This is a genomic window from Oxalicibacterium flavum (assembly GCF_014635065.1).
GTDB lineage: Bacteria > Pseudomonadota > Gammaproteobacteria > Burkholderiales > Burkholderiaceae_D > Oxalicibacterium > Oxalicibacterium flavum.
Map to the genome: position 1 here is coordinate 343,310 of NZ_BMCG01000001.1, position 57,671 is coordinate 400,980.

At 61.4% G+C, this 57,671-nt stretch carries 54 protein-coding genes (2 of these 54 running past the window's edge); 32 read left to right on the forward strand and 22 right to left on the reverse strand.

What is annotated here, in order from left to right; translation table 11 throughout:
* Both msrA and IEV38_RS01595 read right to left on the reverse strand, forming a co-directional pair.
* Window positions 1–463, reverse strand: partial view of a peptide-methionine (S)-S-oxide reductase MsrA gene (gene msrA, locus IEV38_RS01590; RefSeq protein WP_188394414.1) — the 5' portion only. The gene continues 68 nt to the left of window position 1, outside the view; only the first 463 of its 531 coding nucleotides appear in the window; the start codon lies at window positions 461–463; its stop codon lies off the left edge, out of view.
* A gap of 99 nt (window positions 464–562) precedes the next feature.
* Window positions 563–1,213, reverse strand: a complete 651-nt coding sequence (locus IEV38_RS01595; RefSeq protein WP_188394415.1) for an AMP-binding protein — start codon at window positions 1,211–1,213, stop codon at window positions 563–565.
* 128 nt (window positions 1,214–1,341) lie between these two features.
* Here IEV38_RS01595 and IEV38_RS01600 point away from each other — a divergent pair, with 128 nt between their 5' ends.
* A complete protein-coding gene (locus IEV38_RS01600; protein WP_188394416.1) occupies window positions 1,342–1,848 on the forward strand; it encodes a flavin reductase family protein in 507 nt (168 codons plus the stop codon).
* A 5-nt stretch (window positions 1,849–1,853) separates the two neighbouring features.
* Here the strand turns inward: IEV38_RS01600 and IEV38_RS01605 are convergent, their stop codons facing one another.
* From IEV38_RS01605 to IEV38_RS01630, 6 genes are all read right to left on the reverse strand, one after another.
* The gene (locus IEV38_RS01605) at window positions 1,854–2,864 is read right to left on the reverse strand and encodes an L-threonylcarbamoyladenylate synthase (RefSeq protein WP_188394417.1); all 1,011 of its coding nucleotides are present in this window, start codon (window positions 2,862–2,864) and stop codon (window positions 1,854–1,856) included.
* An 18-nt stretch (window positions 2,865–2,882) separates the two neighbouring features.
* Entirely contained in the window at window positions 2,883–4,097 is a 1,215-nt protein-coding gene (locus tag IEV38_RS01610; RefSeq protein WP_188394418.1) for a 5-(carboxyamino)imidazole ribonucleotide synthase, read from the reverse strand.
* Complete coding sequence (gene purE, locus IEV38_RS01615; protein ID WP_188394419.1) at window positions 4,094–4,597, reverse strand: 5-(carboxyamino)imidazole ribonucleotide mutase; 504 nt, start codon at window positions 4,595–4,597, stop codon at window positions 4,094–4,096. The genes IEV38_RS01610 and purE overlap by 4 nt, the downstream gene beginning before the upstream one ends.
* Window positions 4,598–4,607: 10 nt before the next feature.
* Window positions 4,608–5,495, reverse strand: coding sequence for a phosphoribosylaminoimidazolesuccinocarboxamide synthase (locus IEV38_RS01620; protein WP_188394420.1), 888 nt, complete (start codon window positions 5,493–5,495; stop codon window positions 4,608–4,610).
* Between the two features lie 114 nt (window positions 5,496–5,609).
* Entirely contained in the window at window positions 5,610–6,674 is a 1,065-nt protein-coding gene (gene fba / locus IEV38_RS01625) for a class II fructose-bisphosphate aldolase (protein ID WP_188394421.1), read from the reverse strand.
* Window positions 6,675–6,805: 131 nt separating this feature from the next.
* A complete protein-coding gene (locus IEV38_RS01630; RefSeq protein ID WP_188394422.1) occupies window positions 6,806–7,999 on the reverse strand; it encodes a phosphoglycerate kinase in 1,194 nt (397 codons plus the stop codon).
* Window positions 8,000–8,316: 317 nt separating this feature from the next.
* Here IEV38_RS01630 and IEV38_RS01635 point away from each other — a divergent pair, with 317 nt between their 5' ends.
* The 6 genes from IEV38_RS01635 to IEV38_RS01660 all read left to right on the forward strand — a co-directional run bounded on the left by IEV38_RS01635 (window position 8,317) and on the right by IEV38_RS01660 (window position 12,441).
* Window positions 8,317–9,237, forward strand: a complete 921-nt coding sequence (locus IEV38_RS01635; RefSeq protein WP_188394423.1) for a branched-chain amino acid transaminase — start codon at window positions 8,317–8,319, stop codon at window positions 9,235–9,237.
* A gap of 99 nt (window positions 9,238–9,336) precedes the next feature.
* Window positions 9,337–9,537 (forward strand): zinc-finger domain-containing protein, encoded by a 201-nt coding sequence (locus IEV38_RS01640; protein WP_188394424.1) that lies wholly within the window; start codon window positions 9,337–9,339, stop codon window positions 9,535–9,537.
* The gene (locus tag IEV38_RS01645) at window positions 9,537–9,968 is read left to right on the forward strand and encodes a YybH family protein (RefSeq protein ID WP_188394425.1); all 432 of its coding nucleotides are present in this window, start codon (window positions 9,537–9,539) and stop codon (window positions 9,966–9,968) included. The genes IEV38_RS01640 and IEV38_RS01645 overlap by 1 nt, the downstream gene beginning before the upstream one ends.
* Window positions 9,969–10,049: 81 nt before the next feature.
* Window positions 10,050–11,006: a YheT family hydrolase gene (locus IEV38_RS01650; protein ID WP_188394426.1), complete on the forward strand. Its 957-nt coding sequence runs from the start codon at window positions 10,050–10,052 to the stop codon at window positions 11,004–11,006.
* 18 nt (window positions 11,007–11,024) lie between these two features.
* Window positions 11,025–11,627: a DUF2946 family protein gene (locus IEV38_RS01655; protein ID WP_188394427.1), complete on the forward strand. Its 603-nt coding sequence runs from the start codon at window positions 11,025–11,027 to the stop codon at window positions 11,625–11,627.
* A 166-nt stretch (window positions 11,628–11,793) separates the two neighbouring features.
* Window positions 11,794–12,441, forward strand: a complete 648-nt coding sequence (locus IEV38_RS01660; RefSeq protein ID WP_371869828.1) for a tellurite resistance TerB family protein — start codon at window positions 11,794–11,796, stop codon at window positions 12,439–12,441.
* Between the two features lie 43 nt (window positions 12,442–12,484).
* On the opposite strand, the gene IEV38_RS01665 is transcribed toward IEV38_RS01660, so the two are convergent.
* Window positions 12,485–14,050, reverse strand: coding sequence for a beta-barrel assembly-enhancing protease (locus IEV38_RS01665; protein ID WP_308633511.1), 1,566 nt, complete (start codon window positions 14,048–14,050; stop codon window positions 12,485–12,487).
* A gap of 52 nt (window positions 14,051–14,102) precedes the next feature.
* Between IEV38_RS01665 and moaC the strand changes: the two genes are divergently transcribed.
* Window positions 14,103–14,603, forward strand: a complete 501-nt coding sequence (moaC, locus tag IEV38_RS01670; protein ID WP_188394429.1) for a cyclic pyranopterin monophosphate synthase MoaC — start codon at window positions 14,103–14,105, stop codon at window positions 14,601–14,603.
* A 110-nt stretch (window positions 14,604–14,713) separates the two neighbouring features.
* Here the strand turns inward: moaC and IEV38_RS01675 are convergent, their stop codons facing one another.
* From IEV38_RS01675 to IEV38_RS01695, 6 genes are all read right to left on the reverse strand, one after another.
* Window positions 14,714–15,772, reverse strand: a complete 1,059-nt coding sequence (locus tag IEV38_RS01675; protein ID WP_188394430.1) for an acyltransferase family protein — start codon at window positions 15,770–15,772, stop codon at window positions 14,714–14,716.
* 82 nt (window positions 15,773–15,854) lie between these two features.
* Window positions 15,855–15,983: a hypothetical protein gene (locus IEV38_RS15350; protein ID WP_268234695.1), complete on the reverse strand. Its 129-nt coding sequence runs from the start codon at window positions 15,981–15,983 to the stop codon at window positions 15,855–15,857.
* A complete protein-coding gene (locus IEV38_RS01680; protein ID WP_188394431.1) occupies window positions 15,980–17,308 on the reverse strand; it encodes a serine hydrolase domain-containing protein in 1,329 nt (442 codons plus the stop codon). Before IEV38_RS01680 ends, IEV38_RS15350 begins: the two co-directional genes overlap by 4 nt.
* A complete protein-coding gene (locus IEV38_RS01685; protein WP_308633512.1) occupies window positions 17,274–17,795 on the reverse strand; it encodes a pilin in 522 nt (173 codons plus the stop codon). The genes IEV38_RS01680 and IEV38_RS01685 overlap by 35 nt, the downstream gene beginning before the upstream one ends.
* 203 nt (window positions 17,796–17,998) lie before the next feature.
* The gene (locus IEV38_RS01690) at window positions 17,999–18,718 is read right to left on the reverse strand and encodes an FHA domain-containing protein (RefSeq protein ID WP_188394432.1); all 720 of its coding nucleotides are present in this window, start codon (window positions 18,716–18,718) and stop codon (window positions 17,999–18,001) included.
* Window positions 18,719–18,729: 11 nt separating this feature from the next.
* Window positions 18,730–19,554 carry a Stp1/IreP family PP2C-type Ser/Thr phosphatase gene (locus tag IEV38_RS01695; protein WP_188394433.1) on the reverse strand — a complete coding sequence of 275 codons (825 nt, stop codon included), beginning with the start codon at window positions 19,552–19,554 and terminating at the stop codon, window positions 18,730–18,732.
* Window positions 19,555–19,821: 267 nt separating this feature from the next.
* On the opposite strand from IEV38_RS01695, the gene IEV38_RS01700 reads away from it, so the two are divergent.
* Window positions 19,822–20,754: a histone deacetylase family protein gene (locus IEV38_RS01700; RefSeq protein ID WP_188394434.1), complete on the forward strand. Its 933-nt coding sequence runs from the start codon at window positions 19,822–19,824 to the stop codon at window positions 20,752–20,754.
* A 191-nt stretch (window positions 20,755–20,945) separates the two neighbouring features.
* On the opposite strand, the gene IEV38_RS01705 is transcribed toward IEV38_RS01700, so the two are convergent.
* Complete coding sequence (locus IEV38_RS01705; RefSeq protein WP_188394435.1) at window positions 20,946–21,083, reverse strand: hypothetical protein; 138 nt, start codon at window positions 21,081–21,083, stop codon at window positions 20,946–20,948.
* Here IEV38_RS01705 and IEV38_RS01710 point away from each other — a divergent pair.
* The 5 genes from IEV38_RS01710 to IEV38_RS01730 all read left to right on the forward strand — a co-directional run bounded on the left by IEV38_RS01710 (window position 21,077) and on the right by IEV38_RS01730 (window position 28,772).
* Entirely contained in the window at window positions 21,077–23,284 is a 2,208-nt protein-coding gene (locus IEV38_RS01710; protein WP_188394436.1) for a TonB-dependent receptor, read from the forward strand. The genes IEV38_RS01705 and IEV38_RS01710 overlap by 7 nt on opposite strands.
* Window positions 23,284–24,417 carry a PepSY-associated TM helix domain-containing protein gene (locus IEV38_RS01715; RefSeq protein ID WP_188394437.1) on the forward strand — a complete coding sequence of 378 codons (1,134 nt, stop codon included), beginning with the start codon at window positions 23,284–23,286 and terminating at the stop codon, window positions 24,415–24,417. The genes IEV38_RS01710 and IEV38_RS01715 overlap by 1 nt, the downstream gene beginning before the upstream one ends.
* A 177-nt stretch (window positions 24,418–24,594) precedes the next feature.
* Window positions 24,595–25,104, forward strand: coding sequence for a sigma-70 family RNA polymerase sigma factor (locus tag IEV38_RS01720; RefSeq protein ID WP_188394438.1), 510 nt, complete (start codon window positions 24,595–24,597; stop codon window positions 25,102–25,104).
* 21 nt (window positions 25,105–25,125) lie between these two features.
* The gene (locus IEV38_RS01725; protein ID WP_188394439.1) at window positions 25,126–26,142 is read left to right on the forward strand and encodes a FecR domain-containing protein; all 1,017 of its coding nucleotides are present in this window, start codon (window positions 25,126–25,128) and stop codon (window positions 26,140–26,142) included.
* A 140-nt stretch (window positions 26,143–26,282) separates the two neighbouring features.
* Window positions 26,283–28,772 carry a TonB-dependent siderophore receptor gene (locus IEV38_RS01730; protein ID WP_188394440.1) on the forward strand — a complete coding sequence of 830 codons (2,490 nt, stop codon included), beginning with the start codon at window positions 26,283–26,285 and terminating at the stop codon, window positions 28,770–28,772.
* 117 nt (window positions 28,773–28,889) lie between these two features.
* Here IEV38_RS01730 and IEV38_RS01735 read toward each other — a convergent pair whose 3' ends face one another.
* Window positions 28,890–29,417, reverse strand: coding sequence for a DUF3016 domain-containing protein (locus tag IEV38_RS01735; protein ID WP_188394441.1), 528 nt, complete (start codon window positions 29,415–29,417; stop codon window positions 28,890–28,892).
* A gap of 332 nt (window positions 29,418–29,749) precedes the next feature.
* On the opposite strand from IEV38_RS01735, the gene IEV38_RS01740 reads away from it, so the two are divergent.
* The 10 genes from IEV38_RS01740 (at window position 29,750) to IEV38_RS01785 (ending at window position 42,792) form a co-directional block, all read left to right on the forward strand.
* Window positions 29,750–30,256 (forward strand): sigma-70 family RNA polymerase sigma factor, encoded by a 507-nt coding sequence (locus IEV38_RS01740; RefSeq protein ID WP_188394442.1) that lies wholly within the window; start codon window positions 29,750–29,752, stop codon window positions 30,254–30,256.
* Window positions 30,253–31,242 carry a FecR domain-containing protein gene (locus IEV38_RS01745; protein ID WP_188394443.1) on the forward strand — a complete coding sequence of 330 codons (990 nt, stop codon included), beginning with the start codon at window positions 30,253–30,255 and terminating at the stop codon, window positions 31,240–31,242. The genes IEV38_RS01740 and IEV38_RS01745 overlap by 4 nt, the downstream gene beginning before the upstream one ends.
* A gap of 91 nt (window positions 31,243–31,333) precedes the next feature.
* Entirely contained in the window at window positions 31,334–33,760 is a 2,427-nt protein-coding gene (locus IEV38_RS01750; protein ID WP_229728498.1) for a TonB-dependent siderophore receptor, read from the forward strand.
* Between the two features lie 311 nt (window positions 33,761–34,071).
* Entirely contained in the window at window positions 34,072–34,587 is a 516-nt protein-coding gene (locus tag IEV38_RS01755; protein WP_188394444.1) for a sigma-70 family RNA polymerase sigma factor, read from the forward strand.
* Window positions 34,566–35,570 (forward strand): FecR domain-containing protein, encoded by a 1,005-nt coding sequence (locus IEV38_RS01760; protein ID WP_188394445.1) that lies wholly within the window; start codon window positions 34,566–34,568, stop codon window positions 35,568–35,570. Before IEV38_RS01755 ends, IEV38_RS01760 begins: the two co-directional genes overlap by 22 nt.
* A gap of 95 nt (window positions 35,571–35,665) precedes the next feature.
* Entirely contained in the window at window positions 35,666–38,134 is a 2,469-nt protein-coding gene (locus IEV38_RS01765; protein ID WP_188394446.1) for a TonB-dependent siderophore receptor, read from the forward strand.
* A 264-nt stretch (window positions 38,135–38,398) separates the two neighbouring features.
* Complete coding sequence (locus IEV38_RS01770) at window positions 38,399–38,899, forward strand: sigma-70 family RNA polymerase sigma factor (protein WP_188394447.1); 501 nt, start codon at window positions 38,399–38,401, stop codon at window positions 38,897–38,899.
* Window positions 38,900–38,903: 4 nt separating this feature from the next.
* On the forward strand, window positions 38,904–39,890 hold the full coding sequence (locus tag IEV38_RS01775) for a FecR domain-containing protein (RefSeq protein WP_188394448.1): 987 nt from the start codon (window positions 38,904–38,906) through the stop codon (window positions 39,888–39,890).
* A gap of 100 nt (window positions 39,891–39,990) precedes the next feature.
* Entirely contained in the window at window positions 39,991–42,474 is a 2,484-nt protein-coding gene (locus IEV38_RS01780) for a TonB-dependent siderophore receptor (protein ID WP_188394449.1), read from the forward strand.
* A gap of 126 nt (window positions 42,475–42,600) precedes the next feature.
* The gene (locus IEV38_RS01785; protein ID WP_188394816.1) at window positions 42,601–42,792 is read left to right on the forward strand and encodes a hypothetical protein; all 192 of its coding nucleotides are present in this window, start codon (window positions 42,601–42,603) and stop codon (window positions 42,790–42,792) included.
* Between the two features lie 6 nt (window positions 42,793–42,798).
* Here IEV38_RS01785 and IEV38_RS01790 read toward each other — a convergent pair whose 3' ends face one another.
* Together IEV38_RS01790 and zigA are read right to left on the reverse strand one after the other, a co-directional pair.
* On the reverse strand, window positions 42,799–43,383 hold the full coding sequence (locus tag IEV38_RS01790; protein WP_188394450.1) for a gamma carbonic anhydrase family protein: 585 nt from the start codon (window positions 43,381–43,383) through the stop codon (window positions 42,799–42,801).
* Complete coding sequence (zigA, locus tag IEV38_RS01795; protein WP_188394451.1) at window positions 43,377–44,558, reverse strand: zinc metallochaperone GTPase ZigA; 1,182 nt, start codon at window positions 44,556–44,558, stop codon at window positions 43,377–43,379. Before zigA ends, IEV38_RS01790 begins: the two co-directional genes overlap by 7 nt.
* A 345-nt stretch (window positions 44,559–44,903) precedes the next feature.
* Here zigA and IEV38_RS01800 point away from each other — a divergent pair, with 345 nt between their 5' ends.
* The 6 genes from IEV38_RS01800 (at window position 44,904) to IEV38_RS01825 (ending at window position 53,372) form a co-directional block, all read left to right on the forward strand.
* A complete protein-coding gene (locus IEV38_RS01800) occupies window positions 44,904–45,383 on the forward strand; it encodes a chemotaxis protein CheW (protein WP_188394452.1) in 480 nt (159 codons plus the stop codon).
* A gap of 41 nt (window positions 45,384–45,424) precedes the next feature.
* Entirely contained in the window at window positions 45,425–47,137 is a 1,713-nt protein-coding gene (locus tag IEV38_RS01805) for a methyl-accepting chemotaxis protein (protein WP_188394784.1), read from the forward strand.
* A 171-nt stretch (window positions 47,138–47,308) separates the two neighbouring features.
* The gene (locus IEV38_RS01810; RefSeq protein WP_188394453.1) at window positions 47,309–50,782 is read left to right on the forward strand and encodes a response regulator; all 3,474 of its coding nucleotides are present in this window, start codon (window positions 47,309–47,311) and stop codon (window positions 50,780–50,782) included.
* Window positions 50,782–51,597 (forward strand): CheR family methyltransferase, encoded by an 816-nt coding sequence (locus IEV38_RS01815; protein WP_188394454.1) that lies wholly within the window; start codon window positions 50,782–50,784, stop codon window positions 51,595–51,597. Before IEV38_RS01810 ends, IEV38_RS01815 begins: the two co-directional genes overlap by 1 nt.
* 3 nt (window positions 51,598–51,600) lie before the next feature.
* On the forward strand, window positions 51,601–52,194 hold the full coding sequence (locus IEV38_RS01820; RefSeq protein WP_188394455.1) for a chemotaxis protein CheB: 594 nt from the start codon (window positions 51,601–51,603) through the stop codon (window positions 52,192–52,194).
* Window positions 52,194–53,372, forward strand: coding sequence for a hybrid sensor histidine kinase/response regulator (locus IEV38_RS01825; RefSeq protein ID WP_188394456.1), 1,179 nt, complete (start codon window positions 52,194–52,196; stop codon window positions 53,370–53,372). The genes IEV38_RS01820 and IEV38_RS01825 overlap by 1 nt, the downstream gene beginning before the upstream one ends.
* Window positions 53,373–53,439: 67 nt before the next feature.
* On the opposite strand, the gene hmpA is transcribed toward IEV38_RS01825, so the two are convergent.
* Entirely contained in the window at window positions 53,440–54,633 is a 1,194-nt protein-coding gene (gene hmpA / locus IEV38_RS01830) for an NO-inducible flavohemoprotein (protein WP_188394457.1), read from the reverse strand.
* A gap of 88 nt (window positions 54,634–54,721) precedes the next feature.
* Window positions 54,722–55,180, reverse strand: coding sequence for an RrF2 family transcriptional regulator (locus IEV38_RS01835; RefSeq protein ID WP_188394458.1), 459 nt, complete (start codon window positions 55,178–55,180; stop codon window positions 54,722–54,724).
* 180 nt (window positions 55,181–55,360) lie between these two features.
* Between IEV38_RS01835 and IEV38_RS01840 the strand changes: the two genes are divergently transcribed.
* On the forward strand, window positions 55,361–55,618 hold the full coding sequence (locus IEV38_RS01840; RefSeq protein ID WP_188394459.1) for a hypothetical protein: 258 nt from the start codon (window positions 55,361–55,363) through the stop codon (window positions 55,616–55,618).
* A 401-nt stretch (window positions 55,619–56,019) separates the two neighbouring features.
* Window positions 56,020–56,955 (forward strand): 5'-nucleotidase, encoded by a 936-nt coding sequence (locus IEV38_RS01845; protein ID WP_188394460.1) that lies wholly within the window; start codon window positions 56,020–56,022, stop codon window positions 56,953–56,955.
* Window positions 56,956–57,024: 69 nt separating this feature from the next.
* Here IEV38_RS01845 and IEV38_RS01850 read toward each other — a convergent pair whose 3' ends face one another.
* Window positions 57,025–57,671 carry the 3' portion of an NADP-dependent malic enzyme gene (locus IEV38_RS01850; RefSeq protein WP_188394461.1) on the reverse strand. It continues 1,672 nt past the right edge of the window, so only the last 647 of its 2,319 coding nucleotides appear in the window; the start codon falls outside the window, past its right edge; its stop codon occupies window positions 57,025–57,027.

Sequence of the window (57,671 nt, forward strand, 5' to 3'; positions counted from 1 at the left end):
AATAACCCTGCATCGGATGCTGGCGGAAGAAATTCTGGTGATAGTCCTCGGCCTTGTAGTAGTCGCCGATCGGGCTCAGTTCGGTCACGATGGGCGCGTCCCACACATTCGCCATTTCCGAAATCACGTGCTTCGCCGTGTCCTGCTGCTGCGGCGAGTGATAGTAAATGACGGAACGGTATTGCGTGCCGACGTCGTTGCCCTGGCGGTTCGGCGTGGTCGGATCGTGGATGGTGAAGAACACCTCGAGGATTTCGCGATAGCTGATCACCTCCGGATCGAAGGTCAGCTTCACCACTTCGGCATGACCGGTCGTGCCTTCGCAGATCTGCTCGTAGCTCGGATTCGGCACCTCGCCGCCCGTGTAGCCGGACTCGACTTCGAGCACGCCCTTCAGTTGCTGAAACACCGCCTCGGTACACCAAAAACAACCGCCGCCCAAGGTTGCGATTTCTGTCGCCATCGATTTGCTCCGTGAATGTTCGTGCGGCCTATTGTCACACGCATGCGGCAATTGCTCAAACCCGAAAGCGCGATGCCGTCGCCGGCAGCCGGACGATGTTCAGGAAAACGACACTGTATCGGCACGCGCCAGCGCCGGAAATATCCGCGCGGCAAGAAGCGGCACGTCAAACAGCACGTCCCGGACTTCCACCGTTTCGTGCGCGGCGGCGACATCCGCCTGCGCCGTCTGCGTGCTCAACGCAGCCAGGCTGTAGCAGCGCTCGACGAGCTTGCCGTCCTCGACCTGCAGGTCGATCAGGCTGGTCAGCGACGCATCCTCGATGGCGCGTTCCTGATGAGGGCAGCGCACCGCCAGCAGTTCCGGCAGCGTGGCGACCACGCCGGCCGGCAGGTCCGGCGCCGGCTGCAGCCCTTCGTCATGGATCACCGCGCGCGGCGGATGCATGCGCCACACGCGGTCCGCCAGCGCGCGCACCTCGGCGCGTTCGAGCGGCAGCAGTTGCGCGCCGCAGCGCGCCACGGCGAAATAGAGAATCAACGCATCGGCATGCGCATTGCCCCAATAGATGACCGTATCGCCGGGCATCACCTGCCACTCGCCCTGCAGGCGAGCGGTCGCGCGTTCTATGCGCGACCAGATGCGGCGATAGGAAATCGCGCGGCGGCTCGAACGCGTGGCAATGTCGTGGGTATGGCGCGCAGCCTGGCAGCGCAGCAGGAAAAACAGGTTGCTGGCGAGGGTATCCATCTGTTTCATTCAGGCGCACTCGATCTCGCGGTAGCGCAAGGAGAGCGGGAAAACACGGCCGTACGTCAGGCTTTTCGCCATGAATGCCCTCTTTTTGGGCATAATGGATGAAAATTCATGAGTCATCGATGTCTATTTCTTCCAATCGTCCGTCTTCGTCCGTCGATACGCAGCACTTCCGCCAGGCGTTGTCCCAGTTCGCCACCGGCGTCACCATCATCACGACACGCCTCGACAACGGCACTTTCCTCGGACTGACGGCCAGCTCCTTCAACTCGGTGTCGCTGACGCCGCCGCTCGTGCTGTGGAGCCTGAACCAGCGCGCCAACAGCATGCCGGTCTTCTCGGGCAACTCGCACTACGTGATCAACGTGCTGGCCGCCGATCAGGCGCACATCGCCACCCAGTTCGCGCGGCCCGGCGAGGATCGCTTCAAGGGCGTTGAATTCACGCTGTCGCCGACCGGCCTGCCGGTGCTGTCCGGCGTCGCCGCCTGGTTCGAATGCCACAACCGCAGCCGCTATCCGGAAGGCGACCACGTCATCTTCGTCGGCGAGGTCGAGAATTGCGACGTCTGCCCGAAGGAGCCGCTGGTGTTCCACGGCGGGCGCTTCCTCTCGGCCTGGCAGCCCTGATTCCCCTACTTCAGCAAACGGTCGAGTATGCCCGCCGAGTCGTGCGCGGCGCGGTGCAGCCTGTCGTTGACGCCACGCCATGCCTCGTCCTGCGGCGGCGCCTCGACCACGATCAGTTCGCTGTCCGTCTCGTCCATCGCACGCAGCGCCGCGTAAAGATCGTGCGCATAGGCATCGGCCTGCGACGACAGCCGCACGCCGTTCTGCGCTGACGCGGCATCCGTGTAATGCATGAGCGCGGCACGGCGGCCACGCTGGTTCAATGCATCCAGCACCTGCGCGAGTTCCTGCGAAGCGACCAACACCACCGGCGTGGCCGGCGCATAGTGCGCATCCAGCGTGCCCGAGGCGCGCGGCGCTTCGGCGTCCGGCAGCGCCGGCGCGTAGCCGAGCACCGCTTCCAGTTGCGCCATCGAGACATGACCGGGACGCAGCAGCACGGCACGCCCGCGCGACAGATCAACGATGGTCGATTCGATGCCGACGGCGCTCTGCCCGCCATCGAGCACGCATTTCACCAGCGGATTGTCCGCGCCGAACTCGTCGCGCACGTGCTGCGCGGTGGTCGGACTCACGTGGCCGAAACGGTTGGCCGAGGGCGCGGCCACGCCGCCCTTGCCGTCCTTGAAGGTGCGCAGCAAGGCCTGCGCCACCGGATGCGAAGGACAGCGGATGCCGATCGAATCCTGGCCGCCCGAAACGGTATTCGGAATGTGCGCGGCGCGCTTGAGAATCAGCGTCAGCGGACCGGGCCAGAAGGCGGCGATCAGCTTGCGCGCATCGTCGGAAATATCGGTGGTCCAGTACGACAGGTCGGCCTCGGGTGCGACGTGCACGATCACCGGATGATTCGACGGCCGGCCCTTGGCTTCATAGATGTAAGTGACGGCGCAGGGATTTTCCGCATCCGCGCCGAGACCATAGACAGTCTCGGTCGGGAAGGCGACCAGCTCGCCGCGTTCGAGCCGGCGCGCCGCGTCGCGGATCGCCGGCCAGTCGAGTCGGTCGTCAGTCATCGTCGCAGGAAAGGAGGTTCAGGGCGCGATGCCAAGGATGGCGCAGGCCTTGCGCAGGTTGTCCTGCGCCTGTTCCATGGTCGGCGCGACGAAGGTGATGTGCCCCATCTTGCGCGCGCGGCGCGCCACGTCCTTGCCGTACAGGTGCAAGTTGGCGCCAGGAATCGCCAGCACCTTGTCCCACTGCGGTTCGCGCGGCGGCGTGGTCTTGTCGTCGGCGCCCGGCTCGAACCAGATGTCGCCGAGGATGTTGAGCATGGCGGCCGGCGAATGCTGGCGCACGTCGCCCAACGGCAGGCGCGCCATCGCGCGCACCTGCTGCGCGAACTGGCTGGTGATGCAGGCGTCGATCGTGTAGTGGCCGCTGTTGTGCGGACGCGGCGCCATTTCGTTGACGACCACCGAACCGTCGGTCAGCACGAAGAATTCGATGCACAGCACGCCGACGTAGCCCAACTGTTTGATCACGGCCAGCGTCGCGGCCTGCGCCTTGTCGGCGGCTTCCTTGCCGATGTTCGGGCCCGGCACCATGGTGGTGAACAGGATGCCGTCGCGATGCACGTTCTCGGCGATCGGATAGACCACCGCCTGGCCGTCGGCACCGCGCGCAGCGAGCACCGAAATCTCGTAGGCCAGCGGCAGCATCTTTTCGAGCACGCAGACCACGCCGTTCATGGCGGCGAAGGCGTCGCGCAATTCCTCGCGCGTCTTCACGCGCACCTGGCCCTTGCCGTCGTAACCGAGGCGCGCGGTCTTCAGGATGCCCGGCAGCAGATCGTCCGGCACCTGGTCCAGATCGGCTTCGGTGCGGATTTCCTTGTGCGCGGCCGGGAACACGCCGGAGATGGTCGCGCATTCGACGAAGAAGCGTTTTTCCTCGAGCCGGTCCTGCGCGATCGCCACGCAGGCGCCGGAAGGCGCGACGAAGGCGTGCTCGGCCAGATACGACAGGCTGCGCGCCGAGACGTTTTCGAATTCGGTGGTGACCGCCGCGCATTGCGCGGCCAGCTTGTTCAAGCCTTCGGTATCGGTATAGCCCGAGCACAGCAGCTGGTCGGCCGCATGGCCGGCCGGGCAATCGAGCGCGGGTTCGAGCACCGCGACCTTGAAGCCCATCTTCTGCGCCGCGTGCACGAACATGCGGCCGAGCTGGCCGCCGCCCATCACGCCGAGCCAGGTGGCCGGCGAGGCGGAAGGATTCGAAGGCTTGTGGGAGGAGAATTGTTCGTTCATGTCGGCAGGCTCATTTCCATGGCGATCTGCGTCTGGCGCGCGCGGAACTCTTCGAGCTTGGCGGCCAGCGCGTGGTCGGTAGTAGCCAGCAGCGCAATCGCCGCCAGCGCGGCATTGGCGGCGCCCGCCTCGCCGATGGCGAAGGTGGAGACCGGAATACCCTTTGGCATCTGCACGATGGACAGCAGCGAATCCTCGCCGCGTAGATACTTGGAAGGCACCGGCACGCCCATCACGGGCACGATGGTCTTGGCCGCGATCATGCCCGGCAGGTGCGCGGCGCCGCCGGCACCGGCGATGATGGCGCGCAGGCCGCGCGCGCGCGCCGATTCGGCGTAGGTAAACATCTGGTCCGGCATGCGGTGCGCGGAGACCACCTGCGCCTCATGCGCGACGCCGAATTCCTTGAGGATCGCCACGGCATGCTGCATCACATCCCAGTCCGAAGAAGAACCCATGACCACGCCGACCAGCGGCGCGCCTGCGGTATTGTCTGCCATGCTGTACTCCTTACTGTTGGCCGGTCAGACGCGTCAGCGCCTCGCGGTACTTGGCGCCGGTCTTGTCGATGACGTCGGGCGGCAGCGTCGGTGCCGGCGCGACCTTCTTCCATTCGGTCAGCGTTTCCAGATAGTCGCGCACGAACTGCTTGTCGAAGGACGGCGGCGAGATGCCCGTCGCATACGAATCGGCCGGCCAGAAGCGCGAGGAATCGGCGGTCAGCACTTCGTCCATCAGGTGCAGCGTGCCATCCTTGTCGAGACCGAATTCGAACTTGGTGTCGGCGATGATGATGCCCTTGGTCGCTGCGTAGTCGGCGGCGGTCTTGTAGAGCTTGATGCTGACGTCGCGGATTTTTTCGGCCAGTTCCTTGCCGATGCGTTTTTCCATTTCCGCGAAGCTGATGTTCTCGTCATGCTCGCCGAGGTCGGCCTTGGCCGCCGGCGTGAAGATCGGTTCGGCCAGTTTCTCGGCCTGCTTGAGACCGACCGGCAACTGCACGCCGCAGACGGCGCCGGTCTTCTGATAGTCGCTCCAGCCGGAACCGATCAGGTAGCCGCGTACCACCGCTTCCACCAGAATCGGCTGCAGGCGCTTGGCGACCACGGCGCGGCCCTTGACCTGCGCGACCTCGTCGGGCGCCACCACGCTTTCGGGCGCGATGCCGGTCAGGTGATTGGGCACGATGTCCTTGAGCTTGTCGAACCAGAAGTCCGACATGCGGTTGAGCACCTCGCCCTTGCCGGGAATCGGCTCGTTCATCACGACGTCGAAGGCGGACAGACGATCGCTGGTGACGATCAGGATCTTGTCGTCGCCGACCGCGTAGTTGTCGCGCACCTTGCCGCGACCGAGCAGCGGCAGGGAAGTGATGGTGGATTGATACAGACTGGTCATGACATTTCCATAAATATCAACGGCGATCCGTAGGGATCGCCGTGGTGGAAGCAACCGTGCGCCGGCTGCGTGCAGGATCGAATTATCGCGCAGTTTTGCCGCGCAGTTTAGTCATTACTGCACGATTTGCGCAAGTTCGCCGTTTTTGTAGCGTTCTGCCATCTTTTCCAGCGGAACCGGCTTGATCTTCGCAGCCTGGCCTTCGCAGCCGAAGGCGATGAAGCGCGCCTTGCAGACTTCCTTGGCGGCGGCCTTGGCCGGCTTCAGGTAGTCGCGCGGATCGAACTTGCCCGGGTTTTCGGCCATGAAGCGGCGGATCGCACCCGTCATCGCAAGGCGGATGTCGGTATCGATGTTGATTTTGCGCACGCCGTTCTTGATGCCTTCCTGGATTTCCTCGACCGGCACTCCATAGGTTTCCTTCATGTCGCCGCCGAACTGGCGGATCTCGGCCAGCAATTCCTGCGGCACCGACGACGAACCGTGCATGACAAGGTGGGTGTTCGGAATGCGCGTGTGGATTTCGCGGATGCGGTCGATGGCGAGGATGTCGCCGGTCGGCTTCTTGGTGAACTTGTAGGCACCGTGCGAGGTGCCGATCGCGATCGCGAGCGCATCGCACTGCGTCTGCTTGACGAAGTCGGCAGCCTGCTCGACGTCGGTCAGCAGCTGCTCGCGCGTCATCGTGCCTTCGGCACCGTGGCCGTCTTCCTTGTCGCCCTTCATGGTTTCCAGCGAACCGAGCACGCCGAGTTCGGCTTCCACCGTGACGCCGATCGCATGCGAGAACGCCACGACCTGGCGCGACACCTCGACGTTGTATTCGTAGCTGGCGACCGTCTTGCCGTCCGCGGTCAGCGAACCGTCCATCATCACCGACGAGAAGCCAGAACGGATCGCCGCCATGCAGACCGCCGGCGACTGGCCGTGATCCTGGTGCATCACGACCGGGATGTGCGGATAGGCTTCGACCGCGGCCAGGATCAGGTGGCGCAGGAAAGGCTCGCCCGCGTATTTGCGCGCGCCGGCCGAAGCCTGCATGATCACCGGCGCGCCGACCTCGTCGGCCGCTTCCATGATGGCGCAGACCTGCTCGAGGTTGTTGACGTTGAAGGCCGGCAGGCCATAGCCGTTTTCGGCGGCGTGGTCCAGCAGTTGACGCAGGGATACGAGTGCCATGTGAATCTCCAGATATCTAAATGTTTCGATGCGGATGGTACGGCATCCGTGCAAGCAATGTGTGCGCCGCGCCATCCATGCCGTGCCGGATCGTCCGGCGCGGCCTTGCCAACCTTGTCAAACCGTGCAGATCAATCCTGCGCGCGCTGCGCCAGGATCTCGACCGCCGGCAGCGTCTTTCCTTCGAGGAATTCGAGGAAGGCGCCGCCGCCGGTGGAAATGTAACCGATGCGGTCGGCGATGCCGTACTTGGCGATGGCCGCCAGGGTGTCGCCGCCGCCCGCGACCGAAAAGCCTTTCGACTCCGCAATCGCCAGCGCCAGCGTCTTGGTGCCTTCCGCGAACTGGTCGAACTCGAACACGCCGACCGGACCGTTCCAGACGATGGTACCGGCGCCGGCGATCTGCTTCGCCAGCGTGGCCGCCGTCTGCGGGCCGATGTCGAGGATCATGTCGTCGTCGGCCACTTCCGCCACCGCCTTGACGGTAGCGGCCGCGGTCGGCGCGAATTCCTTGGCGCACACCACATCCACCGGGATCGGCACCGAGGCGCCGCGCGTTGCCATCATGTCGATGATGGCCTTGGCCTGATCGACCAGATCGGGCTCGGCCAGCGACTTGCCGATCTTGAGTCCGGCCGCCAGCATGAAGGTATTGGCGATGCCGCCGCCGACGATCAGGTGATCGACCTTGTCGGCCAGCGTCTTCAGGATGGTCAGCTTGGTCGAGACCTTGGAACCGGCCACGATCGCCAGCAGCGGCTTGGCCGGCTGGAACAGCGCCTTGCCCAGCGCATCGAGCTCGGCCGCCAGCAGCGGGCCGGCGCACGCCACCGGCGCGAACTTCGCGATGCCGTGGGTGGTGGCTTCGGCGCGGTGCGCGGTGCCGAAGGCATCGTTCACATAGACATCGCACAGCGCCGCGATCTTCTGCGCCAGCGCTTCGTCGTTCTTTTTCTCGCCCTTGTTGACGCGGCAGTTCTCGAGCAGCACGACCTGGCCCGGCGCGACTTCCACACCGTCGGTCCAGTTCTGCCGCAGTTCCACCGGCCGGTCCAGCAGTTCGCTCAGGCGGCGCGCGATCGGCGCCAGCGAGTCAGCCGCGGTCAGCGTGCCTTCCGTCGGACGGCCAAGGTGCGAGGTGACCATGACCGCGGCACCGGCGTCGAGCGCCTGTTCGATGGCCGGGACTGATGCGCGGATGCGCGTGTCCTCGGTGATGTTGCCATCGGCGTCCTGCGGCACGTTGAGATCGGCGCGGATGAAGACGCGCTTGCCGTGCAGTGCGCCCTGTGCGATCAGATCGCTCAATCTTTTGAATTGCATGTGTTGTTGCTTTGTTTAGAAATTCGCGGAAAACCGTTATTTTACCGTACAGGGTTCAGCAAAAAATCTTCCCTTGTTGCAATGCCTGCATCGATAAATCCGTCGATTAGAAGGCCGCGCCCTGAATAGATTCCTTGCCGGACGAAAAAAAGTTATCTATTTACTCATTTGTTGCCGTAATAAAACAAATCGTGTGCAACAGGACCATGTCGTCGGCCACATTTTCCGCGCGCCATCGGTCACGAACGTTTCGGGCCGGGTGCCGAATCCGCTAAAATCGATGCTTTACATAAATAACCGCACACTGGAGCTTGAACATGTCGATGTCCGATCGCGACGGCAAAATTTGGAAGGATGGCCAACTGATTGACTGGCGCGATGCAACCATTCACGTCCTGACCCATTCCCTGCACTACGGCATGGGTGTTTTCGAGGGCGTGCGCGCCTACAAGACCGACAAGGGCACCGCGATCTTCCGCCTCAAGGAGCACACGCAGCGCCTGTTCAACTCCGCCAAGATCTTCCAGCTGAACATCCCGTTCGACCAGCAAACCATCATGCAGGCGCAGATCGACGTGATCCGCGAGAACAAGCTGGAATCCGGCTACCTCCGCCCGCTGGTCTGGATCGGCAGCGAAAAACTCGGCATTTCCGCCAAGGGCAACACCATCCACGTCGCGGTCGCGGCCTGGCCGTGGGGCGCGTACCTGGGCGAAGACGGCATGAACAAGGGCATCCGCGTCAAGACCTCGTCCTACACGCGCCATCACGTCAACGTCTCGCTGGTGCGCGCCAAGGCATCGGGCTACTACATCAACTCCATTCTCGCCAACCAGGAAGCGCTGGCCGACGGCTACGACGAAGCGCTGCTGCTCGACACCGACGGCTACGTCTCGGAAGGCTCGGGCGAAAACGTCTTCATCGTCAAGAACGGCAAGATCTATACGCCGGACCTCGCCTCCTGCCTGGACGGCATCACGCGCGACGCCGTGCTGACCATGGCGCGCGACCTCGGCATCGCCGTCATCGAAAAACGCATCACGCGCGACGAGATGTACTGCGCCGACGAAGCCTTCTTCACCGGCACCGCCGCCGAAGTCACGCCGATCCGCGAACTCGACAACCGCCAGATCGGCGACGGCACGCGCGGTCCGGTCACGACGCGCCTGCAGGCGCTGTTCTTCGACGCGGTGGCCGGCCGCGCGCCGCAGTACAGCCACTGGCTCACGCTGGTCTGACCGGCACGTTGCGGGCGGCCCACATTCGCTGGCCGAATCGGTCGCCGCGGCTTATCATTCCCACACTTCTTTCCAAGTAAAAGCAATACGGAGATTTTCATGACAGCAGCAACGCAAGACAGCGTGTCCGCAATCGAACTCGACGGCAAGGACCTGCCCGCCTACTGCCCCAACCCGGCAATGACTTCGTGGAGCTCGCATCCGCGCGTATTCCTCGACCTGTCGCACGGCGAAGCCAAGTGCCCGTACTGCGGCACGCAATACCGCCTGAAGCCGGGTGCCGTGGTGCATCACCACTGATGTCCAAGGCGCGCAAGCAGTTCGGTTCGGCCGATCACATCGAGACGGCGTTCTACGACGCCATTGGCCGCGCCGATCTCGATGACCTGATGGCCTTGTGGGCGGACGATGAGGAAATCGTCTGCATCCACCCGGACGGCACGCGCCTGATCGGCTATACCGCCATCCGCTCCTCGTGGGCGGACATCTTCACCCGCGGCGGCGTGCACATCCATCCCGTGCAGCTGCATGCCTCGCAGAACCTGATGAGCGCCGTGCACAACCTGATCGAGGAAGTCGGCACGCCCGAAGGCAAGCAACGCGACGTCCACATCATCGCCACCAACGTCTATGTCAAGACGCCGCAGGGCTGGCGCATCGTCGTGCATCACGCATCGGTGGCGCCCGGCAGGCACGAGACGGAACGGGTGTCGAGCACCATCCTGCACTGACGGCGTGCCCGCTTCGCTCACGCCTTCTCTTTCCGCGCTTTCCACACGATCGCGCGCCATGTTCTTCCCGATCCGATCCGCATGAGTTATTCCGCACCGTGGTGGCTGCCGGGCGGCCACCTGCAAACCATCTATCCCGCCAAGCTGATCGCCAAGCCCTTCGTGTTCTATCGGCGCGAACGCTGGCAGACGCCGGACCAGGATTTCATCGACATCGACTTTCTCGACGACCGTGCCGAGACGCCCTTCCTCGTCCTGTTCCACGGACTCGAAGGCTCGTCCGACAGCCACTACGCGCGTGCCCTGATGGCACACATCGCCGGGCTCGGCTGGTCGGGCGCGGTGGTGCACTTCCGCGGCTGCTCGGGCGAGATCAACCTCGCACCGCGCTTCTATCATTCCGGCGACGCCGCCGAGATCGACTGGATCCTGCGCCGGCTGGGGCCGCAACTGCGTACGCGCGGCGCCACGCGCATCTACGCGGTCGGCGTCTCGCTCGGCGGCAATGCGCTGCTGCGCTGGCTCGGCGAATCGCAGCATGAAGCCGAGATCGTTGACGCCGCCTGCGCCGTTTCCGCCCCGCTCGATCTGGCCGGCGGCGGCGCCGCGCTCGGACGCGGCTTCAACATGGTCTATACGCGCGTGTTCCTCAAGACGCTGCGCGAGAAAAGCCTGCAGAAACTGCTGCAATTCCCCGACCTGTTCGACCGCGAGGCCATGCTGCAGTCGCGCAACCTGTACGCCTTCGACAACATCGTCACCGCGCCGCTGCATGGCTACCGCGATACCGACGATTACTGGCACCGCGCCAGCGCGCGATACGTGCTGTCCGACATCACGGTGCCGTCGCTGATCCTCAACGCGCGCAACGACCCCTTCCTGCCGCAGCAATATCTGCCAACCGACGCCTCGCCCAGCGTCACGCTCGAATACCCTGCCGAAGGGGGCCACGTCGGCTTCGCCACCGGCCCCTTCCCCGGCAATCTGAACTGGCTGCCGCAACGCGTGGTCAACTTCCTGCAAGACGCGGCACCCTGACCGCGCACGGGAGCGCCCATGGATGAGATCGTCAAGCAAGCCCTCGCCAAATGGCCCAACGTTCCGCACTGCCACGGCTGGCTCGCGCTCGACGCACGCGGCTACTGGCGCATGCGCGACGAACATGCGCAACGGCATGACCTGCCGGGCGAGCGCATCACCTCGCCTGCGCTGATCGGCTTCATCCAGCGCAACTACACACACGACGACGAAGGCCGCTGGTATTTCCAGAACGGACCGCAGCGCGTCTATGTGGACCTGGAAGCCACACCCTATATCGCACGCACCCATGCGGATGGCTTTGTCCGGCACACCGGGCAGCCCGTCACCCGTCTCGACGCCGTCTGGCTGACCGACCATGGACGCCTGCTGTTGCAAACGCAGGGCGAACCTTGCCTGCTGGACGATCGCGACATGGCCGAGTGCCTGCCGCGCATACGGTGCGATCAACATGCGATCGACGACGAATCGCTGCTGCACTGGCTGGAACAGGAAGGCAAGGGCCATGCGCTGACATTTGGCGACGGCCGCGATTGCGTGTCCGTGAGATTCATGAAGGAAGATGCGCTGGAAACACAATTCGGTTTCGTCAAACACCCGCAGGCGCCGCGCGGAGATTGAACCAAGGCCGGGATTTCCGGTCGATGACTTACCCTCCAACCAACAAGGAAGCACCGTGAGTACACGTCAGATACTGGATCAACTATTGCAGTCCGGTCAGGACCTGGCCCGACAATGGGGCAGCGGACAGAATGCGGGTGGCGGGTTGTCGGACAGACTGAGCGGCATGCTGGGCGGCCAATCCGACAAAGCGGGCAACGACAACAACGGCCTTTCGTCGTTGCTGACGGGTTTCGGCGGAGGCGCAATCAGCGGCGGCGCACTGGCCATGCTTCTCAGCAGCAAGAAGGCGCGAAAAATGGGCGGCAACCTGGCCCTGTACGGCGGCATGGCCGCCCTGGGCGCGCTGGCCTACAAGGCTTACGGCGACTGGCAGCGCGACAAGTCGCGGCAAGCCGGCAATACGGTGGCAGTGGCCGAACCGCAAACGCTGGACCGGCTGCCGGCCGCGCAGGCCGAGCAACACAGTTCCGCGATCCTGATCGCCATGATCGGAGCCGCCAAGGCAGATGGGCATATCGGCCCTGCAGAGACGCAGCTGCTCGAGCAGGAGTTGGCAAAACTCTCGGGCGACGCCAACGACCAGCGCTGGCTGCATGAAGAATTGACGCGTCCTCTCGATCCCGCCGCAGTGGCACGCGCATCCAGCACGCCCGAAATGGCAGCCGAGATGTACCTGGCCAGTCTGCTGGTCGTCGATGAAGAAACCTTCATGGAGCGCGCCTATCTGGATCAACTGGCAAAAGAACTCAAACTGAATCCGGATCTCAAGACCAGACTCGAACAGCAGATACGCGATATCTCCAAGGTCTAGCGCGTTCCATACCGCAAAAGGCAGCATCGCTTCCGCTGCCTTTCTACAGCCCTTCTTTTTCCTGTTTGAGCTCTTCCAGCCGCCGTTCCTTGAACTCGCGCTCGCGCGCATCGATGATCGACTGGTCATAGAACGAAGCATCTGGCGCCCGGCGCGCAATCGACAACTGATCCAGCGCCGCCGGCAGACTGCCGCGCAACGCATAACCTTCCGCCAGCGCCATGTGCTGCAGGGCCTGCCGGCCCTGCTCCGCATACCCCTTGGCCAGACGATCGAACAACTCTGGCTCGCTGCGATAGATCGCCGTCTGGTCGCGCAGGAAATTCACCGCATCATCCGTACGGCCGGCAGCCAGCAACGCATCGGCATACTGCCGCACGATCCCGCGCGAGATCGGAAACTGCTTGCGCGCCACCTCCGCTTCGGCCACCGCTTCCTGCGTCTGCCGCGCCGCCAGCCGCACTTCGATTGCCAGGCTCGTCAAGGCGAGATTGCCTTTCTTTGGCGCGCCATCCTTCAGCACCGTGCGTGCCGCGTCGATGTAGGTCTGCGCCTTCGCCGTATCGCCCTGCCGCAGCGCCACCATTGCAAGGCCATAGTTGCCAGCTACCAGCGAGGTACGCGTGTTCTGCTGCACCTGGCGCCGGAACGCCTGTTCCGCCTCCACCAGCCCCTGCCCCGAATTGGCCTGCAACACGCGCATGCGCGCCTGGATCACCGGCAAATCCAGACCGTCGGCACGCTGCCGATAACGCAGATCGCGCGTGCGCGCCTCGATGTCGGCGATACGCTCGGACGTCAGCGGGTGCGAGCGCAGATAGGCCGGCATCGTGTCGTTATAACCGCGCGTGGCCTGTTGCAGGCGGCCGAAGAAATTGATCATGCCGGTGGTTTCGTAACCCGCATCGCGCAGGATGTCGAGGCCGATGCGATCCGCCTCGCGTTCGGCCTCGCGGCTGAAGTTGAGCTGGCGCTGCATGGCGAGGCCCTGGCTGCCCATCATGATGCCGATGCCGGCATCGGGACTCGAACTCGCCGCCAGCGCACCGAGGATCATGCCCGCCAGCGGGATCAGCATGTCCTGCCGCTGCTTGCCCAGCATGCGCGCGATGTGCCGCTGCGCGACGTGACCGATCTCGTGCGCCATCACCGACGCCAGTTCCGATTCGTTCTGCGCCGCCAGCACCAGCCCCGAATGCACGCCAATGAACCCGCCGGGCAGCGCGAATGCATTGAGCATCGGGTCGCGCACGGCGAAGAAGAAGAAATCGTACTGCGCCTCGCCACGCGCCTCGGGGCGCGTGCTCAACAGGTTGTTGCCAAGGTCGTTCAGGTATTCCTGCACCGGCATGTCGTCGAGATAGTCGCGATTGCGCTTGATCTGGCGCATGATTTGCTCGCCGAGCTTGCGCTCCATGACGGGCGACAGTTCCTCGCGCTCGGTGTCGCCCAGATTGGGCAGCCCCTGCGCTTGCGCCGGCGATGGTGCGCCATGCAGCAAACCCGCCGCCAGCAATACGGCGGCAAACGCCGAGCGCAGCAGCCCGGCGCCATGCCGTGCCGGCTGTCCGTTCGCAGAAGGGGAAATGGAAAATGGAATCAGTTTCACGGTGCTATGATACCCGCTCCCTGCAATCGTTCACCTCACCGCAAGCCACTCCATGAGCTCACAACAGGACAAGCCCGCCAACGACGGCCTCACCCATTTCGACGCCACCGGACAGGCCCACATGGTCGATGTCGGCGCCAAGAGCGAGACGCATCGCATCGCCGTCGCCAGCGGCACCATCCGCATGAAACCGGAAACACTGGCGATCATCGAATCGGGCACGGCCAAGAAAGGCGACGTGCTCGGCATCGCCCGCATCGCCGCCATCATGGCCGCCAAGCGCACCAGCGACCTGATCCCGCTGTGCCACCCGCTCGCCCTCACGCGCGTCACCGTCGATTTCACCATCGACCGCCCCAATGCCAGCGTTGGCTGCACCGCGCAGGTCGAAACCTTCGGCAAGACCGGTGTGGAAATGGAAGCGTTGACGGCGGTGCAAGTTGGCTTACTGACGATCTACGACATGTGCAAGGCCGTGGATCGCGGGATGGTGATGACGGATGTGCGCGTCAGGGAAAAGCATGGGGGGAAGTCGGGGGATTGGAGCGCTTGATACGCTGCAGATATAGTTAAAGATGCCCTTCAATGTTGATTACACGAGACATGGGAATCCCTTCACCAAACCCTGTCGGCACTGCCGAGATACTTGAAAGATAAGGATCATCAGTTCGACGAGCGTGAAGTCATGCTGCCCGCTTCGTGTTCTCTCTCTCCTGCCTGTACCTCTTGTTGATTGAATCGCCGCTCCACCCACGCACGAACCCTGCGTCGCACGGGTGCCTCAATCCACGTGTATGAAGCAACGGCCACCAGCATCGTCAACCCGCCGCCAATGGCCAATTTCCAGTACCAAGGCTCGCTCTTCATCAAGGCAAAGATGAAGTAATGCCACAGGTAAACGCCGTAGCTGATCAACCCCAGCCTGGACAAACGCGCCAGCCATGCGGGTGGCGAACAGATCGCTGCCGCCGTCGCGATCTCCACCAGGGGCATGGCGACTCCCATCATCCAGACGTTGCGGAAAACACCGATCAGCAAGGCTGGCACAAGCAGCCACATCAGGCGCTGCGACACGTGCAGCCCCAGGGCAACAGCACTGCCCAGGATCAGACCGCTCAGCCGCGTATCCGTGCGGTAGTACGCCACGCGGAAGTCAAAGACTTCGTGATTCATCACACGCCAAAGCGTGAACGCCACCCAGAGCAGCATCAGGAGCCTGAGACGGTTCTGCTGGCGCAGCAGCCAGGGCAGGAGAAAGGGCCAGAGCAGGTAGTAGTGCTCCTCCACCGCCAGCGACCAAGTGTGCAGCAGCATGTGCGGCTCGCCCCACGCCATCGCTGTGACGTTGCTCACGTAGAGCAGGACGGGCAGCACCCCCAGCACATCGTCCGTGATGAAGACATAGGCCAGCAACAGCAGCAGCAAGGCCGGCAGCAGGCGCGCGAAGCGCAGCACGAAGAAACGCCGGAGATCAGGCGCCTGCAACAGGCTGCGCGTGATCAGGCAGCCTGACAGCACGAAAAAGATATCCACCCCCAACCGCCCGAAACCCGAATACGGGGCGCGGGAATGCACCAGCATGACCAGCAGGATCGCGATCGCGCGAATGCCGTCCAGGCGCGGGTCGTAGGCCTGGCCATGCAAGTGCACGGCCCCGAGCGCTGACCTGCCGAGCCGCCCCAGCCAGCGCCGTCCGGTTCGCAAGGGGGTTGCGGCTGTCATCAACCCTGCCCCGCCAGCAATTCACGTTCGATGTAGCGGCGCGCCTCGGCACGGGATTTCGCGGCGCCCGCGCCCAGCCGGATCAGCATACGGCCCCCTTTTCATCCAAATCCGCCAATCCGGCTGCCGATCCGGTCATTCCCATGGAGCTGGTCAAGGCCTGCCAGTCGAAATACCGCGTGAACGAAGCATCGTAAAAACCTTCGTTCATGAATTTGAATTCCATCGGCGAGTCGGGGGATTGGAGTGCGTAAGTGCCATGTTTTCGAACCAGAAAGAAAACATCTTTTCATCATCGCGGTATTGCGTTGGTGATTGCCCCCCACCTAGCCATGCCAGCGCGCTCCCATCATCCATTACGATCAGCATGGCTGCCGTGCCGATCATATTTCCACGCCAGACATTTGCATGCCGTCCATTCGCACTGTAATACGATCCCATCAACGAATAACATTTCATGAACTTCCCGCAATCAACGCCGGGCAATATGTATTGGTTCGCAAACGCCAGATATTCTTTCAGGTGCGCTCGCTCGGCCTTCACGATATTGATGAGTTCCATCGCACTGATCCTCATGCCGGCAGCAGCCGACAACGCAGAGAAGTCATAGGATTTCCAAAAATTTTCACTAAACAGGTTTTCAAAACGAATGTCATATTTAGGCTCTTCTTTCGAATATGGCCCGTCTGAAAACTCTCCTTTTCCTTCTTTTACAAAACGTTGTTGTACCAGTTTCCTGTAAGGGATTCCGTACGCATTCTCAGCCAGAACACCAAGCAAACAATAATTGAGGTTTCCATAGCCATAGCGAGTACCGGGCTGAAAATCGAGTACGTAACTGCGTACTTCCGGCAATGCATAAGGACACGGTGGCGTGCGATTTTGAAGCAGCATCGGGTCACCGTTCGGCATACGGTCGAATCCCGCACTATGTCGCAGCAAATCAGCCACCCGCATTTTGTTCCATACACGTTCATTATCAGGCGTGGAACGCGCTGGCTTTCCAAGTATTGGCAGCGCATCGTTAACGGAACTATCCACAGAAATACGTGCTTGAATGTGTGCCTCCACAATCAGAGTGGCCGTAAAAAATTTGGTCACGCTGGCAATCTGAAACAAGGTTTGATCGGAAACTCGTCGCCCTTGCAGGACACCATTCATCCAGCCATTACGGCAAGTATGGATATTTCCGTCACGGTCCAGATACGCAAATTGATTTGTCGGTGATCGCGAATTACCCGGCAATTTTTTCGCGCTTTGTACCAGCCATGCCGGGACACTCTCAGAACATGTGGTACTTAGACTTACAGGAATGGCTTCCAATGGAAACAACCACCTTGGAATCTGCAAGGGCGTCGTTATCCACACATGAATCAACCAAGTGCAGACCACAAAAAATATGGCAAGACAGAAATAAGAAATCGAGCGTTTCATAGAGAAGAAGCCGACAAAGAAAAAGCGCCCACCAGGGCGCTTTTTTTCCCGGGAAACGGGGTTGTTTTTACTCTGCCGTTGCCTCGCAACCTGCAGGTGCATATTTCACGTCAACATTGGTGCCACAGCTCCAAGAACCAGCTGCAGTACGTGTCCAAGTCAATGTACGCGTGGCAAGAACAGTTGCCGCGTTATTACCAAACGTTGCAACAATAGAACCCGGTTGATCGGCGCCGGTCGGCATATTGACCACCAAACCAGACTGGCCCGTACCACCTGCATCGCCACTACCACCATCGCCACCATCGCCACCATCATCGCCAGCGATCAGATTGCTGTGAGTCCAGCCGATATTGCATTCCCCCGAACCGGTGCCAAGAGTCGTTCTTCCATCCAGAATACAAGTCTCCACAGCAGTACGCACGGTACTGGTTTCCGACATCACACGCGCCACCTGCGAACGAGCCACATAGTTCTGATATTGCGGAATCGCCACCGCAGCCAGAATACCGATGATCGCCACAACAATCATCAACTCGATCAGCGTAAAACCCTGTTGGGCTTTCTTCATCATTTTCATCGATTGCATGTTACCTCTCCTGAAATAGTTGGCGGGAAGTGCCGCGAGTTCTCTTGAGCAATCGGCATGCCAAGCAAACAAAGGCGATTTCCCGGTTGTTTTCGTGCGGTTTCGACCAAAAGCGTCAGTTTTTGTTGCGCACGGTGACAATAATTGTCACATCAAGCACGCAAAATACGACACAAAGTAGTCGGCCGCAACACAGCAGACATTTATGGTCGTCGGGCATGGCGCCACCAATCGAGGAAGAAAATCGCCCTGGTATTGCCAATGGTGATGAGGTCGCCTTCATCAAGCGGGCGCGGCGTACTTGTCACCGCACTGCCGTTGACCGTGGCAGGCACTCCCTCCACATGCACGAGTGCATATCCCTCCGGCGATGCGATGAAGACGGCAACCTGCCGGTCCGGATGGCCGATGGTGGTCATCGGTCTGGTCAGTGCGTACTCCCTGCCGGCGTCAAAGCCGTCGAGAATGCGCACGATGGCGACGGCCTTGTCGGCGCGCGGTGCGCCGGGCACCGGTTGCGGCGGCTGCCGCAGTTCGTCCGGCGTCAACTCATGCGACGCAGGCTGTACGGGCGTGTCCGCCACTGCAATCGGAACGAAGACGAGCGTATAGGCGCCGAAAGCAATCACGTCGCCCGCGTCCAGCAGATGGCGACTTACCGCTTCGCCGTTGATGCGGCTGCCATTGGTGCTGTCCAGGTCTTCGTAGGCGTAACCATCCGGCAAACTGAGGATGACGGCATGTTCGGCGCTGACGCCGACCGCATCGATCACGATATCGTTATAGGTGCGGCGGCCGATGGTGGTGCGACTTCTGGTGAGTTCCAGCCTTTGTACAGGCGAACCATCGCGGTAGAGGATCACGCTGGCGGCGGGTTTATCGCTGCTGCGCTCATGCGCATTCATCTCGGCGGTGCTGCTCATGCCCGGCCCAGTCATTTGCGGCCCAACCATTTTCGGATGCGCGCCAGCAGGCCGGCATCATTGGCAGTGCCGTTCACCGACGCCACACTCACAACGATCACCGAGATGTTGTCGCGCCCGCCCTGCTGGTTGGCGGCCAGCACCAGCGCCTCGGACAGCAATTCCAGATCGCCGTCGTCCTGCGCCAGCATGGCGGATAGTTCCTGCGCGGTCAGCATGTCGGACAGGCCGTCCGAACACAGCAGGTAGAGGTCGCCCCGTTCGACCGCGTGGCTGCCGACATCGACATCAATGTGCGGCCCGACGCCGACAGCGCGCGTGATCAGGTTCTTGTTGGGAGCGAAGCGTGCCGCGTCGGCACTCAGGTAGCCGGCATCAACCTGTTCCTGCACCTGCGAGTGGTCGTGCGTGAGTTGGGTCAGCACGCCGCGACGGAAGCGATAGCAGCGCGAATCGCCGAGATGGGCCAGCACGAGGCGGTCATGATGGAACAGCGCCGCCACCACGGTGGTTCCCATGCCGCGACAGGCTGGTTCTGCCAACGAGGTTTCGAAGATGCGCAGGTTGGCATGCTGCACGGCCTCTATCATGAGCTTCTGCAGTTGTCCGCTGCGCGCGGCCCGGCCGCGTTCGGACGACTGCAGCTGTGCCAGTTCGTCCCGCACCAGCTCGGTCGCCATGCGGCTGGCCACCTCGCCGGCGTTGTAGCCGCCCATGCCGTCGGCCAGCACCGCCACCTGCGCCTGTTCATCGAAGGCGATGGCATCCTCGTTGTGCGGGCGCACCAATCCACGATCGGTCTTGGCGGCAAATCTGAGCACAACGTCTGGAATCATATGCACATGCATGCTGCGCGGCGACGCAGCCCTATGGTCGGGGTAAGGGCATTATCACCTGATTGCCCCTCTTGCGGAAAGACTGCGGGCGCGTCATTTGCCGACTTTTTGGCATGCCGGATGTGCGCGGTGATGGGGAGCGCAGCCTCGTCCGTACAGGCATCGCACCTTATAATGACAGGGATACGCCTGTCGGCTGAGGAGCCGGACAGAGAAGTCAACCAACGACATGGAGAAGATGCGGCACATCGCGCATCGAAGAAGACAATGACGACCCTGATCTATACCCACGAAGCCTGTCTCGACCACCAGCCGGGCCCCGGCCATCCGGAATCGCCGGAACGTCTGAAAGCCGTGCTCCGGACCCTGCGCACGCCCGAATTCGCAGCTGCCGAATGGCGCGACGCGCCGCTCGGCACGCGCGAACAGGTGTTGCTGATCCATACCGAAGATTTCGTCGCCGACGTGGAAGATGCCTCGCCGCGACGCGGCACCATGCCGCTGGACGGCGGCGATACCGTCATGTCGCCCGGCTCGCTGGAAGCCGTGATGCGTTGCGTGGGCGCGGCCTGCGCCGGCGTCGATGCGGTGCTCGACGACGAGGCGGAAAACGTCTTCTGCGCCACCCGTCCCTGCGGCCACCATGCCGAACCCAACAAGGCCATGGGCTTCTGCATCTACAACCAGGCCGCCATCGCCGCCGCCTATGCCTACGAAGTGCACAAGCTCGAGCGCGTCGCCGTGATCGACTTCGACGTCCACCATGGCAACGGCACGCAGGCCGCGTTCTTCGATCGGCCGGAACTGTTCTATGCATCCAGCCACCAGTCGCACTTTTATCCGTACACCGGGCTGGAATCGGAAACCGGCGTGTCGCGCAACATCGTCAACGTGCCGCTGCCGCGCGGCTGCAATTCCGAACTGTTCCGCGAACAGATCGCCGCCAAGATGCTGCCTGCGATCCGCGACTTCAACCCGGAACTGATCATCATCTCCGCCGGCTTCGATGCGCACCACCTCGACCCGCTGGCCGGGCTGAAACTGCAGGACGACGACTATTACTGGATCACGCGCGAACTGATGGACGTTGCAGAAGATACCTGCGAGGGCCGTATCGTCTCCATCCTCGAAGGCGGCTACAGCCTCGATGGCTTGGCCTCGGCCACGGCCGTGCACGTGAAAGCGTTGATGGAGCATTGAATGAGGCGTTGACGCGCCACAAGAAAAAAAGCGGCCTGCGGGCCGCTTTTTTAATGTGCGCAAGACTCCGTTGGATCGGCCTGAAGACGATCAACTGCATGCCTTCAAAAGCCAAACTTGTTGCATGGCAGCCACACATCGATCCCCAGCGATGCCGCGCAAACCCGTTCCCATACTGGCTTTGCGGGCATTCACATGCAGCCGGCCGCAAAGACTTCGATTGCGGCGCCATGACAGGGAATCTTATAATGAGAACCATTTTCATTCATTGGTTGCAACTGTTCGCACTCTTCCTGCTGTTCCAGACCCACAAGGAAATCCCATGGCATCCCGCACTCCATCCTTCCTCAAACCCACGCTTCTCGTCTGCGCCCTGCAAGCCGTCCTGCCGCTGCTGGCTCAGGCGCAGGAAACCGAACCCACGACGACCACGCAACTGGAAGCGATCACCGTCACTTCCAGTGCCGATGCCTCGGCAGAAGGACTCACAAAACCGTACGCAGGTGGACAAATCGCACGTGGCGGCCGAGTCGGTATCCTTGGCAATCAAGACATGATGGATACGCCATTCAGCAGCACCGCGTACACAAACGAACTGATCCAGAATCAACAGGCCAAGAGTGTCGCCGACGTCCTTCAGAACGATCCGACCGTACGACTGGCACGCGGCTTCGGCAACTTCCAGGAGTTGTACATGATCCGTGGCTTCAACGTTTATTCAGATGACATGTCCTATAACGGTCTTTATGGACTGCTTCCCCGACAATACGTTGCCGCCGAATTGCTCGAACGCGTCGAGGTGTTTCGCGGCGCAAGCGCATTTCTGAATGGTGCAGCGCCGGGCAGTAGTGCGATTGGCGGGACGGTCAATGTTCTTCCCAAAAGAGCCGGCAACGATCCGCTAACTCAATTGAATGTTGGCGTCGAAAGCGACGGACAATATCAGCTTGGCCTGGACTTCTCCCGCAGATTCGGTGCTGACAATGCTTCTGGAATACGAGTAAACGCTGTACGCCGTGACGGCGAAACGGCAGTCAATAATGAAAAACGCGAACTGAATTTACTCGCAGTGGGCTGGGATTGGCGCAGCCGTGACATCCGTATTTCCGCAGATATTGGCTATCAAGAACACAATCTAAAAGGGCCTCGTCCAAACGTAACACCCAATGGCGTCATACCTGCAGCGCCTGACGCATCCAAAAACTTTGGACAATCTTGGACGCGCTCGGATTCCGAAGACACGTTTGGAACATTGCGCGCCGAGTTCGATTTGAATCCAGGCACGACCGCTTGGATTGCTGGCGGCTTTCGCGAGGGCCGCGAAGACAACATACTGGCAGGACCAACTGTCAACAACTTGAATGGCGATTCGACTTATAACCGCGCCGACAATGTACGAGAAGACAGCGTAAGAACACTGGAAACCGGTGCTCGCGGAAAATTTGATATCGGTTCCGTCAAGCATTCATGGGTCTTGTCTGCATCCACACTATCTTCCCAGGAGCGCAACGCCTACGCATGGTCACCTTCAGGTGCCCCCTATCCAAATCTTTACAACCCCGAAACAATCCCCGCTCCTGCAGCAGTTGGAGGTTTTGCAGGCGGTCAGCTTAATGACCCTCACGTAATCGGCAAGACTAACCTCACCAGCTTTGCCTTGGCAGATACCATGTCATTCATGGATGATCGTATGCTGCTGACACTCGGCGCACGTCATCAGGAAATTCACAGTCGCGGCTACGACTACAACGACGGCAGTGAAAGCAGTAACTATAAGAAAAGCAAAGTGACTCCAATGGCGGGCTTAGTATTTAAAGCAAGCAAAGAACTGTCTTTCTACGGCAATTACAGCGAAGGAATGCAGAAAGGTGATATCGCACCTTTACGCACGGGCTCCCCAGCCAGACCTGTCTCCAACGGCGGACAAGTAACTGCTCCCTACATCGCGAAACAAAAAGAACTTGGCATTAAGTATGACGCCGGTCGTTTTGGCGGCAGCCTGAACTTGTTTGAGATCAAGCGTCCATCTGGCTATGTGAACGCCAGCGATACCTTCGTCACGGATGGCGAACAACGCAATCGCGGCATAGAACTGAGTATGTTCGGAGAAGTCCAGCGTGGATTGCGACTGCTTGGCGGCTTGACGTTGATTGACGCAGAACAAGTCAGAAGCAATGTCCCCGCCAACAACGGAAACGATGTGATCGGAGTTCCTCGCACGATGGTTAACCTGGGCGCCGACTGGGACATCCCTGGCATCACTGGCTTGAGTCTCAATGGCCGTGTGGTATATACATCCTCGCAAAATGCGAATGCCGCCGATACGCTGAAAATACCGTCGTGGACTCGCGTCGATCTCGGTGCGCGCTATCTGACCACCATCGGCAACAGACTAGTGACTTGGCGTGCGCGTGTCGACAATGTCACCGATCGCAATTATTGGGCTTCTGTTGGCGGCTACCCAGGTAGCAACTATCTGGTTCTAGGCGCTCCTCGCACCTTCGTCGTATCGGCCTCCATCGAGTTCTGATGACCGGCACCAATCTCCGCCGCTGGGCATGGATCCACAAGTGGTCCAGCCTGGTGTGCACGCTTTTCATGCTGTTGCTGTGCCTGACCGGGCTGCCGCTGATCTTTCATCACGAGATCGGCCATCTGCTCGGCACGGAAATCGAGGCGCCGGAGATGGCGGCCGATGCGCCGCGCATCAGCATGGATCGCGTGATGGAGATTGCGAAGGCGCAGCATCCGGACAAGGTCGGCATGTTCGCCTCGCAGGAAGAGGATGACGACCGCGTCTGGTACGTCACGCTGTCCGATACGCCGACGTCCGAAACCGGCATGAAGCAGGTCGCGGTCGATGCGCGTACCGGCGATGTGCTCGGCCAGCCGCAACTCGACCGCGGCTTCATGTACATCATGTTCTCGCTGCACGTCAACCTGTTTGCCGGACTGACCGGCATGCTGTTCCTCGGCTTCATGGGCATGCTGTTGCTGGTGGCGATCATTTCCGGCGTGGTGCTGTATGGGCCGTTCATGAAGAAGCTCGAGTTCGGCACCGTGCGCGCGGAGCGCTCCACCCGCCTCAAGTGGCTGGACCTGCACAACCTGCTCGGCATCGTCACGCTGGCGTGGCTGCTGGTGGTCGGCGCCACCGGCGTCATCAATACCTGGGCCGATCTGGTGATCAAGTACTGGCAGTTCGACCAGATGGCGGAAATGATCGCGCCCTACAAGGGCAAGCCGCCGCTGACCGAGTTCGGCTCGCTGCAGAAATCGGTCGAGGCGGCCGTGGCGCTGGAGCCGGACATGAAGATCGGCTTCATCGCCTTTCCCGGCACCACCTTCAGCAGCCCGCATCACTATGCCATCTTCATGCGCGGCACGGAGAACCTGACCTCGCGCCTGTTCAAGCCGGTGCTGGTTGACGCCAGCACGGCGGAAGTGACGGACAGCCGCACCCTGCCCTGGTACGCGACCGCGCTGCTGATCTCGCAGCCGCTGCACTTTGGCGACTACGGCGGCCGGCCGATGCAGATCATGTGGGCGATCCTCGACATCCTTTCCATCGTCGTGCTGGGCAGCGGCCTGTACCTGTGGATCGTGCGCCGCAAGACTACGGAAGCACGCATGGAAAAACTGATCCAGGCACGCCAAACCTGAGGACGACCTGACCACCTCCATTGTCCACCTCGCGCAACACTCGCCGCGCCAAAAATTGACGCCCGCAATCGCCGAGTGTGACAATGATAAGCATTCTCAATTAAATCCAGGCAGCCAGCAGTCCATTGGAACGCAGCCAGCTTGTTTCCATTGCCGACATCCGTCTGGAGTTTGCTCGTGACCACCGCACTTCAATCCGATCTCGTTACCCAGTTGTACCGCCAGCATCACGGCTGGCTGGTCGGCCTGTTGCGGCGCAAGCTCGGCAATCTCGATCACGCCGACGACCTGGCGCAGGACACCTTCGCCCGCATCCTGACCGCGCGCGACACGCCCTCGCTGAACGAACCGCGTGCCTATCTGACCACCGTTTCCTCGCGCCTGATCGCGCAGTACTTCCGCCGCCTGTCGCTGGAACGTTCGTATCTGGATGCGCTGGCGTCCATGCCGGAAGACAGCGCGCCTTCGCCCGAGACGCGCATGCTGGTGCTCGAGGCGCTGACAGCCGTCAGCCGCGTGCTCGACGGCCTGAGCCCGCGCGTGCGCGACATCTTTCTGCTCTCGCAACTCGATGGTCTGCCGTATGCGGAAATCGCGGCACGCCACGGCATGACCGTCAATGCCGTGCAAAAATCCATGATCCGCGCCTACCAGCATTGCTACGCAGCGGTGTATGCTGCGCCGTAATTCCGTTTTCCCGCTTCTTCCATGTCGTCCATTCCGCCGCTGTTCGCACCACGCTCCGACTCCGCCATCGATCCCGATGTCGTCCAGCAAGCCATCGTCTGGCTGGTGACGCTGCAATCGGGCGCCGCCAGCGAGGCCGAGCAGCATGCGTGCGCAGCATGGCGGCAGGCCGATCCACGGCATGAACAGGCATGGCAGCGTCTAAGCGCCATCGGTGACGACATGCGCCATGGCAGCAGCAAGGCATCGCCCTCCTTCATTCGCGGCGTGCTGCGCGGCAGCGACCGCCGCACGCGCCGGACCGTGCTCAAATCCCTTGCCGGCCTGGGCGTTGTCGGCGGCGGCTTCCTCGTCGTGCGCAAGCAGCCGGCATGGCAAGCGATGACGGCCGATCAGCACACGGCCACCGGCGAACAGCGCCGCATTGTGCTTGCTGACGGCACCGAGCTTCTGCTCAATACCGCGACTGCCATCGACATCGCATTCGACGATACCCTGCGCCAGGTCGCGCTGCTGCAAGGCGAAATCATGGTGACCACGGCAGCGGACCCGGCCGGCAGACCGTTCGAGATCCTGACGCGCCACGGCCGCATCCATCCGGTCGGCACCCGCTTCACCGTGGCGCACGATACGGCGCTGCGCGTGCCGACCAAGGTCGCCGTGCTCGAAGGCGCAGTCGATGTGATCGCCCTGCACGACAGCCGCAGCGTACGCGTGCTGGCGGGGCAGGAAACGCTCTTCACGTCCGATCTGGTCGAACCGCCGCATGAACTGTCCGCTGCCACCACGGCGTGGACCGACGGCATGCTGGTGGTGGAACGCATGCGGCTGGAAGAATTCGTCGCCGAACTGGCGCGCTATCGGAAAGGCGTGCTGCGCTGCGATCCGGCCGTGGCCGACCTGCGCGTCAGCGGCGCTTTCCCGCTGCGCGACACCGACGCGGTACTCGGGTTGCTGGCCGAAACCCTGCCGATCGAACTGTCCTACGCGACCCGCTTCTGGACCACGGTACGCCCGCGCGCCGAAGCGCCAACATGACGTGTGGACTACATCCGTTTCACATAAAAATATTTTTCACTGAAGAAGGCAGATTCGTCCGGCTCGTGCATCAAGGGAGATAGAAGCACTGCAAACATCGCAGTGCCGGACTCCATCGATACACGAAAAGGATTGATCAGATGTCTTCCCGCCGCACTTCCGCAGCCGGTGCCAAACACGCCGGCTTCACTCCGACTCCCGTGGCGCACGCCGCCCGCCTGCTCCTGCTGGGCACGCTCGCCGTGGGCGCCATCTACGCACTGCCGGCTGCCGCACAGCAGACGAATGCCACCGCATCCGCCGAAGCGCGCAGCTACAACATTCCGGCCGGTACGCTGGATCAGGTATTGGGCCGCTTCGGCCGCGAAGCCGGTGTCATGATCGCCATCGACCCCGCGCTGACGAGCGGCCTGCAAAGCAACGGTCTGCAAGGAAACCACAGTGTTGCCAGCGGCCTGAGCACCTTGCTGGCGCCGCATCAGCTGGAAGCGGTGGGTGGCAGCAGCGGCTATCGGTTACGTCGTGTGCCGGCCGGAGACGCGGCAATGCTGCCGGCCGTTTCGGTAACGACTTCGGTACGTGACGCAGGCACGGAGGGCACCCGTTCCTATGCCGCACGCGCCACGACAATCGGCAAGACCTCGCAAACCCTGCGCGAGACGCCTCAACCGGTTACCGTGTTGACTCGTCAATTCCTAGACGACCGCATTCTTCCTGACCTGACGGACGTCCTGCAGAACACACCGGGCGTAACCGTCGATTACACCGATAGTGAACGCGTCAATTACTTCTCGCGCGGCTATCAGATCGATGCGCTTCAGGTGGACGGCATGACCTTCAACCAGGGTGGCTCGGCATTCGTGCAACCGGACACCGCCGTCCTCGATCGCGTGGAAATCCTGCGCGGCGCTTCGGGCATGATCCGCGGTTCCGGTAATCCTTCGGCAACGGTCAACATGGTGCGCAAGCGTCCTACGGCGGATTTCCAGGCATCGGCCGCTCTGACCCTGGGTTCCTGGGATCGGCGTCGTCTGGAAGCAGACGTTTCCGGAACGCTCAATGAAGCCGGCACCTTGCGTGGTCGTCTGGTTGCGGTCGATGACGACAAGGAATTCTTCCAAAAGGGCCGCACGGAGCACAAACAGGTTTTCTATGGTGTGGTGGAAGCAGACATCAGCCCGCGCACGACCTGGACCACCAGCCTGCAATACATGGATCTCGATGCAAGCGGAGCATGGGGCAACCTGCCTGGCAACTTCGACGGCACGCCGCTGAACCTGCCACGCAACACCTATCTCGGCGCAGCCTGGAACCGTTGGGACCGCTACAACACGCAGGCATTCACCGAAATTCAGCATCGCTTCGACAATGAATGGAGCCTGAAAGTTAATGCTGCTTATACGCAGTTCCGCTTGAGGGACTTCAAACAGTCGTACATGAGCCGTCCGGCAGGCGCCACCAATCCCTATCTGATGAGCGTGACCCAGTCTCATTACATCGGTGCAGAAAATGATCAGCTCAGCGCCAGCGCCGTAGCAAATGGCCCTTTCACTTTATTCGGCCGCAAACACGAGTTGACCTTTGGAGCCGAAACCGTCCGAAACAAGGCCACCGATAGCCGTGGCGTTGCAACCTCGTCAATTGGCGCTCCAATCATTGATATTCGCAACTGGGATCCCTACACAAGCTATGCAGAAATAGATCAACCCATTACTGCTGCTCCCAACAAGCCGAACACAACCAGTCAACAAGCGCTATTTGGTACAGCGCGCTTCTCAATCACTGATCCATTCACAGTCCTCGCGGGTGCGCGTATCAGTTGGTGGGATTACAAATCGGATGGTCAGCCGACCACCAATTACAAGGTGACGCGCGAGATCACGCCTTACGCTGCTGCAATCTATGACCTGTCCAGGAACATCAGCGCCTACGCCAGCTACACCGAAATCTTCACGCCACAGAGCGCCAAAGACATCAATGACAATATTCTTGATCCCATCCGCGGGGAAGATTACGAAGCTGGCTTGAAGGGCGAATTCTTCGAAGGTCGTCTGAACGCATCGATCGGCATCTTCCGTATCAACAACGTTGGCAAGGCGGTTGACGATGCAAGCAGCCTGCGACCATGCCCCAACAATCCTACTGTCGATGCATACTGCAAGATCGCGGGAGGCAAGACCCGCAGCGAAGGCTGGGAAGCAGAAGTATCCGGCGAAATTCTGCCCGGCTGGTCGATGATGGCGGGTTATACCAACACGCGCACCAAGTACATCATCGATACCTCCGCTGCCAATGTCGGTCAGCCGCTGCGCAGTATCGATCCGCGTCACCTGTTCCGTCTGTTCACGACCTATCGTCTCGACGGCAATCTGCAAGGATGGACCATCGGTGGCGGTGCACAGGTACAGAGCGATTCGTACGTCCGGTCCGGCACCATCACTTCGCGTCAAGGTGGTTATGCCGTCTATAACGCGATGGCAAGCTATCGCTTTAACGACCGCTACTCTGTACAGATCAACATCAACAACCTGTTCGACAAGATCTATTACAAGAAATTCGCACCGACCGGTATCGGCTACTACTATGGCGATCCACGCAACGTGATGGTCTCGCTGCGCGCCAAGTTCTGATTTACCAAGGCAAGACAAAAAAGCCGCTCCAGTTATGGAGCGGCTTTTTTTTGATCATCACCACGGCGATAGCTTTGCTTCACAGACGGCAACCGGTGCACACAACAGATTCCAGCGTTACGGCCTCTGCGGAAACTCCTTGCGCACCCAATCGTCCAGCAGCGTCTTCTCGTAGCGCAGCGGATCGTTCGAGTACATATTGGTACGCGACAGGAAACCCAAGTCGCGCAGTTCGCGCTTGCCGGAGGACAGCGTGCTGCCATCCGCCGCCAGCAGACGGAACGTCAGGTCGATGCGCGGTGGATAAATGTCGCGCACGATGCGCACGTCGTAGGACGACGGGCCGCGCCACGGCTCGACGCTGCCGGCGCGCTCGATGTGAGTGAAGGCGATGTCCAGCTTCTGTCCTGCCGACAGCACGCGGCTCGCACGTTCCTGGATATGACGGGTCAGCGACTGCTCGGTGGAGCGCAGCGCCGCCTCGGATTCGTTCGGCGCCTTGCGCAGGTCGGCGCGCCAGACATCCGGTGCGTACTGTACGGTCACCGCATCCGTCGACACCTGCGGCGCGGGCGAAGTGGCACAGGCGGCCAGCGCGCAGGTTACCGCGAGCAAACAGACACGGCCAATGGAACAGACGTTCATATCGTTTCTCCTTTTCTGGCAAGGGCAGGCGACGGATAGCAAGCCATGATAATCATTCTTGATAAATCGCGTCTTCCATGCTGCCGAGCATCGCCTCGCCTTGCCGCGCCATGTCCGGACAATTATCTGCCTTGGAGCAGCGTGCCATTGCAGCACAACCGCAGCATGCACAACCCTTCTGTGCAGTTCATGCAACGCAGCGTGAGGCGGCAGATTGACGTTCCAACCCGGAATCGCAGATAATGAGAACAATTCTCAAATAAGCAGCCAGCTCACCGACACGGAAAGCAAGCCAGTTTGGCGTCCCGACCGGACGCATCTGGAGCAAGACAGTGAGCATCGCACGCCCTACCGATCCCATCGCAGACATCTACAGCCAGCATCACGGCTGGCTGCTGCGCTGGCTGCGCGGCAAGCTCAACTGCGCGGACCAGGCTGCCGATCTGGCGCAAGATACCTTCCTGCGGCTGCTGACGGCGCCACCCGAACAACCCCATTCCCTGCGGGAACCGCGCGCCTACCTGACCACGGTGGCGCAGCGGCTGGTCATCGACCACTACCGCCGCCATTCGCTCGAACAGGCGTGGCTGGACACGCTGGCACGCCTGCCGGAGCCGATGGCGCCCTCGCCCGAGGATCGCCTGCTGGTGCTGGAAACACTGCACCGCATCGACGCCATGCTAGACGGCCTGCTGCCGCCGGTGCGCAGCGCCTTCCTGCTGTCGCAGCTCGAAGGACTCGGCTATGCCGAGATCGCCACGCGGCTCGGCATCAGCGAACGCACGGTCAAACGCTACATGGTGCAGGCATTCGAACGCTGCATCCTCCTCATCGCATGAATACCATCGCAGAACGTTTCCTTCCCGCCGTCGATCCGCGCGCCGCACGCGAGGCGGCGCAATGGCTGATGCAGCTCCGTTCCGGCCAGTGCAGCGAGACCGACCGGCTCGAATGCCAGGCCTGGCGCGAGGCCGACCCGGCCAACGAACTCGCATGGCAGCGCGCCGAGATGGTCAGCCGTACGCTCGGCATGGTGCCGCCCGCGGTCGGCATGCCGGTGCTCGACCGCCCGGCGCTGCTGGAACGTCGCGCCTCGGTCAAGACGCTGGCGATGCTGATCGCGGCCAGCCCCATCGTGTGGGCTGCCTATCGCGCCGCACCGTGGCAGGAATGGACCGCCGGCACGCGTACCGCCAAGGGAGAAATCCGTCACATGACGCTCGGCGACGGCACGCGCCTCGTGCTCAATACCGAGACCGCGATCGACATCGCCTTCGACGACACGATCCGCCTCGTCAAGCTGCATGCGGGTGAAATCCATATCGAGACCGCATCCGATCCGGTCAACCGGCCGCATCCCTTCGTCGTGCAGAGCGAGAACGGCCGCGTGCGCGCCATCGGCACGCGCTTCTCGGTACGGCTGGAAGGTGCGCTGATCGACGCACGCACCCACGTTGCCGTCACCCAGGGCGCGGTCGAAATCCGCCCCGGCAATGCCTACCATGCGCTGCAAGTCGTCGCCGCCGGCCAGCAGACCAGCTTCGACAGCGATGCAGTGTCCGCACCGTCGCCGTTGCCCGCGCATGCCGATGCCTGGGTCAACGGCGTGCTGATGGCCGACGACACGCCGCTGCAGGAAATCGTCGAGCAGATCGCGCGCTATCGTCCTGGCGTACTGCGCTGCCATCCGTCGGTCGCCGACCTGCGCGTCTCAGGCGCCTTCCAGTTGAAGGACACCGACAACATCCTCCATCTGCTGCAGCGTTCGCTGCCGATCCGCGTGCAGAAGCGCACGCGTTACTGGGTCAGCCTGGAACCGACCTGACAAGAATTAATGCATTTCCCTGTCCCTTTTCAGAAATTGGTCCGTCAGAACAAACAGAAGTAAAAAAACTGACCAAATGAAAGGGAGTCAAATGAACCAGTCCCACGCCCGTCCCGCGCGCGGCGATCTCAAGCCTTGTGCGTACGCCGTGCGCAATGCCATGTGCCTCATGCTCGGTATTGCATGCCTGGCAGCGCTACCCACACAGGAAACGTACGCACAGCCAAACCAGGCATCCGCCGAAAAGATCAGCCATTCGATCCCACCGGGGCCTTTGGGGCCGGCCCTGGCGCAGTTTGCGGCACGTGCGGGCATCAGCATCGTAACTGAAACATCCATGGTTGCCGGAAAACTGACCAAGGGTCTGCAAGGCGACTTTACGGCATACGAAGGCATTTCCCGGCTGCTGGAAGACAGCGGGCTAGAGGTCATTGACCTGGCAAATGGCAATTACAATCTTCGCCATGCGCCTTCTGCGCAAGCCGGTGACGCCGTCCTGCAAACCATCACGGTGTCGGGCAAAGGCTATGGCTCTACCACCGAGGGAACCGGCTCGTACGCCACTTTTTCCACCAGTAGCTCCACGCGTTTGAATCTTTCGCAACAGGAAACGCCGCAGGCGGTCACCGTTCTGACCCGGCAACGGCTGGACGATCAGAAGCTCAGCACGCTGATCGACGTACTCGATGCAACACCGGGCATCTACGTTGCCCAAGGCTCGATTGGTCAGGACGGCCCCAACATGTATGCGCGCGGCTCCAGCCTGAGCAACTTCCAGATCGATGGCGTACCCACGTTCTCGGGCATGAGCCCCTTTCTTGCCAACACGGCCGCATACGACCGCGTGGAGGTGGTGCGCGGTGCCACCGGCGTCATGAACGGCCTTGGCACGCCCGCAGCCACGGTTAACCTGATTCGCAAGCGGCCGACTGCCGAGCCGCAGTTTTCCCTGAACACACAGGCTGGCAATTGGGATCGCTATGGCGTCGGCGCCGACGTTTCCGGCGCCATAAACGAAAGCGGCACGGCGCGCCTGCGACTGGTAGGAGACTACAAGGACGAAGGTGCCTGGGTGGATCGCTTCCGCCAGAAGAAACTCGCGCTCTACGGCATCGGCGAATTCGACCTGAGCGACAAAACCCTGCTTACCCTCGGCTTCAACCACCTGCGCCAGGACACCGATTCCGCCATCGTCGGCCGGCCGCTGTACTTCAGCGATGGCCAGCGCATTCCCCTGTCACCCTCGGACAACACCAGCCAGAAATGGCGCTACTACAAGCACGACATGGACGGCATCTTCGCCTCGCTGGAACACCGCTTCAGTTCCGGATGGGTCGGCAAGGTGGAGTACAGCCACACACGCTACGAGTACGACGGTCTGCTCGCGAGCATGCTTGGCTCGATTGACCCGGCAACCGGTGCAGGCATGACGATACGCCCGAACCGCTGGGACAGCCAACTGCGACAGAACAACGTCGATGCCTATGTTTCAGGCGTGTTTCCACTCTTCGGCCGTGATCACGAACTGATTGCAGGGCTTACCCTCTCAAGACTCGAATCGGACGGCTCTGCCTACACGCTGGATGCAAGCTATCCCACTGCCACCACCATTCATGACTGGGCCAATGCGCCGGCACCGACTTTTGCCAACACCGGCGGCAACAAAAGCGAAGAGCGCAACTACGGTGCATTCGTGAACACCCGCTTTTCACTGACAGACAGCACGAGCCTGCTGCTGGGCGGCCGTACGACACGCTGGACGCGGGATATCGACGTCACCAGCCTGCTCTGGAGCGACTACTCCCTTCGCGAGCGCAGGAATACCTTCGTTCCCTATGCAGGCATCGTGCATGCGCTCAACGACACCTGGTCGGTCTATGCCAGCTACACCAAGATCTTCCGACCGCAGGATGACTGGCTCAACGACTACTTCACGGCCTCGCAGTTGCAACCTGAAGAAGGCGTCAGCTACGAAGCAGGCGTCAAGGCCAGTTTTGCCGACGGCCGCCTCACGGGCAGCTTGTCGGTGTTCCGCAGTGAAGTGGACAATCTTGCAGTATGGAATGCCGACGCGTTCACATACGACCTGCTGGGCAACACCCGCGCCCGTGGGATTGAACTGGAACTCAATGGCGAGCTGACCCGTGACTGGCAACTGTCGGCAGGCTATGCCTTTGCGGTAAGCAAGGACGGCAACGGCGAACGCGTGCTCACCTATGTTCCTCGCCAGACGCTGAAGCTGTTCACCAGTTATCGGCTGCCGGGCGAATGGAACAAGCTCACCGTGGGCGGTGGCGTCAACTGGCAGAATGCCAACAACAGCGGAAGCGGCTTCGATCACAGGCAAGGCAGTCTCGCCCTGGTCAGCCTGATGGGGCGTTACCAGATCGATCGGAATCTGTCCGTTTCGCTGAATCTGAACAATGCGCTGGACAAGCGTTATCTGAGCAGCAACGGCGACTACGGCACCTACGGCGCGCCGCGCAACTTCATGGCTTCCATGAAATATACATTCTGAGTATCCCTGAACCAGAGATATCCAGCCCTGCAAAAGGTGTGGTGTGAGATGATCGCCCCACACCTTTTTTATTGACGCAATCGTCAAGAGTTTCTTGTACTGCTGCCCATCCGACTCACCCGCCCTACACCTTCCCTCCCCACGCAAGCCCGGCTGGAGTTTGTATTTAGGCTGCAACAGCCAAGACTCGTCCGGATTGACGCTCGCATCACACGAATGCAACAATGAGAACCATTCTCAACCAAGCCCAGCCAGTGCGTATTCGCCAGCCAGCTTGACGATGTCCAAGGACATCCGGTCTGGAGCATCTCGTGTCCGTCAGCAGTACCACCGATCCCGTTTCCGAACTCTATAGCGCCCATCACGGCTGGCTGCAGGGCTGGCTGCGCAAGAAGCTCGGCTGTGCGCACAACGCGGCCGACCTTGCGCAGGACACCTTCATCCGCATCCTCGCCTCGTTCGAGAAACAGCGCCATGCCGAACTCGACCTGCGCGAGCCGCGCGCCTACCTGACTACGGTCGCCACCCGCGTGCTCAGCAATCACTACCGGCGCCAGTCGCTGGAACAGGCTTACGTTGAAGCGCTGAGCCAGATGCCGGAAGCCGTCGCACCGCCACCCGAACAGCGCCTGATCATTCTCGAAACCCTCAACGACATCGATGCGTTGCTGAATGCACTGCCGCAGAAGGTACGTGCAGTGTTCCTCGCCGCGCAGCTCGACGGCCTGACCTACAACGAGATTTCGCAGCAACTGAACATCCCGCCGCGCAGCGTACGCCGCTACATGGCGCTCGCCTACGAACGATGCCTGCTTCCGCACGCCTGAATCCCGCCGCACAGGAAGCGCCGCTCGACCCGCGCATAGCGCGCGAGGCGGCGCAATGGCTGATGCGCGTGCATCCCGCGGCCGAGCCCGACGAAAACGAACTGCACGCCTGCCAGCAATGGCGCGCCAGCCATGCCGAACACGAACTGGCCTGGCAGCGCGCGCAGCAGCTCAATGCCAAGTTCGGCATCATGCCACCCATGCTCGGCAAGGCCGCGCTCGGGCGCCCTTTCGCACGCTCACCGGAACAACAGCGCCGTGCGGCCGTCAAGAAGCTGGCCTTACTGCTGACACTGGCGCCAGCCTCGCTGCTGGCTTACCGGCAACTGCCGGTAAATGCGTGGCGCGCCGACTACCGTACCGCGACCGGCGAACGGCGCAACGTCCAACTGGCCGACGGCAGCCATGTCCGGATGAATACCGGCAGCGCTTTCGACGCCGTGTATGACGATACCCAGCGCCTGCTGATCCTGCACGAAGGCGAACTGCTGATCGAAACCGCGCGCGACAGCCGTTCACCTGCACGCCCGTTCCGCGTGCAGACCGCGGATGGCCGCATCCGCGCCATCGGTACCCGCTTCACCGTCAAGCGCGTCGCCGCATGGAGCGATGTGGCCGTGTTCGAAGGAGCGGTCGAAGTGCAGGCGCGCGACGATGCCATGCAGACGCGCATCCTCGCCGCCAACCACCAGTTGCGTTTCTCGGCCACCGGACTCGACGAAACCGAAGCACTGATTTCTCACAACGCAGACTGGACGCACGGCATCCTGCATGCCGACAACCAGCGACTTGCAGACTTCTGCGCCGAACTTTCACGCCACCGGCGCGGCTGGCTACGCTGCGATCCAGCCGTGGCCGACCTGCGCATTTCCGGCAGCTTCCAGCTCGACGACACCGACCGCATCCTGCGCGCGCTGGTCGGCACGCTGCCTGTGCGCATCACCTTCCACACACGCTACTGGGTCGCCATCCAGCCTGCCTGAAAAATTTTTGCGGAAAAACTGGCCGCTTTTTTTCGATGACGTGTCATTGCTTGTGCAAACACACCAAAACATCGTCATCAAACAAGGATTCCACCATGTTTCTCCGTATTTCCTCCTCGGCACGCGTTGCCCCGTTGCCGCGCAAGCCGCTTGCACTCGCTGTCGGTCAGGCCTGCATGGTTTTTGCCTGCATGGCAATACTTCCATCGCATGCCCCCGCCGCAGAACCTGTGCAGGCAAGTGCGCAATCCCGGCAATACAACATTGCCGCCGGCCCCTTGCAATCCGCGTTATCGCGCTTCGCAGCAGAAGCACAAGTGACCGTCTCGTTCGTTCCTGCACTTGTGGCAGACAAACACACTGGCGGGCTGCAAGGCAACTATCAAACCGCTTCCGGTTTGCGCCAGCTGTTGATCGGAACTGGTCTCGAAGCCGTAGCGCAAGGGGAAGGCATCTTCGTTTTACAGGCACAGGCAGCATCTGCAACATCCGCCGACGATGCCGTGTTACCGGCCGTCACCATCACCGGTCAGGTGATGCGGGATGGCACTAGCGAAGGGACAGGCTCTTATCAGGCCAGATTTACCAACACAGCGACCAAACTCACGCTTTCCCCGCGTGAAACACCCCAGACCATCACTACCATCACGCGCCAGCAACTGGACGATGCCGGCATGACGTCGCTGGATGACGCACTGAAGTCAGTCAGCGGTGTGTTTTCACAGGAACAAGGCAGTGCAGGCGGCACCTACACCAGTCGCGGGTTCGGCCTGCAAGCCCAGGTCGATGGCATGAGCACACCATCCGGGGTCGATAGCGGCAACCGTTCCGTAAAGTTCGACAACGCATTTGTCGACCGGATCGAAGTGCTGCAAGGCGCAGCCGGGCTGATGACCGGTGCCGGCAACCCAGGAGGCACGGTCAACATGGTGCGCAAGCGCCCTACCGACACCTTTCAGGCGCAGGCCGAAATGCAACTGGGATCGTGGAATGCAAGACGTTTCGTTGGCGACGTATCCAGCCCATTGGTGGAGTCGGGCCGTGTTCGCGGTCGTGTAGTGGCACTGGACGACCGTAGCGATTCGTTCACGGACTATATTTTCCGCAACCGCAGCGCGGTCTATGGCATCGTCGAGGCTGACCTGAGCCCGAGCACCACGCTGAGCGCCAGCGTGCAATATCAGAAAGACACAGGACTCAATCACTTTGGCGTACCGTTTGCCGCAGATGGCAGCGATGCAGGCCTGCCGCGCTCCTCTTTCTGGGGCGATGCCAATTATCGTCTGGCAAGGGACTACACGATTTACACCATTGGATTGGATCAACGGCTGACGGGCGACTGGAACCTCAAGGCCAGTTACTCCAGACAAAAGACCCTGAATGAAATCGACAACTTCAATGCCCTCACCGGCAGCTTGGATATCGCCACTGGCGATGGCTTGTCGATTTCCACCCGCTCACGCAACAATTCGACAACCATGCGCGCCGATACGGTGGATGCATACGCATCCGGCCCTTTCAATCTGCTTGGCCGCAAACATGAGCTGGTGCTGGGTTTGAATGGTGCGACCTACGAGGATGAAAGCACTGGAACCGGATACATTGCCGGCAGTATCCCGATCAATGTTTACGACTTCGATCCTGGTGCGCTCGGCGAGGTTGCCAATGGCACCGCGTCCCGATCCGGAACAAAAACCACCAACATCGGCCTGTATACCGTGGCGCGCTGGAACCTGACGGACTCGCTCAAGCTGATCACGGGTGCGCGTATCAGCAACTACGAATCGAAAAATGCCGTCACCGGCCTGACAACCCTGAAAGAAACCGGGGAGATCACGCCTTATGCGGGGCTGGTGTATGACATCGATGACCAGTATTCCGCTTACGTCAGTTATTCCGACATCTTCAATCCGCAGTCCAGAAAGAGTGCCGATGGCAGCGTACTCGATCCCGTCGTCGGCGCAAACGTTGAAGCGGGGATCAAGGGCGAACTGCTGGACAAACGACTGAACGTATCGGCAGCCGTTTTCCAACTGGAGCAATCGAACCTGTCCGTACGAGACGACTCGGTTCCAGTTGACGCTGGCAATGCATGCGGCGGCACGTGCTACATCGCTGCAGGAAAAGTGGTCAGTCAGGGCCTGGATCTTGGCATCAATGGGCAAGCAAGCGCAAACCTGAACATTGCCGCCGGCTATACCTACGTCAGCGCCGAGTACAAGGCTGGCCCGCAGAAAGGTCAGCGTTATGGCGTCGAACAACCTCGCCATAGCCTGCGCCTGGCTGCCAATTACAAGTTACCGGAAACAAGCTGGTCGGTTGGCGGCAACGTCACGGCAACCAACAAGATCCACCGCAGCGCCAGCAACAACGCCTGGACAATCCGCCAGGGCGGCCTGGTCCTGATTGGGCTGAATGCACGCTACCAGATCAGCCCCAAGACGCAAATGCTCCTGGCCGTCAGCAACCTGACAGACCGCAGCTACCGCCATCTCTATTCGCTGAACTACTCCCCTTACGGCGAACCACGCAAACTGTCCGTCAATCTCAAACATACTTTCTGACGTACAGCGCCCCTCGATGCCTGCGAACGCAGGCATATCGAACTCCCTGTATTGACAATACAGACGGTTCACGTCCAAAGGCGGGTTGCCATGCACCCGCCTTTTTCCTTGTAATGTCTGCTGACGACAACGCTTGCAGCACCTTTCATTGACGCTGCAAACCAGTCAATGCAACAATGAGAACCATTCTCAACCAAGCCCAGCCAGTGCGTATTCGCCAGCCAGCTTTTCGATGCCGCAGCGGCATCTGGTCTGGAGCATCTCGTGCACGTCAGCAGTCCCACCGATCCCATTGCCGAACTCTATAGCCAGCACAATGGCTGGCTGAACAGCTGGCTGCGCAAGAAAACCGGCTGTCCGCACAATGCCGCCGACCTCGCGCACGACACCTTCGTGCGTCTGATCAAGGCGCGCGACAAGGTCGAGATCGAGGAACCGCGTGCCTATTTGACCACCATCGCGCGCAGCCTGATGATCAACCAGTTCCGCCGCCGCGAGATCGAACAGGCCTGGCTCGACACGCTGGCCCATGCGGACGAGGCGCTGCATCCGTCGCCCGAAGAGCGTGTCGTGGTGATCGAAACGCTGGTCGCCATCGATACCATGCTCGACGCGCTGCCGGCCAAGGTACGGCGCGCCTTCCTGCTGTGCCAGCTCGAAGGCTTGCGCCATGCCGAGATCGCTGCCCAGTTGAATATGTCCGTCAGTTCCGTGCGCAAATACCTGGCGCGCGCGATGGAACATTGCCTGCTCTACAAAGGCTGAACGTATGGGTGTCAGCCTGGTCCCTCCGCTGGAAAGCGATGCGCCGCTGAAACCGGCGGTGGCGCGCGCCGCCGCGCTGTGGTTCGTCATGATGAGTTCCGGCGAAGCCAGCGATGCCGACCGCCGCGCCCTGCAGACCTGGCGCGATGCCGATCCCGAACACGAACGCGCATGGCAGCGCACTCAGCACCTGGGCCAGCAATTCGCGGGGCTCGCTCCCTCCGGCGGCATGGCGGTGCTGGACCGGCCGCGCTCGACGGATCGCCGCCGCGTGGTCAAGCAACTGGCGCTGCTGCTGATCGTGGGTTCGGGTGGCTGGGCCATGCACAGGCAAATGCCATGGCAGGAATGGTCGGCGGACTACCGCACCGCCATCGGCGAACGCCGCAACATCACCCTGGCCGACGGCAGCAGCATGACCATGAACACGGACAGCGCGGTCGATGTGCTGTTCACGCCGCAGGAACGCCATATCAGGCTGGTCCGCGGCGAAATCCTGATCGCCACCGCGCACGAACCGGACCTACCCTACCGTCCGTTGCGGGTGGCGACCACCGAAGGTGTGCTGATTGCAATGGGCACGCGCTTCACGGTACGCCAGCTCGATCAGGGAAGCCGGCTCGGCGTGCAGGAAGGCGCGGTCGAAATCCGGCCCGGCATGGCACAGGCCGGCATGCGCGTGCTGCATGCCGGAGAGGAAGCCGTCTTCGACCGCCATCGCATCGCGGACACGACCGAGCTCGACGCCACGCGCATGGCCTGGAAGGACGGCATGCTGTTTGCCGACCGCATGCCGCTGTCCGTATTCGTCACCGAACTGGCGCGCTACCGCCCCGGCGTGCTGCGCTGCGATCCTGCCGTGGCGGACTTACGGATTTCCGGTTCGTTTCCGCTTGCCAATACCGACCGTATCCTGCAATCGCTGGTCGATACGTTGCCGGTGCGGGTCGCGATGGTGACGCGCTACTGGGTACAGGTGGTACCAGCCTGAAGCCGACTGAGCCAACGAAAAAATATTTTCGTCCCGGCTTGTCACTTTCCGGTTCTCGCTTGGCAAACAGGTTGAAGACATCATCAACCTGAGGAAATCCATGCAAGACATCAACCGTCCGGCGACCAAGGCCGGATTCCGCTTTTCGCCACTCGTGCTCGCGCTTCATCTGGCGATTGCAGGTAGCGGCCTCGCCACCTTCCACGTATCCGCCTCCGCGGCCAACGAAGTCACAGCAGGCAAAGCCGTCGATATTCCGGCCGGGCCGCTGGGCCGCGTGCTGGCCAGCTTTGCAACCGCGCACGATGTGCTGCTTTCCTTCGATCCGGCACTGACCGACGGCAAGGAAAGTGCAGGCCTGCGCGGCAGCTATGGCCTGCAGCAAGGCTTTGCGGTCCTGCTTGCCGGCTCGGGACTCGAAGTCGTGCAGCAGCCCAACGGCAGCCTGCTGCTGAAAAAGGTCGAGGCCAGCGCATCGACCGGCGACGCCGTGTTGCCGGCCGTCACCGTCAGTTCGCAGCTCGACGATCCGCAATCCTATGCAGCCAGCACCAGCAACGTCGGCGGCAAGAGTGCGCAGCGCCTGCGCGAGATTCCGCAATCGATCTCCGTCGTCACGCGGCAACGGCTCGACGAGCAGAACGTCAGCGATCTGACCACGGCGCTCGAGCAGACGACCGGCATCACCACCGCGCAAGGCGGCTTCTTCGAATCCAGCTTCTATTCGCGCGGCTTCCAGGTCACCAACATGCAGGTTGACGGCGGGGCGCCGTTGACGATGGGCCTGGCAGGATTCAGCACCACGCAGGAGCTTGCGCAGTACGAGCGGATCGAGGTGTTGCGCGGCGCGGACGGCCTGTTCGGCGGCGCCGGCGAACCCGGCGGCAGCATCAATCTGGTGCGCAAGCGCCCGCTATCCGAATATCAGGTGCTGTTCAATGCCTCGGCCGGCAGCTGGAACAACTACCGTACCGAGATCGATGTCACGGGCCCCTTGACGGAAGACGGACGCGTGCGCGGACGCTTGGTGGCAACCTATGGCGATCGGGAATTCTTCTATGACGTCGCCGAGCAGAAGCGCAAGATGCTGTACGGCATCGTAGAAGCCGATCTCACGCCGGACACTACCGTCAGCGCCGGCTTCAGCCTCAACCGCATGTCTGGCAAACCGTGGTTCCTCGGCCTACCGCGCTACAGCAACGGTGCCGATATCGGTCTGCCGCGCAGCACGGCTTACGTCACCACCTGGACGCGGCTCAATGTCGATACCGATGAAGTCTTCGCCAAGCTCGATCAGAAACTCGGCGACGACTGGACACTGAAAGTCAATCTCACGCGCAACGAACAAACCTCGCGCCGCACCTACGCGCGCGCCATCGGTCCGGTCGATCCGATCACCAACCTGGCATCCACCAGCGCATTGACGACCCTGTTCGAACCGACCCAAACCGTGGCGGACGTCAACCTGCACGGGCATTTCGATCTGTGGGGTCGCCGGCACGAAATATTGGTCGGCGGCGATTGGCAGCAGACCAAGGGACGCTTCTCCAACCGGACCACGGCGGCGCAGCAGTTCGATGTATTCGACTTCGACCACGACGGCTACATTCAACCGCAAGGCCCGCTGACACTGCAAACCGCCGCATGGGGTCAGAAGCAGTACGGCATCTATGGCAACGTTAAACTGCAACTGACCGATCCGCTGCGCCTGATCCTTGGTGTGCGCCGTGCCAATTATTCGTTCGAACAGCTGGGCGCAACCGGTACCGGCACGCGCTACGAGGAATCGGGCATCGTCACGCCCTATGGCGGACTGGTCTATGACATCGACCGTCAATGGTCGGCCTATGCCAGCATCGCGGAAACCTACAAGTCTCAGGCCGCCAACCTGCAGGGGCCATTGCCAGGCACCTCGCTCGATCCGATCACCGGGCGCAACTATGAAATTGGCGTCAAGGGCGAACTGATGGATGGCAAGGTCAACGCCTCCGCCGCCCTCTACCGCATCGAACGCAATGGCCAGGCCGTGCGCGACCCCTCGTATCCGGAAACACCCGGCACCGATGGCAGCAACTGCTGCTGGATCTCTCTTGGCGAAGTCGTCAGCCAGGGGGTGGACCTCGAACTCAGTGGCGAGATTGCGCCGCGCTGGCAAGGCGTCGTCGGCTATACCTACAACGACAACGAGAACAAGCAGGCCAATACCGGCCGCTACAGCTCGATCACGCCCAAGCATCTGTTCAAGCTGTGGACCGGCTACCAGCTGCCGGGCGAGATGTCGCAATGGCGGATCGGCGGCGGCGTGAACATCCAGAGCGCAGCCTATGTATCCGGTACTGCAAGAACGTTCAATACCACGAGCGGCCAGTGGAACGGCCCATCCGTGCCGTTCAATTTCTCGCAGGGCGGCTACGCGGTATGGAATGCACGTGTCGAATACGCGATCAACCCGATCTGGAGCGCGTCGCTCAACATCAACAATCTGTTCGACAAGAAGTATTACCAGACGCTGGGATCGTCCACCTACGGAAACTGGTACGGCGAACCGCGCAATGCCATGCTGACCGTGCGCGGCAAATTCTAATATCTGTCCCTGGGAAAGCCAAAAGCCACCGTTCGCGGTGGCTTTTTGTATGCGGGGCGCGCTTGGCTTACAATTGACGGACGCCATTCTCTCTCTTCATCCACGCATTTTCGGGCAGACAGTATCGTGAAGAAAACCTCGCGCACCGGCGGCTTCTGGTTCGTCTGGGGCATGCCCATTTTGCTGGCAGTGCTGACCATGTTCGGCCTGCTCGCCGCCTTGCTGGCAACCGGCGTCTGGCACTGGCTGTCGTGGTTCGCACTCGCAACGCCGATCGCGGTTTGCCTCTGGTACGGCCTGCGACGCAAGTCCGGCTGACCTGCCTCAGGATTGCTGCAACAGCTTCCTGTATCCCTCCACCAGCCAGTTGTTGGTGCGCACCACGTCCTCCGAGAATTCCGATGCCTGCACGCTGACACGCGCGATCGTGGACAGCTCGGTGCGCGGGCCGATGCGCTCGGTCGACGGCACGTAGAAGCCGGGCGGCAGCGTGCAGCCGTCCACCACGGCGTTGTGCCGCACCACGCAGCCGTCACCAACCTCGCAGTTGAACAGCACGCTGTTGAAGCCGATGAAGACGCGGCTGCCGACCGTGCACGGTCCATGCACGATGGCACGGTGCGCGATCGAGGTATGGGCGCCGATGGTGACCGCCGCGCCCGACTTGGAATGGATGACTACGCCGTCCTGGATGTTCGAATGCGCGCCGATGACGATCGGCTGCATGTCGCCATCCATGTCCACTTCGTCGGCCCGGATCACGGCATAAGGCCCGATGAAGACATTCTCGTGCACGATCACCTTGCCGCACAGGATGGCCGTGGGATCGACGAAGGAATCGGGATGGACGACCGGCACGTCGCCGCGCGGATTGGCACGGATGGTGCCGAAGACGGATGACGTCACCATGGGAACGGATCGTCGTACTGCATCCATGCCGTAGGCCCCTGCGCCATTTCGGCATCGGTCAGCAGGCAGGCATCGAAATCGCGGCGCAAGGCGGCTTCGTCCATCTGCGTGCCGATCAGTACCAGTTCCTGACGCGCGTCGCCGGTCTCGGGCGCCCATTGCGCGCGGATGCGCGCCACGCTTTCCGGATCGTCCGGCCATTGTTCGGGCGGCACCGCGGCCCACCAGAGTCCGGCCATGCCATGGCGGCAGATGCCACCGGCCTGCGACCACGAGGCGGCATGTGTCGGCCGGCTGGCCAGCCAGAAATATCCCTTGGAGCGCACCACGCCCTGCCATGCGTGCTGGGTCAGCGCGAAGAAACGCTGCGGATGGAAAGGCCGGCGCGCGCGATAGACGAAGCTGCCGATGCCGTAGGTCTCCGTCTCCGGCTGGTGCTTGCCGCGCAGTTCCTGCAGCCAGCCCGGCGCCTGCGAGGCCTGCTCGAAGTCGAACAAGCCGGTATCGAGCACCTTGTCGAGTGCCACCTTGCCGAACGAAGAACGCTCGATGCGGGCGCGCGGATTGAGCCGCTGCAGAATGCCCGTCAGGCGCTCCAGTTCTTCCGCGCTGACGAGGTCGGTCTTGTTCAGCACCAGCACGTCGCAGAACTCCACCTGCTCGATGAGCAGATCGACCACCGTGCGTTCGTCCGCCTCCCCCAGCGATTCGCCACGCTGGTGCAGATAGTCGTGCGAACCGTAATCCTTGAGGAAGTTGCAGGCATCAACCACGGTCACCATGGTATCCAGGCGCGCGACGTCGCCCAGGCTTCGGCCCTGTTCGTCAGCGAAGGTAAAGGTTTCCGCGACCGGCAGCGGCTCGGAAATGCCGGTCGACTCGATGACGAGCTGGTCGAAGCGTCCTTCGCGCGCGAGCTTGCCGACTTCCAGCAGCAGGTCTTCGCGCAGCGTGCAGCAGATGCAGCCGTTGCTCATCTCGACCAGCTTCTCTTCCGTGCGCGACAGGCCTGCGCCGCCATCGCGGATCAGCGCGGCGTCGATATTGACCTCCGACATGTCGTTGACGATGACGGCGATGCGCCGACCTTCGCGGTTGTTGAGCAGATGATTGAGCAAGGTGGTCTTGCCGGCGCCAAGGAAGCCGGACAGGACGGTAACGGGGAGACGGTTCATGTTTTCCTTCGAAGTGCAGCAGATGTGGCAGCAGGCGTGCAAACTCATTTTGCAACCGTGTTGCATTATACATTTATGCAACCAAGTTGCAATTAATGCCTGCCCAAGGAATGCGGAGTGTTTCCTCAATGCATGTTTTTTGATGTCGATCAAACCGTGCAACAGGCAATCGGCGCAAGCTGTTGCCGACTCAACCACGGCAATTGTCAAAACTTGTTACGGGCGTTGTATTTGATGTCGCATCCGGACAAAGCCAATCGACGCTTGGAACGGGGCTGGCTATACTGAATTTTGTTTCCGCAAGGAAATTTATTCATTTTCCGGATTTCGCCATAAAGGATGTAGATGAACACGCCCCAGTCCGGCAGCCCGTCTGCCCCGTTCGAATTTCTCGCCTTCACCCTCGGCCGTGAGGAATACGGCATCGATATACAGAAGGTGCAGGAATTGCGCAGCTACGAAGCCGTCACGCGCATCGCCAACGCGCCCGACCACCTGAAGGGCGTGATCAACCTGCGCGGCATCATCGTGCCGATCATCGACATGCGCATCCGCTTCTCGCTCGGCGAGGCCAGCTACGACCAGTTCACCGTCGTGATCATCCTCAACCTCGGCGGACGTACCGTGGGCATGGTGGTCGACAGCGTGTCCGATGTCATCACGCTCAACAGCGAGCAGATCAAGCCGGCACCCGACATGGGTTCGGTGGCGGCCGATTATCTGGTCGGCCTCGGCACCATCGACGAACGCATGGTGATCCTGGTCGACATCGAGCGCCTCATGCAATCGAGCGAGATCGGTCTGGTCGAGCCAGCGGCCGCATGAAGACGGCCGGCGTGACCCAATAATTTCAAAACGGAGGAATGATGTTGAACAACGTGTCGATCAAGTTTCGCTTGCTGCTCACGATGGGATTCATGGGCGTGATGCTGATCGTCGGCGGCGCGATGGGTGTGCTCGGTCTGCAGGAAAGCAACCGCACCACGCAGCAGCTGTACCTGAACCAGATGCCGGCAACCGACAACATCAACGTCATGCTGACGCGCCTGTTGCAGGCCCGCGCCGCCATCAACCGCGTGGCGATGCTGCCGCACGACGAAGGTGCCGAGGACCAGTTGAAGCGCGCCGAACGCTTCTATGCAGAATCGGAAGAGTATTGGCAGAAGTATCTGGCTCTGCCTTTCTTCGGCGATACGGAACGCCAGCTCAGCCAGGAAGTGACCGAAAAGCGCCAGCTCTACCTGAAGGAAGGCAAGGATGAACTGATCGGCGCGCTGCGCGACGGACGGGTGGACGACGCCAACGTCATCCTGCTGCAGAAGATGTCGCCGCTGTACCAGAACCTCGCAAAGAGCGCCAATGCGCTGGTCGAACTGCAGATGAAGGTAGCAGCCGATGCCTTCAACGAGAATCAGAAGATGTTCACCATCTTCCGCGCAGTAGCGATCGGCGGCGTGCTGAGCGGCCTGATCGTGGTTGCGATCTGGGCATACTTTCTGATCCGCGCGATCAATCGTCCGCTGACGGAAATGCTGGAGCACTTCGACGCGATCGCCGACGGCGATCTGACCACGCGCATCGAGGTCAAGTCGAAGAACGAGATGGGACGCCTGCTGCTCGGCCTGCAGAAAATGCAGCAGCGCCTGGCCGAAACGGTGGCGCGCGTCCGCGAAAGCAGCCTGTCGATCGGTACCGCGACCACCCAGATCGCCGCCGGCAACCTCGACCTGTCGAGCCGTACCGAACAGCAGGCGGCTTCGCTTGAAGAAACCGCCTCGTCGATGGAAGAACTGACCTCGACCGTCAAGCAGAATGCCGATAACGCACGCCAGGCCAATCAGCTCGCGCTGTCCGCATCCGAAGTGGCGGTGCGCGGCGGCACGGTGGTGTCAGAAGTGGTGGATACCATGGGTTCGATCGACGCCTCGGCACGCAAGATCGTCGATATCATCGGCGTCATCGACGGCATCGCGTTCCAGACCAATATTCTCGCGCTCAACGCAGCGGTGGAAGCAGCACGCGCCGGCGAACAGGGACGCGGCTTCGCCGTGGTGGCAGCCGAAGTGCGCAGCCTCGCGCAGCGCTCGGCGGCGGCAGCCAAGGAGATCAAGCACCTGATCGACGACTCTGTCCACAAGGTCGATCAGGGCAGCAAACTGGTCGCCACCGCCGGCAGCACCATGCAGGAGGTCGTCGACAGCGTGCGTCACGTGACCGACATCATGGGCGAGATCATGGCGGCCAGCCAGGAGCAGAGCTCGGGCATCGAACAGGTCAATACCGCCATCAGCCAGATGGATCAGGTCACGCAGCAGAACGCGGCACTGGTCGAGGAAGCGGCGGCTGCAGCGGCTTCGCTGCAGGAACAGGCAAGCGGGCTGACCTCCGCCGTCAGCATCTTCAGATTGAATGGCGCGGATCAGCAAACGCAAGTGATCCATCCGAAAACGGTGGCGCGTGCGCTGCCGACGACACCGGCCAAGAAGAAGAGCGCACCGGTTCTTGCCGCCACCGCTGCTCCCGCACTGGCTGCTGCCGGTGTGGCAGCTGGCGGCGAAGACGACTGGGAACAGTTCTGAGCACCCTGTATTTTTTACAAAAAGACCGCCTTCGGGCGGTTTTTTTATGCGCCGATTTACAGGCTCTGCACGTATCGCATTTTTATCCCTGCAAAGCGCCGCGCGGGCGTGTTGAAGCGCCGGGTCTTGGTTTACACTTCGGCGTTTGATCTGCTCCGGAAGAAGACGACAATGAGTGAAACGCCCGCCCTCGATCAGCACGGATTCAAGCGCATCCTGGCCCGCAACATCACCCTTCCGCTCGCAGCGAGCGTGGTCAGTGCCGGCGTTTTCATCGCCCTGATCGTCTATCTGCTCAGCGTGCTCGACTGGGTCGAGCACACCGATCGCGTCATCGCCAATGCAAATGAAACGAGCAAGCTGGTCGTCGATATGGAAACCGGCATGCGCGGCTTTGCGCTGACCGGAGACGAGTCCTTTCTCTCCCCTTACGAAATCGCGAAAGCCAAGGTTGCTCCGGAACTGAAGAACCTGAAGGAACTGGTCCTGGACAACCCGCGGCAGATCGATCGGCTCGGCCGCATCCTGGCGCTGCACCAGGAATGGAACAGCTTCGCGCAATCCATCATCGAACTGCGCCGCACCGACAATGACGTCACGCGCATCGCCGAAGTCATCAGCAGCGGCCGCGGAAAACTGCAGTTCGAGGAGATCCGCCGGGAGTTCCGCAACTTCCTCGACATGGAACATGCGCTCAGGCAGCAGCGCAGCGACGATGCCAAGCAGGTCACCGCCATCGTCGTCATCGCCTACCTGCTGTTCAGCCTGATCGTCGGCGGCCTGCTGGCCATGTTCGGCCGGCGCGAACTGACTCAGCTCGCAGGTACCTATGGCGACGCTCTCACCCGGCATCAGCAATATTCCAGCTCGCTCGAACAGCAGGCCTGGCTGCGCACCGGACAGTCGCAGCTTGCCGAACAGGGAATCGGCCAGATGGCCTTGCCCCAACTCGGCCGCACCGTGCTGAGTTTCCTGGCGCAGTACATCGAATCGGCCGTGGCGGCTCTCTACGTGCGTGAGGAAGATGGTTCGCTGCGACGCGTCGCCACCTATGGCTTCAGCAAGGAAAACGAGCTGATCGAGCAGATCGTCAGCAGCAACGAAACCCTGGTCGGCCAGACAGCGCAGGGAAAGAAGCTGATTCGGCTCGACAACGTACCCGACAATTACCTGAAGGTCACCAGCGGACTCGGCAACGGCAAGCCGCGCCACATGATCCTGGTGCCGCTCAACCACGAAGGCACGATCAACGGCGTGGTCGAACTCGGCTTCCTGCATGCGCCGCGCGAGCGCGATATCGAATTCCTGCAATTGATGTCGTCCAGCCTCGGCATGGCGGTCGAAGCCGCGCTCTATCGCCGCCGCCTGCAGGACCTCCTGGCCGAGACCCAGCAACTGAACGAGGAATTGCAGGTACAGCAGGAAGAACTGCGCACCGCCAACGAGGAACTCGAGGAACAGTCGCGCGTGCTGGAAGAATCGCAGGCCAATCTGGAAAACCAGAAAGCCGAGCTCGAACAGACCAACGAGCAACTGGCCGAACAGACGCTATCGCTCGACCAGAAGAACGCCGCCCTGCTCGATGCACGCACCGCGCTTGAGGAACGTGCACTCGCATTGCAGCGTGCCAGCCGCTACAAGTCCGAATTCCTCGCCAACATGTCGCACGAGCTGCGCACGCCGCTCAACAGCTCGCTGATCCTGGCCAAACTGCTGGCAGACAATACGCAAGGCAATCTGAACGAGGAACAGGTCAAGTTCGCACAGACCATCTACTCGGCCGGCAACGATCTGCTCAGCCTGATCAACGACATCCTCGACATCTCCAAGGTCGAGGCCGGTAAGCTCGAACTCTCGCCCGAGGCGATTCCGCTGCACCGCCTGGCCGAAAGCCTGCAGATGATCTTCGAACCGCTCGCTTCCAACAAGCAGCTTGCATTCGAGGTACGGATAGAGAACGCCGCACCGCTCTCCATCCATACAGATCGCCAGCGCCTCGAACAGATCCTGAAAAACCTGCTGTCGAACGCGGTCAAGTTCACCGACGCGGGCAAGGTATCGCTGGCGATCGCCGGCAATGCCGAAGGCGGCGCCGTTTTCACGGTGACGGATTCCGGCATCGGCATCGCGACCGACGAACAGGAAATCATTTTCGAAGCCTTCCGTCAGGCCGATGGCACCACCAGCCGCAAGTATGGCGGCACCGGTCTCGGCCTTTCCATCTCGCGAGATCTGGCGGCCCTACTCGGCGGCTCCATCGAGGTGGACAGCACACCAGGCAAAGGCAGTGTCTTCACGCTGACGCTGCCGGCTACATTGCCCGCCGTGGTGCCGGAAATCGCGCGCGCGCCGGCTCCGCAAACGGCGATCCAGCCAGCCGCTTCACCTGCCGAGCCGGCACCCGCACCGGTCATCGAATCGCCGGCCTTCCCCGACGATCGCGACAGCGACCGCAATCATGCGCGTACCGTGCTGGTGATCGAGGACGACGTATCCTTTGCGCGCATTCTGTACGACCTCGCGCATGAAACACATTACCGCTGCCTGGTCTCGCACGGCGCCACCGACGGCCTGCACATGGCAAGCACCTATCTGCCGGACGCGATCCTGCTCGACATGGGATTGCCCGACGGCTCCGGCATGACCGTGCTGCAGGCGCTGAAAAACGATTCGCGCACGCGCCACATGCCGGTGCACATCGTCTCGGCATCCGACCGCAGCGAAGTCGCGCTGCAGATGGGTGCGGTCGGCTACGTGATCAAGCCGACCACGCGCGAACAGTTGAAGGAAGTGTTCCAGAAGCTCGAGAACCGCTTCACGCAGACCACGCGCCACGTGCTGCTGGTGGAAGACGACGCGCGCCAACGCGACAGCGTGACCCAGCTCATCATGGACGACGACGTCAAGATCACCGCCGTCGAGTCGGGCGAGGAAGCGCTGTCCCTGCTGCGCAACAACGTGTTCGACTGCATGATCATCGACCTCAAGCTGCCGGACATGCAGGGCGAACAGCTGCTGCAGCGCATGTCGGAAGAAGACATCTGCTCGTTCCCGCCGGTCATCGTCTATACCGGCCGCAACCTGACGCGCGACGAGGAAGCCGACCTGCTCAAGTATTCGCGCTCCATCATCATCAAGGGCGCGCGTTCGCCGGAACGCCTGCTCGACGAAGTCACGCTGTTCCTGCACAAGGTGGAATCCGAACTGTCGGCCGAACGCCAGAGCATGCTGCGCACGGTGCGCAGCCGCGACCGCGTGTTCGAGGGTCGCCGCATCCTGATCGTCGACGACGACGTGCGCAACATCTTCGCGCTGACCAGCGCGCTCGAGCAGCGTGGCGCCGTGATCGAAGCAGCGCGCAACGGCTTCGAGGCGATCGCCAAGCTCGACACGATTCCCGACATCGACCTGGTGCTGATGGACGTGATGATGCCCGGCATGGACGGCCTCGAGGCAACGCGCCGCATCCGCGCCGACGCGCGCTTCCAGAAGCTGCCGATCATCGCCGTCACCGCCAAGGCGATGAAGGATGACCAGGAACAATGCCTGCAGGCCGGCGCCTCCGACTACATGGCCAAGCCGATCGACCTCGACCGCCTGTACTCGCTGCTGCGCGTCTGGATGCCCAGCCTGGAACGCCTCTGATGCCGAACAGCGTCGACATCGAGATTCGCCTGCTGATCGAGGCGATCTATCTCAAGTACAGCTACGACTTCCGCAACTATGCGGGCTCGTCGCAGAAACGGCGCGTGCTGCACGCGCTGACGCATCTCGACTGCGCCACCGTGTCCGAACTGCAGGCGCGCGTGCTGCGCGACCCTGCGGTCTTCATGCAGCTGCTGCAGTTCCTGACGATCCCGGTCAGCGAGATGTTCCGCGACCCGGCCTACTTCCTGAGTCTGCGGCAGAAGGTGGTGCCCTTCCTGAAAACCTATCCGTCGCTGAAGATCTGGATCGCCGGCTGCAGCACCGGCGAGGAAATCTATTCGATGGCGATCCTGCTCAAGGAAGAAGGATTGCTCGACCGCAGCATCATCTACGCAACCGACATCAATCCGGTCTCGCTCGAAAAGGCGCGCAAGGGCGTGTTCCCGCTCGAGAAGATGCGCGCCTATACCGCCAACTACCAGCAGGCCGGCGGCAAGGCCGCGTTCTCCGACTACTACACGGCCGGTTACGAGGCCGCACTGTTCGACCGCTCGCTGGCCGAGAACATCAGCTTTTCCGACCACAGCCTGGCGACCGACGCCGTGTTTTCGGAAACGCACCTGATCTGCTGCCGCAACGTGCTGATCTATTTCAACCGCGCGCTGCAGGAACGCGCCTTCGGCCTGTTTCACGAATCGCTGTGCCATCGCGGCTTTCTCGGACTCGGCAGCAAGGAGAGCATCGACTTTTCCGACTACGCCACGCGCTTCGAACCGCTCGACAGGGCGCAGCGCATTTACCGCAAGGTGTAGGCCATGGATGACGACATCCCTCTGCCTCGCAAACATATCGATGCCGTAACGGTCGGCGCATCGGCCGGCGGCATCGATGCGCTGCTGAAGATATTCGGCGGTCTGCCGCCGGATTTTCAACTTCCGATCATGGTGGTGCTGCATCTGCGCGACGATCGCGACAGTCGGCTGGCCGAGGTATTCCAGCAGCATGTGCGCATACCGGTGCGTCAGGCCCGCGACAAGGAACCGATCGACGATGGCGTACTCTACTTTGCAGGTCCCGGCTGTCATCTTTCCGTCGAGGAAGATCATCGTTTCTCCCTGAGCGGAGAGGACGCGGTGCATTATTCCCGCCCCGCCATCGATCTGCTCATGACGTCGGCAGCCGACGTCTATGGCGAACGTCTGGCGGGCATCCTGCTGACCGGCGCCAACGAGGACGGCGCCGAAGGCATGGCCAGCATCAAGCAGGCGGGCGGCCTGACCATCGTGCAGGACCCTGCCGAGGCGCAGGTCGCCGTCATGCCGCAATCCGCGATCCGGCGCTGCGCGCCCGACCATATTCTCCGTCTGAAGCAAATCCGGCAGTGGCTAATCGAACTGGGACAATCCTGATGCCTGTACAACACAATACGAAGTTACTGATCGTCGACGATCTGCCGGAAAACCTGCTGGCGCTGAGCGAGATCATCAAGCAGGACGACCGCATCATCATGCAGGCGAGTTCGGGCGAGGAAGCGCTCGGTCTGCTGCTCGAGCACGAGTTCGCACTGGCGATCCTCGACGTCACCATGCCCGGCATGGACGGCTTCGAACTGGCGGAACTGATGCGCAGCACCGAGAAAACGCGCCATGTGCCGATCGTCTTCGTCAGTGCCGCCGGCAAGGAACTCAACTATGCGTTCAAGGGTTACGAGACCGGCGCCGTCGACTTCCTGCACAAGCCGCTCGACATTGCTGCCGTGCGCAGCAAGGTCAATGTGTTCGTCTCGCTCTATCAGCAGCGCAACCAGGTCCGGCACCAGGTCGAGGCGCTCGAGAAGAGCCGGGCCGAACTGCATGCCACCCAGATCGAGCTGCAACGTTCGCTGCGCATGCGCGACGAGTTCATGTCGATGGTCGCGCACGAGTTGCGCACGCCGCTCAATACGCTGTTCCTCGAAACCCAGATGCGCAAGATGCAACTCGAAAAGGGCCGGCTCGATGCCTTCGGGGAAGCCCAGCTGCAACGCATGGTCGAACGCGACGACCGGCAGATCAAGAGCATGGTGCGGCTGATCGACGACATGGTCGACGTCTCGCGCATTCGCAGCGGCAAGCTGTCGATCCGCCCCTCGGAAACCGAACTCTCGGACCTGCTCAAACGCATCGTCAGCGACCTTTCGCATCAGGCCGCCAGCGCCAATTGCGACGTCGCGCTGCAAGCCGACACGGTCGCGCATGGCGTATGGGACGAATTCCGCGTCGAACAGATCATCGTCAACCTGCTGACCAATGCCTTCCGCTACGGCAGCGGCAAACCCGTGGTCGTCACGCTCAAGACCAATCCGCTGCACGCCGAGATTTCGGTGCGGGATCATGGCAACGGCATCACCGCCGCCGATCAGCATCGCATCTTCGAGCCTTTCGAACGCGCCACCACCAAGGTCGGCTCCGGCCTGGGCCTGGGACTCTACATCGCGCGTCAACTCGCCGAGGCGCATGGCGGCGCGCTTGGTGTGGAGAGTGTCTATGGCGAAGGCGCCACATTCACCCTGAAGCTGCCCTTTCGCAATGGCCTGAACCGGCGCTGACCACGCAAGCCAGACACCGTTTCACGCGCAAAAAAAATGCACCCCGAGGTGCATTTTTTTTGTTTCGTTACAGCAGATGATCGAGCATGTCGGGACCGAACACCTCGCGATGCAAACGCTGGACAGGCACACCTTCTGCCAGCAGATCGGCCCACTGCTTCTGCATGAAGGGCAACGGTCCGCACATATACACATCCGTGTTTTCCCTGTCCCATTGCGGCAGCACCTTCAACTGCATGCGTCCGCTGACGACACCTTCGGCCACCGCGCCTTCTTCATAGAACGTGATCGTCTGCAGATTCGGCATGCGTTGCTCGGCCTGCTCGATATCCTCGCGATGCGCGTGATGGTCGGCACAGCTGGCGGCATGCGCGAAGATGACCTTGCGTTGCGGTGCGACTTCCGCAATGCGCTTGAGCGCGGAGATCATCGGCGTGATGCCGACGCCGGCCGACAGCAGCACGATCGGCTGATCGCCTTCCACCGCCGGCAGGAAGTCGCCAAACGGCGAGCTTACCGGCAGGATGCTGCCGACCTGCACATTGTCGTGCAGCCAGTTGGAAACCATGCCGGCCGGCGTTTCGCCGTTGGCCGGCTCGCGCTTGACGGAAATACGCAGATGGTCGCCGGCCGGCGCATCCGACAGGCTGTACTGCCGCAACTGGCGCAAGCCGCTCGGCAGGGTTACCGCCACGCTGACATATTGTCCCGGACGGAATGCCGGCGCGGCCGAGCCGTCTGCCGGCACCAGCGTAAACGACTTGACCTGCTTGCTCTCTTCCCTGATCTCGGTCACGCGCATGTCGAACAGTTGTCCGGGCTCGATTCCCGCCTGCTTGTACAGGCGTGCCTCTTCTTCGATGAGCGCATTTGCCAGCAAACCGTAGGCTTCGGCCCAGGCCGCGATCAGTTCCGGCGTGGCGGCATCGCCCAGCACTTCCTTGATGGCTTCGAGCAGATGCTTGCCGACGATCGGATAATGCTCGGCCTTGATGCCCAGCGACACATGCTTGTGCACGATGCGCGAGATCACGGGCGCCAGCGCAGCCGCGTTGTCGATGTTGGCGGCATAGGCAAAGACTGCCGAAGCAAGCGACTGCTGCTGAGAACCGTTGGCCTGGTTGCCGGCATTGAAGATATTGTTCAGTTCAGGGTGCGCGGCGAACATCGCCTTGTAAAACGTCTTGGTGATGGTCAATCCATGTTCACGAAGAACCGGGACGCTGGCATCGATGTAGGGACGAGATGCGGCTGACAACATGATTGCTCCTTTGAATACTTGCATAAAATATGCAACTTTTAAACCATCAAAAAAGCCCTTGCGGGCTTACCCTTCTGCTTGCAGATTTCTAGGCGGCGACAGCGCGATCGGCCAGAAAACGCTTGTGCATGCGGACGATATGTTCACCGGTGTTGCCGGCGACCACTTCGGCCAGTGTGTAGGAATCCATCGCCCGGTAGAACGCCTCGACGCCTTCGCGCAAAACATGGCGCAAGCGGCAATCTCCCGACAGGCGGCAACCGATTCCTTCGCAGTCAACGACTTCATCATCCCCTTCGAGCACGCGCAGCACACTGCCGATCTTGAGTGAAGCCGGATCGATCGCAATACGAATGCCGCCGTTGCGGCCGCGCATGGCATCGATCCACCCCATCTTGGCCAGCGCACCCACTACCTTGACCAGATGATTGTGCGGCACGTCGAACTGCTGCGCCACCTCGGCCACGGTGACGGAAGATGCGCGCGGTTCCTTTGCCAGATACATCAGCACACGCAATCCGATATCCGAAAACCGGGTCAATCTCATGGATTCATCCTCTTGACACAAACGATTGTATTAAACATGCATATTAAGTGCAACTTATATTTCCGGCGATGTTGCAGGCGCGCACCCGCAAATCGATTCCAGCAAACCGCGCCATTCCGGCCATTTCGGGCTAGAATCGCTGCATAACCAGAGGCCCCAAGGCCGCACAAAGGAGACAACATGCTGCTGAGCCTGATCGGACTTTTCGTCGTCTATGCGATTTCGCATTATCTGATCACGATCAATCGGCGCGATCTGTTCGCCACCATCCTTGTCATCGGCCTGCCCTTTGTCGGACTCTACTATCTCGGCTGGATGTCGCTGCTCTACTGCCTGGCAGGCGCCTATCTGGGCACCAAGGCCGGCCTGAAGAAGCTGCAACGCACCAAAACCCTGCGCACTTCCTTTTACACGGAAGACGAAGAAGCCGGAAAATAACCGGACCGCAACATTCGGCGAGATCGCAACTCCCACGCTGCCTGCATACGCCCAGCTCATCCGATTCTGCCGCAATGGGTTTTCATCATACCCGCTGTGGCGGACATCCGTTGCCACGGCACTCAAATACCCGCTTCCGCATTGCCTGCCGCCTCATCCGTCCAGGCAGCCGCCTTCATTCTTCAAGCAAGAAATCTGCCATGCCACCCAATTCGGGGCTTTATCCATACTGACGAAATGGACAACAGGCCCAAGATAAGGCCACATCCTGCCGCAACATTCATTCGGCTGACGCGCATGCGCAGAATCATCCTCCCACCGCACGTGATGGCCGCGACACGGCCGATGCCTGAAGAGCGTCTATAATTTCCAACTTACGTTTCTCCTTATAAAGCCATTCCATGCCCTTCTCGCTCGACCGCCTGCTCGTCGTCGGTATTTCCTCCCGTGCCCTGTTCGATCTCGAAGCGGAGGAAACGATTTTCCGCACCCAGGGACTGGAAGCCTATCGCAAGCACCAGATCGACAACGAGAACGAAATCCTCAAGCTCGGCGGCGGCTTCGCGCTGGTGCGCGCGCTGCTCAAGCTCAATGCGCTCGATCCCGAGCAACGGCTGGTGGAAGTGGTGGTCATGTCGCGCAATTCGAGCGAGACCTCGCTGCGCATCTTCAACTCGATCAAGCATTACGACCTCGACATCACGCGTGCCGTGCTGTCGGGCGGCGCCTCGCTGACGCCCTACTTGCGGGCATTCAACGTCAGCCTGTTCCTGTCACTGCACGAGGACGACGTGCAAGCCGCGATCGACTCCGGCACCGCCGCTGCGCTGCTGTACCAGAAGCCGGCCAGCGCCTTCGAGGAACTCGACCAGATCCGCATCGCCTTCGACGGCGACGCCGTGATCTTCTCCGACGAATCGGAGCGCATTTATCAAAGTCAGGGCATCGAGGCGTTCGAGAACCACGAGCGCGAGAATGCGCTCAAGCCGCTGCCCGAAGGTCCGTTCGCGCGGCTGCTGAAGGCGATCTCCTTCATCCAGCACAACTTCCGCCAGGCCGGTGTGCAGAAGCCGCCGATCCGCACCGCGCTCGTCACGGCGCGCTCCTCGCCGGCGCACGAGCGCGTGATCCGCACGCTGCGCGCATGGGACATCATCATCGACGAAACCTTCTTCATGGGCGGCGTCGCCAAGTCGGACGTGCTGGCCGCCTTCAAGCCGCACATGTTCTTCGACGATCAGCCGGCGCACTGCGATCGTGCATCCTCGCTGGTGCAGACCGGGCGCGTCCCGCTGCGGGGAGAGGTGACGACGCTCAAGGATTTGCCGATGCCGTAAACGATGCGCAGATCATGCAAAAAAGCCGCTGCCCAACAGGACAGCGGCTTTTTTGTTGTGCGACTGGAATCAGTCCTGGCGCACGTCGATCGCATCGGCCACGCACAGCGCCGTCATGTTGACGATACGCCGCACCGTGGCCGACGGCGTCAGGATGTGCACCGGGCTCTTGCAGCCAAGCAGGATGGGCCCGATCGCCACGCCGTTGCCGACCGTGGTCTTCAACAGGTTGTAGGCGATGTTGGCGGCATCGATGTTGGGCAGGATCAGCAGGTTGGCATCGCCCTTGAGCGTGGTGTCCGGCATGGTCTTCTTCAGCTGCGAGGCGTTGAGCGCGATGTCGCCGTGCATCTCGCCATCGATCTCGAGGTCGGGCGCCAGTTCCTTCACGATCGCCAGCACCTCTCGCATCTTGCAGGCCGATTCGGTATTGAAGGCGCCGAAGTTGGAATGCGACAGCAGCGCCGCGCGCGGCGTGACACCGAAGCGCCGCATTTCCTCGACGGCCAGCAGCGTGATCTCGGCCAGTTGCGCTGCGCTCGGATTTTCGTTGACGTGGGTATCGACGAGGAACAGCTGACGGTCCGACAGGATGATGCAGTTCATCGCCGCATAGACATTGGTGCCCGGCCGCTTGCCGAGCACCTGCTCGATGTAATTCAGGTGCAGCGGGGTGGTGCCGAAGGTGCCGCAGATCATGCCGTCGGCATCGCCCT

Bases quoted from the DNA above. Each gene is read 5' to 3' on its own strand.
- IEV38_RS01595 (WP_188394415.1), bottom strand. From the start codon at position 1,213: ATGGATACCCTCGCCAGCAACCTGTTTTTCCTGCTGCGCTGCCAGGCT.
- IEV38_RS01600 (WP_188394416.1), top strand. From the start codon at position 1,342: ATGTCTATTTCTTCCAATCGTCCGTCTTCGTCCGTCGATACGCAGCAC.
- IEV38_RS01605 (WP_188394417.1), bottom strand. From the start codon at position 2,864: ATGACTGACGACCGACTCGACTGGCCGGCGATCCGCGACGCGGCGCGC.
- IEV38_RS01610 (WP_188394418.1), bottom strand. From the start codon at position 4,097: ATGAACGAACAATTCTCCTCCCACAAGCCTTCGAATCCTTCCGCCTCG.
- purE (WP_188394419.1), bottom strand. From the start codon at position 4,597: ATGGCAGACAATACCGCAGGCGCGCCGCTGGTCGGCGTGGTCATGGGT.
- IEV38_RS01620 (WP_188394420.1), bottom strand. From the start codon at position 5,495: ATGACCAGTCTGTATCAATCCACCATCACTTCCCTGCCGCTGCTCGGT.
- fba (WP_188394421.1), bottom strand. From the start codon at position 6,674: ATGGCACTCGTATCCCTGCGTCAACTGCTGGACCACGCCGCCGAAAAC.
- IEV38_RS01630 (WP_188394422.1), bottom strand. From the start codon at position 7,999: ATGCAATTCAAAAGATTGAGCGATCTGATCGCACAGGGCGCACTGCAC.
- IEV38_RS01635 (WP_188394423.1), top strand. From the start codon at position 8,317: ATGTCGATGTCCGATCGCGACGGCAAAATTTGGAAGGATGGCCAACTG.
- IEV38_RS01640 (WP_188394424.1), top strand. From the start codon at position 9,337: ATGACAGCAGCAACGCAAGACAGCGTGTCCGCAATCGAACTCGACGGC.
- IEV38_RS01645 (WP_188394425.1), top strand. From the start codon at position 9,537: ATGTCCAAGGCGCGCAAGCAGTTCGGTTCGGCCGATCACATCGAGACG.
- IEV38_RS01650 (WP_188394426.1), top strand. From the start codon at position 10,050: ATGAGTTATTCCGCACCGTGGTGGCTGCCGGGCGGCCACCTGCAAACC.
- IEV38_RS01655 (WP_188394427.1), top strand. From the start codon at position 11,025: ATGGATGAGATCGTCAAGCAAGCCCTCGCCAAATGGCCCAACGTTCCG.
- IEV38_RS01660 (WP_371869828.1), top strand. From the start codon at position 11,794: ATGCTGGGCGGCCAATCCGACAAAGCGGGCAACGACAACAACGGCCTT.
- moaC (WP_188394429.1), top strand. From the start codon at position 14,103: ATGAGCTCACAACAGGACAAGCCCGCCAACGACGGCCTCACCCATTTC.
- IEV38_RS01675 (WP_188394430.1), bottom strand. From the start codon at position 15,772: ATGACAGCCGCAACCCCCTTGCGAACCGGACGGCGCTGGCTGGGGCGG.
- IEV38_RS15350 (WP_268234695.1), bottom strand. From the start codon at position 15,983: ATGAACGAAGGTTTTTACGATGCTTCGTTCACGCGGTATTTCGACTGG.
- IEV38_RS01680 (WP_188394431.1), bottom strand. From the start codon at position 17,308: ATGCACCTGCAGGTTGCGAGGCAACGGCAGAGTAAAAACAACCCCGTT.
- IEV38_RS01685 (WP_308633512.1), bottom strand. From the start codon at position 17,795: ATGCAATCGATGAAAATGATGAAGAAAGCCCAACAGGGTTTTACGCTG.
- IEV38_RS01690 (WP_188394432.1), bottom strand. From the start codon at position 18,718: ATGAGCAGCACCGCCGAGATGAATGCGCATGAGCGCAGCAGCGATAAA.
- IEV38_RS01695 (WP_188394433.1), bottom strand. From the start codon at position 19,554: ATGATTCCAGACGTTGTGCTCAGATTTGCCGCCAAGACCGATCGTGGA.
- IEV38_RS01700 (WP_188394434.1), top strand. From the start codon at position 19,822: ATGACGACCCTGATCTATACCCACGAAGCCTGTCTCGACCACCAGCCG.
- IEV38_RS01710 (WP_188394436.1), top strand. From the start codon at position 21,077: ATGGCATCCCGCACTCCATCCTTCCTCAAACCCACGCTTCTCGTCTGC.
- IEV38_RS01705 (WP_188394435.1), bottom strand. From the start codon at position 21,083: ATGCCATGGGATTTCCTTGTGGGTCTGGAACAGCAGGAAGAGTGCGAA.
- IEV38_RS01715 (WP_188394437.1), top strand. From the start codon at position 23,284: ATGACCGGCACCAATCTCCGCCGCTGGGCATGGATCCACAAGTGGTCC.
- IEV38_RS01725 (WP_188394439.1), top strand. From the start codon at position 25,126: ATGTCGTCCATTCCGCCGCTGTTCGCACCACGCTCCGACTCCGCCATC.
- IEV38_RS01730 (WP_188394440.1), top strand. From the start codon at position 26,283: ATGTCTTCCCGCCGCACTTCCGCAGCCGGTGCCAAACACGCCGGCTTC.
- IEV38_RS01735 (WP_188394441.1), bottom strand. From the start codon at position 29,417: ATGAACGTCTGTTCCATTGGCCGTGTCTGTTTGCTCGCGGTAACCTGC.
- IEV38_RS01745 (WP_188394443.1), top strand. From the start codon at position 30,253: ATGAATACCATCGCAGAACGTTTCCTTCCCGCCGTCGATCCGCGCGCC.
- IEV38_RS01750 (WP_229728498.1), top strand. From the start codon at position 31,334: ATGAACCAGTCCCACGCCCGTCCCGCGCGCGGCGATCTCAAGCCTTGT.
- IEV38_RS01760 (WP_188394445.1), top strand. From the start codon at position 34,566: ATGCCTGCTTCCGCACGCCTGAATCCCGCCGCACAGGAAGCGCCGCTC.
- IEV38_RS01765 (WP_188394446.1), top strand. From the start codon at position 35,666: ATGTTTCTCCGTATTTCCTCCTCGGCACGCGTTGCCCCGTTGCCGCGC.
- IEV38_RS01775 (WP_188394448.1), top strand. From the start codon at position 38,904: ATGGGTGTCAGCCTGGTCCCTCCGCTGGAAAGCGATGCGCCGCTGAAA.
- IEV38_RS01780 (WP_188394449.1), top strand. From the start codon at position 39,991: ATGCAAGACATCAACCGTCCGGCGACCAAGGCCGGATTCCGCTTTTCG.
- IEV38_RS01790 (WP_188394450.1), bottom strand. From the start codon at position 43,383: ATGGTGACGTCATCCGTCTTCGGCACCATCCGTGCCAATCCGCGCGGC.
- zigA (WP_188394451.1), bottom strand. From the start codon at position 44,558: ATGAACCGTCTCCCCGTTACCGTCCTGTCCGGCTTCCTTGGCGCCGGC.
- IEV38_RS01800 (WP_188394452.1), top strand. From the start codon at position 44,904: ATGAACACGCCCCAGTCCGGCAGCCCGTCTGCCCCGTTCGAATTTCTC.
- IEV38_RS01805 (WP_188394784.1), top strand. From the start codon at position 45,425: ATGTTGAACAACGTGTCGATCAAGTTTCGCTTGCTGCTCACGATGGGA.
- IEV38_RS01810 (WP_188394453.1), top strand. From the start codon at position 47,309: ATGAGTGAAACGCCCGCCCTCGATCAGCACGGATTCAAGCGCATCCTG.
- IEV38_RS01815 (WP_188394454.1), top strand. From the start codon at position 50,782: ATGCCGAACAGCGTCGACATCGAGATTCGCCTGCTGATCGAGGCGATC.
- IEV38_RS01820 (WP_188394455.1), top strand. From the start codon at position 51,601: ATGGATGACGACATCCCTCTGCCTCGCAAACATATCGATGCCGTAACG.
- IEV38_RS01825 (WP_188394456.1), top strand. From the start codon at position 52,194: ATGCCTGTACAACACAATACGAAGTTACTGATCGTCGACGATCTGCCG.
- hmpA (WP_188394457.1), bottom strand. From the start codon at position 54,633: ATGTTGTCAGCCGCATCTCGTCCCTACATCGATGCCAGCGTCCCGGTT.
- IEV38_RS01835 (WP_188394458.1), bottom strand. From the start codon at position 55,180: ATGAGATTGACCCGGTTTTCGGATATCGGATTGCGTGTGCTGATGTAT.
- IEV38_RS01840 (WP_188394459.1), top strand. From the start codon at position 55,361: ATGCTGCTGAGCCTGATCGGACTTTTCGTCGTCTATGCGATTTCGCAT.
- IEV38_RS01845 (WP_188394460.1), top strand. From the start codon at position 56,020: ATGCCCTTCTCGCTCGACCGCCTGCTCGTCGTCGGTATTTCCTCCCGT.